The organism is Micromonospora sp. NPDC050200 (assembly GCF_040656135.1).
Lineage (GTDB): Bacteria > Actinomycetota > Actinomycetes > Mycobacteriales > Micromonosporaceae > Micromonospora.
Map to the genome: position 1 here is coordinate 1 of NZ_JBFALG010000019.1, position 56,054 is coordinate 56,054.

51 protein-coding genes and 1 pseudogene are annotated in these 56,054 nt (G+C 74.8%); 15 read left to right on the forward strand and 37 right to left on the reverse strand.

Features of this window, described 5'->3' with window-relative positions; all coding sequences use genetic code 11:
- Both AB0I41_RS15075 and AB0I41_RS15080 read right to left on the reverse strand, forming a co-directional pair.
- A pseudogene (locus tag AB0I41_RS15075) lies at positions 1-217 on the reverse strand (hypothetical protein); the annotation flags it as partial.
- 1 nt (position 218) lies between these two features.
- Positions 219-851: an RNA polymerase sigma factor gene (locus AB0I41_RS15080; protein ID WP_357106870.1), complete on the reverse strand. Its 633-nt coding sequence runs from the start codon at positions 849-851 to the stop codon at positions 219-221.
- Between the two features lie 545 nt (positions 852-1,396).
- On the opposite strand from AB0I41_RS15080, the gene AB0I41_RS15085 reads away from it, so the two are divergent.
- On the forward strand, positions 1,397-2,779 hold the full coding sequence (locus tag AB0I41_RS15085; RefSeq protein ID WP_357106873.1) for a serine/threonine-protein kinase: 1,383 nt from the start codon (positions 1,397-1,399) through the stop codon (positions 2,777-2,779).
- 179 nt (positions 2,780-2,958) lie between these two features.
- Here AB0I41_RS15085 and AB0I41_RS15090 read toward each other — a convergent pair whose 3' ends face one another.
- The 6 genes from AB0I41_RS15090 to AB0I41_RS15115 form a co-directional block, all read right to left on the reverse strand.
- The gene (locus tag AB0I41_RS15090; protein ID WP_357106876.1) at positions 2,959-5,439 is read right to left on the reverse strand and encodes an ABC transporter permease; all 2,481 of its coding nucleotides are present in this window, start codon (positions 5,437-5,439) and stop codon (positions 2,959-2,961) included.
- A 5-nt stretch (positions 5,440-5,444) separates the two neighbouring features.
- Positions 5,445-6,221, reverse strand: a complete 777-nt coding sequence (locus AB0I41_RS15095; RefSeq protein ID WP_357106879.1) for an ABC transporter ATP-binding protein — start codon at positions 6,219-6,221, stop codon at positions 5,445-5,447.
- A gap of 149 nt (positions 6,222-6,370) precedes the next feature.
- Positions 6,371-7,036, reverse strand: a complete 666-nt coding sequence (locus tag AB0I41_RS15100; RefSeq protein WP_357106882.1) for a response regulator transcription factor — start codon at positions 7,034-7,036, stop codon at positions 6,371-6,373.
- Positions 7,033-8,274, reverse strand: coding sequence for a histidine kinase (locus tag AB0I41_RS15105; RefSeq protein WP_357106884.1), 1,242 nt, complete (start codon positions 8,272-8,274; stop codon positions 7,033-7,035). The genes AB0I41_RS15100 and AB0I41_RS15105 overlap by 4 nt, the downstream gene beginning before the upstream one ends.
- Before the next feature lie 145 nt (positions 8,275-8,419).
- The gene (locus AB0I41_RS15110; RefSeq protein WP_357106887.1) at positions 8,420-9,097 is read right to left on the reverse strand and encodes a pentapeptide repeat-containing protein; all 678 of its coding nucleotides are present in this window, start codon (positions 9,095-9,097) and stop codon (positions 8,420-8,422) included.
- 103 nt (positions 9,098-9,200) lie between these two features.
- Complete coding sequence (locus tag AB0I41_RS15115; protein WP_357106890.1) at positions 9,201-9,896, reverse strand: DUF305 domain-containing protein; 696 nt, start codon at positions 9,894-9,896, stop codon at positions 9,201-9,203.
- 138 nt (positions 9,897-10,034) lie between these two features.
- Here AB0I41_RS15115 and AB0I41_RS15120 point away from each other — a divergent pair, with 138 nt between their 5' ends.
- Positions 10,035-11,513, forward strand: coding sequence for a hypothetical protein (locus tag AB0I41_RS15120; protein ID WP_357106893.1), 1,479 nt, complete (start codon positions 10,035-10,037; stop codon positions 11,511-11,513).
- 59 nt (positions 11,514-11,572) lie between these two features.
- Here AB0I41_RS15120 and AB0I41_RS15125 read toward each other — a convergent pair whose 3' ends face one another.
- The 6 genes from AB0I41_RS15125 to AB0I41_RS15150 form a co-directional block, all read right to left on the reverse strand.
- Positions 11,573-12,568: a linear amide C-N hydrolase gene (locus tag AB0I41_RS15125; RefSeq protein WP_357106896.1), complete on the reverse strand. Its 996-nt coding sequence runs from the start codon at positions 12,566-12,568 to the stop codon at positions 11,573-11,575.
- A gap of 170 nt (positions 12,569-12,738) precedes the next feature.
- Positions 12,739-13,014 carry a PfkB family carbohydrate kinase gene (locus AB0I41_RS15130; protein WP_357106899.1) on the reverse strand — a complete coding sequence of 92 codons (276 nt, stop codon included), beginning with the start codon at positions 13,012-13,014 and terminating at the stop codon, positions 12,739-12,741.
- Between the two features lie 25 nt (positions 13,015-13,039).
- Positions 13,040-13,399: a PfkB family carbohydrate kinase gene (locus tag AB0I41_RS15135; protein WP_357106901.1), complete on the reverse strand. Its 360-nt coding sequence runs from the start codon at positions 13,397-13,399 to the stop codon at positions 13,040-13,042.
- 159 nt (positions 13,400-13,558) lie between these two features.
- On the reverse strand, positions 13,559-14,530 hold the full coding sequence (locus tag AB0I41_RS15140) for a hypothetical protein (RefSeq protein ID WP_357106903.1): 972 nt from the start codon (positions 14,528-14,530) through the stop codon (positions 13,559-13,561).
- A gap of 98 nt (positions 14,531-14,628) precedes the next feature.
- Positions 14,629-15,426 (reverse strand): isocitrate lyase/phosphoenolpyruvate mutase family protein, encoded by a 798-nt coding sequence (locus tag AB0I41_RS15145; RefSeq protein ID WP_357106905.1) that lies wholly within the window; start codon positions 15,424-15,426, stop codon positions 14,629-14,631.
- A gap of 132 nt (positions 15,427-15,558) precedes the next feature.
- Entirely contained in the window at positions 15,559-16,299 is a 741-nt protein-coding gene (locus tag AB0I41_RS15150; protein WP_357106908.1) for a winged helix-turn-helix domain-containing protein, read from the reverse strand.
- Positions 16,300-16,432: 133 nt separating this feature from the next.
- On the opposite strand from AB0I41_RS15150, the gene AB0I41_RS15155 reads away from it, so the two are divergent.
- Entirely contained in the window at positions 16,433-18,658 is a 2,226-nt protein-coding gene (locus AB0I41_RS15155) for a family 43 glycosylhydrolase (RefSeq protein WP_357106910.1), read from the forward strand.
- A 104-nt stretch (positions 18,659-18,762) separates the two neighbouring features.
- Here AB0I41_RS15155 and AB0I41_RS15160 read toward each other — a convergent pair whose 3' ends face one another.
- Complete coding sequence (locus AB0I41_RS15160) at positions 18,763-19,275, reverse strand: 2'-5' RNA ligase family protein (protein ID WP_357106912.1); 513 nt, start codon at positions 19,273-19,275, stop codon at positions 18,763-18,765.
- A 54-nt stretch (positions 19,276-19,329) separates the two neighbouring features.
- On the opposite strand from AB0I41_RS15160, the gene AB0I41_RS15165 reads away from it, so the two are divergent.
- Complete coding sequence (locus AB0I41_RS15165; RefSeq protein WP_357106914.1) at positions 19,330-19,758, forward strand: nucleoside deaminase; 429 nt, start codon at positions 19,330-19,332, stop codon at positions 19,756-19,758.
- Here the strand turns inward: AB0I41_RS15165 and AB0I41_RS15170 are convergent.
- Both AB0I41_RS15170 and AB0I41_RS15175 read right to left on the reverse strand, forming a co-directional pair.
- On the reverse strand, positions 19,755-20,360 hold the full coding sequence (locus tag AB0I41_RS15170; RefSeq protein WP_357106918.1) for a response regulator transcription factor: 606 nt from the start codon (positions 20,358-20,360) through the stop codon (positions 19,755-19,757). The genes AB0I41_RS15165 and AB0I41_RS15170 overlap by 4 nt on opposite strands.
- A complete protein-coding gene (locus AB0I41_RS15175; RefSeq protein ID WP_357106921.1) occupies positions 20,357-21,514 on the reverse strand; it encodes a histidine kinase in 1,158 nt (385 codons plus the stop codon). Before AB0I41_RS15175 ends, AB0I41_RS15170 begins: the two co-directional genes overlap by 4 nt.
- Before the next feature lie 133 nt (positions 21,515-21,647).
- Here AB0I41_RS15175 and AB0I41_RS15180 point away from each other — a divergent pair, with 133 nt between their 5' ends.
- Together AB0I41_RS15180 and AB0I41_RS15185 are read left to right on the forward strand one after the other, a co-directional pair.
- Positions 21,648-22,487: a hypothetical protein gene (locus tag AB0I41_RS15180; protein ID WP_357106923.1), complete on the forward strand. Its 840-nt coding sequence runs from the start codon at positions 21,648-21,650 to the stop codon at positions 22,485-22,487.
- Positions 22,488-22,555: 68 nt separating this feature from the next.
- Positions 22,556-24,355: a DEAD/DEAH box helicase gene (locus tag AB0I41_RS15185; RefSeq protein WP_357106926.1), complete on the forward strand. Its 1,800-nt coding sequence runs from the start codon at positions 22,556-22,558 to the stop codon at positions 24,353-24,355.
- Between the two features lie 119 nt (positions 24,356-24,474).
- Here the strand turns inward: AB0I41_RS15185 and AB0I41_RS15190 are convergent, their stop codons facing one another.
- Positions 24,475-24,942, reverse strand: a complete 468-nt coding sequence (locus AB0I41_RS15190; RefSeq protein WP_357106929.1) for a MarR family transcriptional regulator — start codon at positions 24,940-24,942, stop codon at positions 24,475-24,477.
- A 55-nt stretch (positions 24,943-24,997) separates the two neighbouring features.
- Here AB0I41_RS15190 and AB0I41_RS15195 point away from each other — a divergent pair, with 55 nt between their 5' ends.
- Entirely contained in the window at positions 24,998-25,486 is a 489-nt protein-coding gene (locus tag AB0I41_RS15195) for an SgcJ/EcaC family oxidoreductase (RefSeq protein ID WP_357106932.1), read from the forward strand.
- A 72-nt stretch (positions 25,487-25,558) separates the two neighbouring features.
- Here the strand turns inward: AB0I41_RS15195 and lon are convergent, their stop codons facing one another.
- The gene (gene lon, locus AB0I41_RS15200) at positions 25,559-27,889 is read right to left on the reverse strand and encodes an endopeptidase La (RefSeq protein WP_357106934.1); all 2,331 of its coding nucleotides are present in this window, start codon (positions 27,887-27,889) and stop codon (positions 25,559-25,561) included.
- Positions 27,890-28,269: 380 nt separating this feature from the next.
- Here lon and AB0I41_RS15205 point away from each other — a divergent pair, with 380 nt between their 5' ends.
- The gene (locus AB0I41_RS15205) at positions 28,270-28,620 is read left to right on the forward strand and encodes an Lsr2 family protein (protein ID WP_357106937.1); all 351 of its coding nucleotides are present in this window, start codon (positions 28,270-28,272) and stop codon (positions 28,618-28,620) included.
- A 132-nt stretch (positions 28,621-28,752) separates the two neighbouring features.
- Here the strand turns inward: AB0I41_RS15205 and AB0I41_RS15210 are convergent, their stop codons facing one another.
- Positions 28,753-28,881, reverse strand: a complete 129-nt coding sequence (locus AB0I41_RS15210; protein ID WP_357106940.1) for a DUF664 domain-containing protein — start codon at positions 28,879-28,881, stop codon at positions 28,753-28,755.
- A gap of 156 nt (positions 28,882-29,037) precedes the next feature.
- Positions 29,038-29,916, reverse strand: a complete 879-nt coding sequence (locus AB0I41_RS15215; RefSeq protein WP_357106943.1) for a DUF2726 domain-containing protein — start codon at positions 29,914-29,916, stop codon at positions 29,038-29,040.
- A 139-nt stretch (positions 29,917-30,055) separates the two neighbouring features.
- On the opposite strand from AB0I41_RS15215, the gene AB0I41_RS15220 reads away from it, so the two are divergent.
- Together AB0I41_RS15220 and AB0I41_RS15225 are read left to right on the forward strand one after the other, a co-directional pair.
- Positions 30,056-30,181 carry a hypothetical protein gene (locus tag AB0I41_RS15220; protein WP_357106946.1) on the forward strand — a complete coding sequence of 42 codons (126 nt, stop codon included), beginning with the start codon at positions 30,056-30,058 and terminating at the stop codon, positions 30,179-30,181.
- Between the two features lie 115 nt (positions 30,182-30,296).
- Positions 30,297-31,025 carry a helical backbone metal receptor gene (locus tag AB0I41_RS15225; protein WP_357106950.1) on the forward strand — a complete coding sequence of 243 codons (729 nt, stop codon included), beginning with the start codon at positions 30,297-30,299 and terminating at the stop codon, positions 31,023-31,025.
- A gap of 58 nt (positions 31,026-31,083) precedes the next feature.
- On the opposite strand, the gene AB0I41_RS15230 is transcribed toward AB0I41_RS15225, so the two are convergent.
- Positions 31,084-31,782 (reverse strand): CBS domain-containing protein, encoded by a 699-nt coding sequence (locus AB0I41_RS15230; RefSeq protein ID WP_357106953.1) that lies wholly within the window; start codon positions 31,780-31,782, stop codon positions 31,084-31,086.
- A gap of 233 nt (positions 31,783-32,015) precedes the next feature.
- On the opposite strand from AB0I41_RS15230, the gene AB0I41_RS15235 reads away from it, so the two are divergent.
- Both AB0I41_RS15235 and AB0I41_RS15240 read left to right on the forward strand, forming a co-directional pair.
- The gene (locus AB0I41_RS15235; protein WP_357106957.1) at positions 32,016-32,567 is read left to right on the forward strand and encodes a hypothetical protein; all 552 of its coding nucleotides are present in this window, start codon (positions 32,016-32,018) and stop codon (positions 32,565-32,567) included.
- A 175-nt stretch (positions 32,568-32,742) separates the two neighbouring features.
- Positions 32,743-33,120 carry an FKBP-type peptidyl-prolyl cis-trans isomerase gene (locus AB0I41_RS15240; RefSeq protein WP_357107120.1) on the forward strand — a complete coding sequence of 126 codons (378 nt, stop codon included), beginning with the start codon at positions 32,743-32,745 and terminating at the stop codon, positions 33,118-33,120.
- A 67-nt stretch (positions 33,121-33,187) separates the two neighbouring features.
- Here AB0I41_RS15240 and AB0I41_RS15245 read toward each other — a convergent pair whose 3' ends face one another.
- Positions 33,188-33,556: an STAS domain-containing protein gene (locus tag AB0I41_RS15245; protein ID WP_357106959.1), complete on the reverse strand. Its 369-nt coding sequence runs from the start codon at positions 33,554-33,556 to the stop codon at positions 33,188-33,190.
- 174 nt (positions 33,557-33,730) lie between these two features.
- On the opposite strand from AB0I41_RS15245, the gene AB0I41_RS15250 reads away from it, so the two are divergent.
- Positions 33,731-34,756, forward strand: coding sequence for an SMP-30/gluconolactonase/LRE family protein (locus AB0I41_RS15250; RefSeq protein ID WP_357106962.1), 1,026 nt, complete (start codon positions 33,731-33,733; stop codon positions 34,754-34,756).
- Between the two features lie 178 nt (positions 34,757-34,934).
- On the opposite strand, the gene AB0I41_RS15255 is transcribed toward AB0I41_RS15250, so the two are convergent.
- From AB0I41_RS15255 to pdhA, 5 genes are all read right to left on the reverse strand, one after another.
- On the reverse strand, positions 34,935-36,200 hold the full coding sequence (locus AB0I41_RS15255; RefSeq protein ID WP_357107123.1) for an Ig-like domain-containing protein: 1,266 nt from the start codon (positions 36,198-36,200) through the stop codon (positions 34,935-34,937).
- Positions 36,201-36,397: 197 nt separating this feature from the next.
- Positions 36,398-38,077: a right-handed parallel beta-helix repeat-containing protein gene (locus tag AB0I41_RS15260; protein ID WP_357106964.1), complete on the reverse strand. Its 1,680-nt coding sequence runs from the start codon at positions 38,075-38,077 to the stop codon at positions 36,398-36,400.
- Between the two features lie 164 nt (positions 38,078-38,241).
- On the reverse strand, positions 38,242-39,660 hold the full coding sequence (locus AB0I41_RS15265) for a dihydrolipoamide acetyltransferase family protein (protein WP_357106967.1): 1,419 nt from the start codon (positions 39,658-39,660) through the stop codon (positions 38,242-38,244).
- Positions 39,657-40,673, reverse strand: coding sequence for an alpha-ketoacid dehydrogenase subunit beta (locus AB0I41_RS15270; protein ID WP_357106969.1), 1,017 nt, complete (start codon positions 40,671-40,673; stop codon positions 39,657-39,659). Before AB0I41_RS15270 ends, AB0I41_RS15265 begins: the two co-directional genes overlap by 4 nt.
- The gene (gene pdhA, locus AB0I41_RS15275; RefSeq protein ID WP_357107126.1) at positions 40,673-41,878 is read right to left on the reverse strand and encodes a pyruvate dehydrogenase (acetyl-transferring) E1 component subunit alpha; all 1,206 of its coding nucleotides are present in this window, start codon (positions 41,876-41,878) and stop codon (positions 40,673-40,675) included. Before pdhA ends, AB0I41_RS15270 begins: the two co-directional genes overlap by 1 nt.
- 72 nt (positions 41,879-41,950) lie before the next feature.
- Between pdhA and AB0I41_RS15280 the strand changes: the two genes are divergently transcribed.
- Positions 41,951-42,457 (forward strand): Lrp/AsnC family transcriptional regulator, encoded by a 507-nt coding sequence (locus AB0I41_RS15280; RefSeq protein ID WP_357106971.1) that lies wholly within the window; start codon positions 41,951-41,953, stop codon positions 42,455-42,457.
- Positions 42,458-42,461: 4 nt separating this feature from the next.
- On the opposite strand, the gene AB0I41_RS15285 is transcribed toward AB0I41_RS15280, so the two are convergent.
- A complete protein-coding gene (locus tag AB0I41_RS15285; protein ID WP_357106972.1) occupies positions 42,462-43,433 on the reverse strand; it encodes a DNA primase small subunit domain-containing protein in 972 nt (323 codons plus the stop codon).
- Between the two features lie 159 nt (positions 43,434-43,592).
- On the opposite strand from AB0I41_RS15285, the gene AB0I41_RS15290 reads away from it, so the two are divergent.
- A complete protein-coding gene (locus AB0I41_RS15290) occupies positions 43,593-44,213 on the forward strand; it encodes an L-threonylcarbamoyladenylate synthase (RefSeq protein ID WP_357106975.1) in 621 nt (206 codons plus the stop codon).
- 48 nt (positions 44,214-44,261) lie between these two features.
- Here AB0I41_RS15290 and AB0I41_RS15295 read toward each other — a convergent pair whose 3' ends face one another.
- From AB0I41_RS15295 to AB0I41_RS15330, 8 genes are all read right to left on the reverse strand, one after another.
- Positions 44,262-44,801, reverse strand: coding sequence for a hypothetical protein (locus tag AB0I41_RS15295; protein WP_357106977.1), 540 nt, complete (start codon positions 44,799-44,801; stop codon positions 44,262-44,264).
- 62 nt (positions 44,802-44,863) lie between these two features.
- Complete coding sequence (locus AB0I41_RS15300) at positions 44,864-47,029, reverse strand: hypothetical protein (protein ID WP_357106980.1); 2,166 nt, start codon at positions 47,027-47,029, stop codon at positions 44,864-44,866.
- Positions 47,026-48,138: a VWA domain-containing protein gene (locus AB0I41_RS15305; protein WP_357106983.1), complete on the reverse strand. Its 1,113-nt coding sequence runs from the start codon at positions 48,136-48,138 to the stop codon at positions 47,026-47,028. Before AB0I41_RS15305 ends, AB0I41_RS15300 begins: the two co-directional genes overlap by 4 nt.
- The gene (locus AB0I41_RS15310; RefSeq protein WP_357106985.1) at positions 48,135-50,447 is read right to left on the reverse strand and encodes a DUF5682 family protein; all 2,313 of its coding nucleotides are present in this window, start codon (positions 50,445-50,447) and stop codon (positions 48,135-48,137) included. Before AB0I41_RS15310 ends, AB0I41_RS15305 begins: the two co-directional genes overlap by 4 nt.
- Positions 50,447-51,550, reverse strand: coding sequence for an AAA family ATPase (locus tag AB0I41_RS15315; RefSeq protein WP_357106987.1), 1,104 nt, complete (start codon positions 51,548-51,550; stop codon positions 50,447-50,449). The genes AB0I41_RS15310 and AB0I41_RS15315 overlap by 1 nt, the downstream gene beginning before the upstream one ends.
- Positions 51,547-55,209: a DUF4132 domain-containing protein gene (locus AB0I41_RS15320; RefSeq protein WP_357106990.1), complete on the reverse strand. Its 3,663-nt coding sequence runs from the start codon at positions 55,207-55,209 to the stop codon at positions 51,547-51,549. The genes AB0I41_RS15315 and AB0I41_RS15320 overlap by 4 nt, the downstream gene beginning before the upstream one ends.
- Positions 55,210-55,278: 69 nt before the next feature.
- A complete protein-coding gene (locus tag AB0I41_RS15325) occupies positions 55,279-55,605 on the reverse strand; it encodes a hypothetical protein (protein ID WP_357106993.1) in 327 nt (108 codons plus the stop codon).
- 185 nt (positions 55,606-55,790) lie between these two features.
- Positions 55,791-56,021 (reverse strand): hypothetical protein, encoded by a 231-nt coding sequence (locus tag AB0I41_RS15330; RefSeq protein ID WP_357107129.1) that lies wholly within the window; start codon positions 56,019-56,021, stop codon positions 55,791-55,793.
- Positions 56,022-56,054 lie beyond the last annotated feature (33 nt).

Consider the following 56,054-nt stretch of genomic DNA (forward strand, 5'->3'; position numbering starts at 1 on the left):
CGCGGGCGGCCCGGAACGCGGCCAGCGCGGCCTCCTCGCCGGCCAGCTCACCCGGTCGGGCCGGGGCGGCCGCGGCGGAGAGCAACCGGGCGAGCGGGTCACCCGCGGACGGCGGGCCGCCGGCCCGGGCCGCGTCGAGCAGCCGCTCGGCCTCGGCCCGGTCGGCCGGCCGCTCTGAGCCGTCGGAGCGGCGGAAGTCCATCCAGTTTCCCCTCACGTCATCCGTCCGCCGGCTCGGCACGGGACGTGCTCGGCGCCTGCCGGCCCCGCCGGCGGCGAGGCGGGCCGGTCCGCTCGTCGCCGGACGGCACGGGCAGCTCGTGCCGGTCCAGCAACGCGGCGAGCCGGCGCAGGCCACGGTGCGCGGCGGTGCGGACGGCACCCGGGCGTCGCCCGAGCACCCGGCCCGCGGTCTCGGCGTCCAGCCCGATCACCGCCCGCAGCAGCACCGCCTCGGCCTCCCGCGGTGGCAGCGTCGCGATCAGCGCCAGCGCGGCCTCCGTCCCGATCGTCTCACCGGCCCGTTCCGCCGTGTCGGCGTCCCCCGCCAGTTCGCTCAACGCCTGCACCGGCACCGGCAGGGAGGGGCGGCGACGCTGGCGGCGCAGGTGGTCCATGGCCCGGTTCCGGGCGATGGTCACCGTCCAGGCCCGGAACTCGCCGCCGGTGAAGGTGGGCAGGTCCCGGGAGATCTGCAACCAGGTCTCCGAGGCGACGTCCTCGGCGTCCGCGCCGACGAGGGCGGTGAGATACCGCAACAGGCCGGGCTGAAGGCTGCGGTAGAGGCAGCGGAAGGCCTCCTCGTCCCCGGCCTGCGCCGCGACGACCGCCTCGGTCAGCTCACCGGTCATGCGTCCGCCGTTCCTGCCGTCCCGCCCGACCCGTCGCCGGCTGGACGTGGGTGACGCACCTCCGGTCCGGCAGCCGGACCCCATCGCGCACCATCAGCCCCCCGCTGACCCCATCGCGCCCCTGCCGACTGGCCCGGGCGGCATGTCTGACACACGCCGCGACAATACGGCGGTCGGCGCGGATGCCGTACCGGCACCGTGGGCTGGCCTGAGTCGCGCTAACAGTAGGAGCGGACCGGCGGGTGGACAAGCCGCCGCCGGTCGGGGAAAGAGTGAGAAACATCTACCCGAACATGCGGCGAGTCCGCGTGACGAAAATCGGTCACCGGACGCTGCGGGCCAGGTCGCCACCGCGCGCGCGTCCCGAGTCGGCCGGTTTGCCCAGCTTACGGCGTCTGCCAACCGCCACTGTGACAACCGATCCGGACCCCGTCACCCCCCGTCCACCCGGCCGCCGGTGCGGCGGGACCGGCGCCACACCGCCGCGAGGACGACGGTGGAGACAGCCATGAGTGCGCGTCGCCGCCTCTGGGTACGGTATCCGGGTGTTGTCATCGGAGGTCGTGCTCAGCGGTCGCTACCGCTTGGACGAACGTGTCGCCACCGGCGGCATGGGCGACGTCTGGCGTGCCACGGACCTGGTCCTGGGCCGCCAGGTCGCGGTGAAGGTGCTGCTGCCTGCGCTGGTCTCCGATCCCGACTTCATCGCCCGGTTCCGCGCCGAGGCCCGGATCATGGCCGCCCTGCGTCACCCGGGCATCGTGCAGGTCTTCGACTGCGGCCAGGACCGGCTCGACGACGGCGGGCGGGCCGACTACCTGGTCATGGAGTTCGTCGAGGGCGAGCCGCTGTCCCGGCGGATCGAGGCCGCCGGCCACCTGGACGCGGCCGAGACGATGTCGGTCGTCGCGCAGGCCGCCCAGGCGCTGCACGCCGCGCACGCCGGCGGGATCGTGCACCGCGACGTCAAGCCGAGCAACCTGCTGGTGCAGGAGGACGGCACGGTGGTCCTGGTCGACTTCGGCGTCGCCCGGTCGACCAACGTGACCAGCATCACCAGCACCAACGCCGTGCCGGGAACGGCGCTCTACATGGCGCCGGAGCAGGCCTCCGGCCGGCCCGTCTCCCCCGCCACCGACATCTACGCGCTCGGGGCGGTCGCGTACTGCTGCCTCACCGGCGGCCCGCCGTTCACCGGCGACAATCCGCTCCAGGTCGCCGTGCGGCACCTCGACGACGAGCCGCCGGCGCTGCCGGACGACATCCCGGCGCCGGTCCACGCGCTGGTGTCGCGGGCGTTGACCAAGGACCCGGCCGACCGGTTCGCCACCGGCGCGGAGATGGCCGCGGCGGCCCGGGCCGCCCTGAGCGACGGCGCCGCAACGACTGCCTTCGTTCCCCCGGCACTGCGTGGCGCGGCCGGCCCCACCCCCACCACGCGGGACGACCTCCCGGTGCTGCCGCCGGCCGCCACGGTGGCGCCGAGGCAGGGCCGGGGTCGGCGCGGCTCGCTGGTCGGCGCGCTGGCGGCGGTCCTGGTGGCGCTCACCGCCCTGGGCGCGGCGCTCGGCGCGGCCAGGGAGACCGGCGACGGGGCCACCAACATCAAGAGCACGGTGCCCGCCACCGTGCCCAGCGGCCAGGAAGAGCTGCCGGAAGCCCCCGAGCAGACCGGCCTCGACCAGACGAGCCGACCGGACCGCACCAGGAACCCGAACGCCCGGCGCTCGGCCACCGTGAGCCCCACGCCGGCACCGAGCGCGACGCAGTCCGTGCCCACCACACCCTCGAGCACGCCGACGGACCCGCCGACCGCCACCACCTCGCCGGAGGAAACGACCAGCCCCCCCGGGCCGGCCAGCCCGCCGCCCGACACCTCGGCGTCGCCGGCGCAGGACAGGCTGGCGGCCGACACAGCGGACCGGTAGCCACAAAACGGACTTTCCGCGGTGATCGTGGTGACCGACCACGACAGCTCCGACCACGACCTGGTGACCCGACCCGCCCGGTACGTCTTCGACACCCGTGACCGCTGCCGGGGCGGCCGTGGAGCGGCTCTGACGCGTACGGGTGCGGCCGGTCCCGCCCGGGACCGGCCGCCGCCGGGTCACTCCGCGCCCAACGCCTCCACCACCGGCCGGCCCAACGCCCGGCGGGCCGGCAGCACGGAGGCGAGCAGGGCGGCCAGCACCGCCACCGCGAGGATCAACGTGAGCCGTCCCCAGGGCAGCACCAGGGTGAAGTCGCCACCGATCTTCGCCACGAAAGCCATCGCCCCGGCGCTGACCCCGGTGCCGAGGGCCATCCCGAGCACCGCCCCGACCAGCGCCATCAGCACCGCCTCGACGGCCAGCATCGCCCGCATCCGGCCCCGGGTGAGGCCGACCGCCCGCAGCACCGCGTTCTCCCGGGTCCGCTCCACCACTGACAGACTCAGCGTGTTCGCCACGCCGACCAGGGCGATCACCACCGCCAGGCCGAGCAGCGCGGTGACGAAGGCCAGCAGCATGTCGACCGTGCCGGTGAGCATCTTCTTGTAGGCGGCCTGGTCCATCAGGTTGACCGTCGGGTACCGCGCGACGACCGTCTCGATCGCCGCCCGGGCCTGCCCGGCGGAGACCCCGTCGGCGGGGTCCACCTCGGCCAGGAAGCCGCGCTCGGTCGGGAAGAGCCGGACGAAGTCGGTGTCGACCATGTCGACCACGTGCCCCTCGGGCACCCGGGCGCCGGCCGGCGCGGCCTCGTCGGCGGTCACCACCGCGGCCACCCGGAAGGACCGGCCGGCGAGCGTCACCGGGGAGCCGACGCTCCAGCCGCGCGCCTCGGCGAGCTGCCGGTGCACCAGCACCGCGCCCGGGCCCAGGCCGCGGCTGTCACCCGCCACGGTGCCGGTCAGGGTACGGGCGACCAGCGCCGGATGCGCGGCGCGGACCTCCAGCCCGTCGACGACCCGGCTGCGCTGCTCGTGCACCACCCCCAGCTCCGGCCGCGCGGCCAACTCACCGGCGAGCGGCGCCGGCAGGTCGCCCCCGATGCCGGTGACCAGGTAGTCGACGCCGATCTGGGCGTCGACGGCGCGTTCGATGCCCACCTTCACGCTCCCGGCGCCGACCACGAACGCCGAGACCAGGCCGATCCCGATCACCAGCGCGGTGGCGGTGGCCGAGACCCGGCGGGGATTGCGTACGGCGTTGGCCACGGCCAGCCCGGCGGTGGCGCCGAAGAGCAGCCGGGCCGGTGCCCCGAGCAGCCGGACCAGGGCGGGCACCAGCACCGGGCCGTAGAGCACGATGCCGGAGAAGGTCAGCACCCCGCCGAGGGCGACCAGCACGATCTGGCCGACGCCGGCGGCCACCGCGAGCGCGGCGACCCCGGCGGCGAAGACGAGTGCGCCGACCACCAGCCGGACCCGGCCGGCCCGGCGGGTCACCTGCACGGCCGCGTCGGTCAGCGCGGCCACCGGGGCGACCCGGGTGCCCTGCCAGGCCGGCACGAAGGCGGCGGCCACGGTGATCACGGTGCCCACCGCCACGGCGAGCAGCACGGTCGACCCGGTCAGCGTGACCCCGCCGGAGACCGGCAGCTCCAGGGCGGACAGTGCCGCCGCCAGGCCCGCGGCCAGGCCGGCTCCGGCCAGCACCCCGAGCGCCGAGGCGGCCAGGCCGAGCACCGCCGACTCCAGCAGGGTGGCCCGGAACACCTGCCCCCGGGTGGCGCCGACCAGCCGGAGCAGGGCGGTACGCCGGGTCCGCTGGGCGAGCACGATGGCGAAGGTGTTGGCGATGACGAAGCCGGCCACCACCACCGCGACCCCGGCGAAGGTCAGCAGGACCATCCCGAACTGCTCCAGGTCGCGGACCGCGTCGTCCACCGCGTCGTCGAGGATCTGCTGGCGGTTCTTCACGGTCGTCCCGCCGCCGGCCGCACCGGCCAGCCGCTCGGCCACCGCCTCCCGGGACGTCCCCCGGGCGACGGCCACCATGATCCGGCCGTACCCCCGCTCCCCGGTCACCGCCAGGGCGTCCGCGCCGACCAGGCCGATGAAGGGACCGCCGACGTCGCGGGAGGTGCCGGCCACGTCGACGGCGCCGACCAGGGTGTACGCCCGGGCCGCCCCGGTGGCCCCACCGACGCGGACCGGCGCACCGAGGGCGAAGCCCTCCTCCCGCACGGTGGGCGCGTCGAGGACGACCTCGCCGGGGCGGTCCGGCAGCCGGCCGGCGGCGAGGTCGTACGAGCGCAGGGCCGGGTCGGTGGGGATCGAGGCGAGCACCGCGTAGCCGAGCACCGGCCGGCCGTCGGAGCCGACCACCCCGCCGGAGCCGGTCAACTCCCCCTCGGCGGCGGTCACCCCGTCGACCGCGCGCACCCGGTCGACCAGGGCGGGTGGGAGCGGGTCCGCCCCGGCGTACACGCCGAGGTCGGTGTGCCGGTCGAAGGCTCCGGCCCGGTCGTACGCGCCGGCCCGCATGCCGTCGGTGACCATCAGGGTGCCGGCGACGAAGGCCACGCCGAGCACGATCGCCAGGGAGGAGAGCAGCAGCCGCACCGCGTCGGCGCGCAACGAGCGCAGGGTCAGCCGGATCATCGCGGTCACCGCCCCCGCGCCGGCGCGGCCGGGTCGAGGCCGGCGAGCGCGTCCAGGATCCGCTCGGCGGTCGGCATGGCGAGTTCGCGGACCAGCCGGCCGTCGGAGAGGAAGACCACCCGGTCGGCGTACGCGGCGGCCACCGGGTCGTGGGTGACCATGACCACGGTCTGGCCGAGGGTGTCGACGGCCTCCCGGAGCAGCCCCAGCACCTCGGCTCCCGAGCGGGAGTCCAGGTTGCCGGTCGGCTCGTCGGCGAAGACCACCCAGGGGCGGGTGACCAGTGCCCGGGCGACAGCGACCCGCTGCTGCTGGCCGCCGGAGAGCTCGGCGGGCCGGTGGCCGAGCCGGTCGGCCAGGCCGACCGCCGCCACCACCTGCCGCTGCCAGGCCGGGTCCGGTCGCCGGCCGGCGATGGCCAGCGGCAGGACGATGTTCTCCTCGGCGGTCAGCGCCGGCAGCAGGTTGAACTTCTGGAAGACGAAGCCGATCCGGTCCCGGCGCAGCAGGGTGAGTTGCTTGTCGTCGAGGCGGGCGGTATCGGTGTCGCCGAGGCGGACGGTGCCCGTGGTGGGGCTGTCGAGGCCGGCCAGGCAGTGCATCAGCGTCGACTTGCCGGAGCCCGACGGGCCCATGATGGCGGTGAACCGGCCGGCGGCGAAGTCGACGTCGACGCCGTCGAGGGCGACGACCCGGGCGGCGCCGCGCCCGTACTCCTTGCGCAGGCCGCGCGCGGTGACCGCGACGCCGGTACGGGCCGGAACGGGTGGTGCGAGGGACATGCGATGGCTCCCCGTGCAGTCGGTGACCAGAACGTCTCCGACGCTATGCAGCCCCACCGCCGGCGGCGTCCACCCGCGCGGTCGAGGTCGGTACGCCCCGGGTCGCCCCCGACGGGGCTGACCCGTACGACCCAGGTCGTACCCGCCGTTCAGCCTCCCGGCGTGACCAGCCCGCTCTCGTAGGCCAGCACCACCGCCTGCACCCGGTCGCGGAGCTGGAGCTTGGCCAGGATCCGCCCGACGTGGGTCTTCACGGTCGCCTCGGCGACGTGCACCCGGCCGGCGATCTCCGCGTTGGACAGCCCCTGTGCGACGAGCAGCAGGATCTCGCGCTCCCGTTCGGTGAGCAGGGCCAGCCGGGGGTCCTCGGTGGGCTCGGGCCCCAACCGGTCGGCGAACCGGTCCAGCAGCCGGCGGGTGATCGACGGCGCGACCACCGAGTCACCGGCGGCGACCACCCGGATCGCGGCGAGCAGTTCCTCCGGGGGCACGTTCTTGAGCAGGAAGCCGCTCGCCCCGGCCTGCAGCGCGGCGAACGCGTCGGCCTCGGTGTCGAAGGTGGTGAGCACCAGCACCCGGGGTGGGCCGGTGGGGCGGTCCCGGCAGATCCGGCGGGTCGCCTCCACGCCGTCCATGGTGGGCATCCGGACGTCCATCACCACCACGTCCGCCTCGGTACGGGCGAGCAGCCGCAGCGCGTCCGCGCCGTCGATCGCCTCGCCGACCACCTCCAGGTCGGGCTGGGAGTCCAGCACCATCCGGAACCCGGCGCGGACCAGCGCCTGGTCGTCCACGATCACCACCCGGACCGTCATGCCGCGGTCACCTCCGTCCCGGGGGTCGACGGTAGCGGCAGTCGCGCCTCGACCCGCCAGCCGCCGGCCAGCCTCGGGCCGGCGACGAGGCTGCCGTCGTACACGCCGACCCGCTCGCGCATGCCGACCAGGCCGTGCCCGCCGGACGGCGCGGGACCGACCGGCGGGCGGCCGTGCCCGTCGTCGACCACCCGGACCACGACGGCGTCGGGGGCGTGTTCGATGGTGACCGTGACGCTCGCGCCGACCCCGGCGTGCTTGAGCGCGTTGGTCAGCGCCTCCTGCACCACCCGGTAGACGGTGAGGTCGAGGCCCGGGGGCAGCGGGGGCGGATCGCCGCTGACCGTATACCGGACGCGCAGCCCGGCGTCGCGGAACCGGTCCAGCAGGGCGGGCAGTTCGGCGACCGTCGCCCGCCTTCGCTCGGAGTCGGCGGCGACCCCGGCGCCGTCCGGCTCACCCGCCGCGCCGGGCGCGGCCGACGGCTCCGGCGCGCTCGGCTCCCGCAGTACGCCCACCAGCCGGCGCATCTCCTCCAGCGCCTGCCGGCCGGTGTCCGCGACCACCTTGACGGCGGTGCGGGCGATCTCCGGGTCGCGGTCGAGCATGTACCGGGCCCCGTCTGCCTGGACGATCATCACGGCCATGCTGTGCGCCACGACGTCGTGCAGCTCCCGGGCGATCCGGGCCCGCTCCCCCGCCACCGCGGCGCGGGCCTCGGCCTCCCGCTCGCGTTCCAGGGTGGCGGCGCGTTCCTCCAGGCTGAGCACATAGAGCCGGCGGGTGCGCACGTTCAGCGCGACCAGCCACACCCCGCCGGTGATCAGCCCGAACCAGATGGCCGAGGCCCACCAGGCGGCGGGGCCGACGGTCTGCGAGGCGGCCAGCAGCACCCCGACCGCCGCGACGATCCCCGCGAGCACGCCGTCGCGGAGCCGGTCGGCGTACTTGACCACGCTGTAGAGGGCGATCAGCACCCCGAGGTCAAAGGCCAGCGGTCCCCAGCCGGCGATCACCTGGACCAGGGCGAGCACCGCCACCACGGCGGCCACCGCCGACGGGTGGAGCCGGCGCCACAGCAGGGCGACCGCCATGGCGCAGCCGACCAGCGTGGCCCGCCAGCCGCCGGGCTGGCTCACCACGCCCGTCAGGGCGAGGAGCACCACCACGCCGGAGACGAGGACGTCGAAGGCGACGGAGCGCAGCGGACGGCCGAAGACGGTGCGGTTCACGGTCACCCAGCGTACGGGTCAGGTCGCCCTCGATGTCGTGCGCCGGCCGGTGGTCGAACTCCGCGCCGGCGAGGTGGCGGCGTCGGGGTCCACCGGCTACTCCGGTCGCGAACCGCATCGGCGGCTCGCGACCGGGGTGGCATGACGACAGCTACCGCGTCCGAGGTACCACCTGTACGTTCTTCGCATCCTGTTCCGAGAACCATGCCTCCAGTTCGGCGGCGTGGAGCAACAGGGTTGCGCCCTGATCGACGAAGACCGGGCCGACAACCGTCCCCTTCGCGCCCTCGAGCTGGCAGCCGAACATTCTCGCACCGCTCAGCACCGCGGGCATGTCCGTGCCGCCCAGAGCGCACCACCGCAGGCTCGAGAACTCAAGATTGGCGTCGCGTAGATCGGTTTTGTAGAGCTTGGCCGAGTTGAGGATCGCGTGGCTGAGATCGACCCCCTCCAGGACGGCTTCGTCGAACTCCACCGAAAACAGCCGCGCCCCGCGGAACCGCGCGTTCCTGGCCGAGCAGCCCACCATTTCAGCCTTGGCCAGGTCGGAAAAGGAGAAGTCGGCGCCCTGAAGCTCGGAATTGTTCAGGTTCGCGCCGCCGAGGTTGGCGTCCTCGAATCGAACACCGACCAGGCAGGAATTGGCCAGGTAGGCGCCCGTCAGGTCAAGGTTGCTGAGATCCGCACCACGAAAATCGAGAAAGTCGCCCGACAGGTACGACGCAGTGTCCGAAGAAGCGGCGGCGAACCACTCCTCAAGTGCCTCCCGGGCGTCGGGACTGTCCGGCCAGCGGACCACGTCAGCGCCGCTCCGCTTGTACCTGCTCATTTGTCAAACACCACCTTGCCATCCCAGTCCGTTCGACCGGCGACCCGCCTCTTGAGATCGGCCACGGCACTCGGCGACATATTCTTGGTGTCAATGGGATCGGTCAGGCGGGCGGCCGGACCAGCTCGCGCATCCGGCCGATCTCGACGGACTGCTCGGTGGCCACCGAGTTGGCGAACTCGTTGAGCTGCTGGTCGGCGCCGACCGAGAGCAGGTCGGTGGCCATCGTGACCGCGCCCTGGTGGTGCGCGGTCATCATCTGCACGAAGAGCCGGTCGAACTCGGCGCCCCGGGCGTCGGCCAGCCGGCGGATCGCCTCGGGCGACTGCATGCCGCGCATGGCGCCGTGGTCGTGGCCGGGCACCTCGGTCGGCAGGCCGCGGGCGCTCAGCCAGCCGCGCATCATGCCGATCTCCGGCCCCTGCGCGCCGCGAATCCGGTCGGCCACCGCCTTGACCTGCGGGCTGCCGGCCCGGCCCTCGGCGAGCTCCGCCATCTCCAGGGCCTGCTGGTGGTGCGGGATCATCATCCGGACGAACCAGACGTCGAGCGAGTTGTAGCGGGGCGAGGCGGTGTCGCGCACCTCCCCGGCGGGGCGGGCGACGGCCGACTCGCCGGGGCGGCCGGGGACGATGACGGCGGGGCCGTCCGCCGCCGGCGGGGCCGGTGACGCGGTGCCGGTCGAGCCGACGGCCATCGGGGCGGGACGGTCGGCGGGCCGCAGCGCGAGCGCCAGCACCACCAGCACCGCGGCCGCGAGTGTGACGACGAGCAGGGTCCGTCCACGTCGGGCGGTCATGCGGCTCCCCCTCCGGTCGAGGTCGCAGCGATCGTATCCACTGACCGGAGGGCTTTAATGTGACCCAGCTCACATTGATGACCTTCGCGAGACGGTAAGGTGTCCACAATCATCAACCCCTGTCGAAGGGCCCTGCCGATGATCAGATTCCACCTCCCCCGACGACGTCAACTGAGGATCGTGAGCCTGGCCGCGGCCGGCCTCCTGGTCGCCAGCGTCGCCACCGCCCCGGCCGGCAACGCCGCCGTGACGCCCGACGCGGAGGCGGTCGCCACGGCCACCACCGCACAGGCCGCCACGGCCACGACCGCCAGCCTCGGTGTCGACGAGATCTCCAGCAGCCCCAACCTGCGCCAGATCGCCAACGTGCCGAAGCAGGCGCCGTTCGACACCCTGGCCGCACTCAACAGCGACATGGCCTTCCAGGGCCGCTACGCCTTCGCCGGCAACTACAACGGGTTCGTCATCTACGACATCAGCAAGCCGAGCGCGCCGACGATCGTGTCGCAGGTGCTCTGCCCCGGCTCGCAGAACGACATCTCCGTCTACGGTGACCTGCTCTTCCTCTCCACCGACTCACCGCGTAACGGCGACTCCTGCAACAGTCAGGGCGTGCCGACCACCGAGACGATCTGGGAGGGCATCAAGGTCTTCGACATCAGCGACAAGGCCAACCCGCGCTACATCAAGTCCGTCAAGACGGCCTGCGGCTCGCACACCCACACACTGGTGCCGGCCAAGGACCGCCGCTCGGTCTACCTGTACGTCTCCTCGTACGGACCGCGGGACACCTACGTGGGCTGCCCGCCACCGCACGACTCCATCTCCATCATCAAGGTTCCGGTGAAGAAGCCCACCGAGGCGGCCGTGGTGGCCACCCCGAACCTCTTCCCGGACGGAGGCTACGAGGGCATTCCGGGCCAGAAGTCGGCGACCAGCGGCTGCCACGACATCACCGCGTACCCGTCGAAGGACCTCGCGGCCGGCGCCTGCATGGGCGACGGCATCCTGATGGACATCAGCGACCGCGAGGCGCCCCGCGTGATCAACCAGGTGCGCGACACGGAGAACTTCGCCTTCTGGCACTCGGCGACGTTCAACAACACCGGCACCAAGGTCGTCTTCACCGACGAGCTGGGCGGCGGCGGCGCGGCCACCTGCAACGAGGTCACCGGGCCGAACCGCGGCGCGGACGCCATCTACGACATCACCGGTCGCGGTGACGCCCGGACGATGGTCTTCCGCAGCTACTACAAGATCCCGCGGGTCAACGCGGACACCGAGAACTGCGTGGCGCACAACGGCTCGCTGATCCCGGTGGTCGGCCGCGACATCATGGTCCAGGCGTGGTACCAGGGCGGCGTCTCGGTCTGGGACTTCACCGACTCGGCCAAGCCGAAGGAGATCGGGTTCTGGGAGCGCGGCCCGCTGTCGGACACCCAGCTCATCACCGGTGGCGCCTGGTCGACGTACTACTACAACGGGCACATCTACTCCAACGACATCCAGAAGGGCCTGGACGTGTTGGAGCTGAACGACTGGCGGACCTGGTCCGCCGACCTGGTCAAGTTCCGCGAGCTCAACGTGCAGACCCAGGCCGGCTACCCCAGCTGGTAGGGCGAGCGCCCAAAGGGCCCGGTCCCCGTCGGGTGGCCGGGCCCTTTCGCGTACGCCGGTCAGCTCATCGGCAGTCGGTAGCGCCGCTCCCCGCCGGTCGCGGTGACCAGGTGCACCTCGCCGCTGCGCAGCCCGTACGTCACCGACCAGCGGGTGTGGCCCTGCCGCACCTCGTCGAGGATGCGCAGCGCCGCCGGTGCGTCCACCCGGGCGCCGGCCCGCTCCAACGCGGCCGCGATGACGCCGTACCGGCGGTCGTCGCGCCGCTTCTTCTCGGACACCCCGACCACGGGCACGTTGGTCAGTGCCTGCCAGCGGCCCTCGCCGCGCTGGATCCGCATCGTCCCGTCCACGAACTCCACCACCGCCGAGCGGCCGCCCGCGTCCGCGAGCAGGTAGTGCAGCGGCGGCCCGCCGTCGAAGTCCAGGTTGTAGCGGCCGAAGACGGCCACCGCCTCGTCCACCGTGGCCGCCCGGTCGAGCACCAGCCGCAGGATGCGCACCGAGCCGACGGTGGGGCGGCCCGGCACCGGCTTCACGGTCGCCCCGTCGTCGGCGGCCAGCCCGACCGCGAGCCCACGCTCGTTCATCCCGTCGAAGGGCAGCAGCGGCGCGTCCAGCAGCCGCCGATCCCCCGTCGGGTCCGGCCCGATCCCGAGGTACGACAGGTCCACCAGGGACACCGACGCGTAGCCGTCCGGCGGATCGGTGCGCAGCACCATCGCCGGGTTGGCCTCCCAGTCGAAGTTGCGGGCGAACAGTGGCCGGGCCGGGTCGCCGCTGGCGGCGAACAGCGAGCAGCCGAACGAACTCGCCTCCGGCTTCGCGTCCGTGCCGACCGTCGCGTCGTACCGGCCGACGTAGGTCATCTCGTACAGCGGCAGTTTGTCGACCCGGCGCACGCTGGCCAGGGTCCGCCCGATCTCGTCGGCGTCCTGCCGGGAGGCGATCGGGACCCCGGCGCCGGCCGGCGCGGGCGGCGCGTCGTCGGTGCCGGCACAGCCGGTGGTGGCGAGCAACAGGGCCAGTCCGGCGCCCAGGAAAATCCTCCGCATAGCTCCGGAACGTATGGGAGGGACCGGGGCTTGTCCACCGTCCGGCGACGACACCGGTTTTCCGATTCGCGCCAGGGCAGCAGGACTCTCGGCTCCTACAACACCAGGCACAGCGCGGTCGAGGAGGGTCGCAAGGTGGCGCACGCCACCGAGCTCCGGTCGGTCGTGCCTCAGCCGGCCGGCATCCGGGCCAGCTGCGCGGCGATCGCCGCGTCGGTGAGCTCCGGGCGGCCCCCGGGACGGCCCACGGTCGCCCCCGCCGCGGCCACCGCCCGCCGAGCGGTGCGCTCACGCGGTACGCCCCGCAGCAGCCCGGCGGTGAGCGCGGCGACGAAGGCGTCCCCGGCGCCCGTGGTGTCGACCGTCGGGGTGTCGCTCAGCGGCACGAAGAGGTCACCGTCGGGCCAGGCGAAGGCGTTGCCCACCCCGTCCACCGCGAGGGCCACCAGGGACGGGCCGCGCCCGAGCAGCTCACGGGCGGCGCGCAGGCCACGGGCGGGGTCCGCGGGCGCGGCAGCCCTCCGCGTCGACCAGGTCGACGATCAACCCGGTCGCGGTGCCCGGCCGGCGCCGTACCGCCCGCACGTTGATGCCGTCGGCGCGGGCCCGGGCCAGCAGCGCGTCGCCGACCTCGTCGTCGCCGACGACGCCCAGCAGTGCGACGTCGACGCCGAGCTGGGCGAGGCCGACGGCCTGGTTGCCGCCCTTGCCGCCGAGCATCTCCCGCCGGCATCGGACCGGGGCCGTACCGGACGCCGTCGGGACCTCGTCGACCAGCAGGACGAGGTCCCGGGCGATCTGACCCACCACCATCACGTCCGGTTCCGCCATGCCGGCACTACTACCCGCCCGCGCCGCCACCATGTCGGCGCGCTCCGACCCGGCCCGTCGGGACCCTCGCCTCGCTGGCCCGCATCTCGACAGCAGAGCACGTACCGGCCGTCGTCGGAGGTCTACGGCTGCACGGCCCGCTGAGCGCGATGCCACATCTCAGGCCCCCATCTCCGCCTCGTAGGCCGAGCGCAGCCGGGCGCGGGCGCCCGGTGCCAGGCACAGGTGCCAGGTCTGCCCCTCGTCGACCACGTTGAGCTCACCGGCGGCCTGCCGGGCGAGCAGGATCTCGGCCAGCGTGTCCCGGGCGCCGAAGCGCGCGAGCCAGGCCATCTCCACGTCCGCCGCCCAGCCCAGGCAGTGCCCGCTGGGCACCATCGCGGCGTACCCGAGACGGCGCAGCTGATACTGGTGCTCGGCGCTGCGCACCAGGCTGGTCACCCAGAGCGGCGGGGTGCCGGGCGGGGTGGCCCGGTCCAACTCGCGGGCCACGTCGTTGAGCAGCGCCACCACCTCGCGCCGGGTCCACCGGAACTTCAGTCCGGCGGTGCGCGGGGTGGCGTCCGGGCGGAGTCGGCGACCCACCGCCCGTACGCCCCGGCCGAGCACGGTGGCCGGCTGCTCCTGGTAGCGGAAGCCGAGCAGTCCGCGCCGGCGCAGCCACTCCAGGTCGACCAGGTCCGGATGGCTGTGGACCTGGTCGTCGGTGAGGAAGGAGGTGCTGTCGCGCCACCACATCACGTCGATGCGGGAGAGCAGGTAGATCCGGGCCAGCGCGGTGAGGTCGCTCGCCGAGGTCCGCTCGTTGGGCTGGTGGCGGGCCATCTCCAGCAGCAGCGTCTCGCGGGCGCCGACGAACCCCTGCGGGGTCGCGTCGAGCACCGCGGCGATCGCCGGCTCCCGCAGCCGCTGGTCGAGCAGGACCTGCCGGGCCGTGGTGGACGCCGCGTCGGCGAGCGCCCCCACCTCGACCAGCAGCTCGGCGACGGCATGGCGGTACGCGTCGAGGTCCGGCGGGGTGGGTGGGGCCGCCGCTCGCGCCATGGCCGGCGAGGGCGACCGGCGCGCCGGAGCGGGCGAGGGGACGGACGGGCCGGGCTGGTGGCCGGAACTTCGGCTGGGCACGCGCATGGTCGGGTCCTCTCCCGGTACGACACGGTGCGGATGTACCTGAAACACACCGTAAGCGCCCGTAACCGGCAGAGTCTGAGTAATGCTCCTATTACCGCCTAAGGGCGTTGACCGGTCGCTGTCATCCGCTGCACGTCCGCGTACGACGGCAGCGCCGGATCCGGGTCGACCCCCGCGCGCACGGCGTCGGCGGTGCGTACCGCGGCGGCCAGGGCCGCCCGGAACAGCAGCGAGCCGGTGCTGACCCGGGCCACCCCGAGACGACCGAGCGCCGCCAGTGGCGGTCCCCCGGGCCGGGCCAGCACGTTCAGCGGCGCGTCGACCGCGTCGGCGAGCAGCCGGACGGTGGCCGGGTCGTCCACCCCCGGAACGAAGACCCCGTCCGCCCCGGCCCGCCGGTACGCCCGCACCCGTGGTAGCGCCCGCTCCAGCGGATCGGGCAGGCCGAGCCACCAGGCGTCGGTGCGGGCGTTGACGAAGAGCCGCGGCGCCCCGGCCCGGACCGCCTCGATCTTCGCCACCACCAGCGCGGGGTCGGCGAGGGAGCCGTCGGCCCGCCCGTCCTCCAGGTTGATCCCGACCACCCCGAGCGCCGCCAGCTCGGCGGCGTACCCGGCGACGGCCGACGGGTCGTCGCTGAAGCCGGCCTCGACGTCCACGGTGACCAGCACCGGCAGCCGGACCAGCAGCTCGGCGAGGCGAAACGTCTCCTCGGCGGTGGCCGCCACCCCGTCCGGTCGGCCGCCGGCCGCGGCCACGCCGAGGCTGGTGGTGCCCACCGCCGGATGGCCGGCGGCGGCCAGGGCGGCGCCGGAGGCGTGGTCCCAGGCGTTCGGCAGCAGCACCGGCTGGCCGGGGCGGTGCAGGGCGTGGAAGGCGGCGCTGCGGTCGCTCATCGGGGCATCCCCTCAGGTCGGTCGGAACGAGCGGCGGCGCGGCGGGCGGGATCGCGGGTGTCCGGTCGCTCACCCGCCACACAATAGGGGCCGATCGATTCGGCGCCGGCCGAACCGTGCCGGCGGCCCGGCTCAGGCGCGTCCGCCGCCACCGTCGTCGCGGCGGGGCGGCGCGAGGTCGGCGGCCCCGATGCCCAGCACCTCGGCGAGCGCCGCCACGCCGGCCGGGGTGACCCGGATGCTGCGCCCGCTGCCACGCGCCGTCCAGCCCAGCTCGGCGAACCGGCGGCACAGCGCGGCGCCGAGCGCGCCGGCCAGGTGGGGGCGGCGCTCCGTCCAGTCCAGGCAGTCCCGCACCAGGGGCCGCCGGCCGCCGCGCAGCGGCTCTACGCCGATGTCGGCCAGCCAGTCCCGCCCGGCCGGAGTCAGCGCCAGGCCGTCCGCGTTGTCGAGCAGGCCGCGGGTCAGCAGCGCGTCGCGCACCCGCACGCCGAGCCGTCCGGCGAGGTGGTCGTAGCAGGTCCGGGCGTGGGCGACCGCGGCATCGGCGGCGGCCGCGCGCAGCGAGCGGGCCGGGCGCGGCACCGGCGGGACGTGCCCGGCCAGGTCCTCGATCAGCTGCGCCACGGCGGGGCCCGCCAGCCGCAGGTAGCGGTGCCGGCCCTGGCGTTCCTCCACCAGCAGCCCGCCGTGGACCAGCCGGGTGAGGTGTTCACTGGCGGTGGAGGCGGCCACCCCGGCGCAGCGCGCCAACTCGCCCGCCGTCCAGGCCCGCCCGTCGAGCAGGGCCAGGCAGATGGCGGCCCGGGTGTCGTCGGCGAGCAGGGCGGCGAGATCGGCGAGACGGCGGCCGTCGGTGGGCGGTGCGGTCATCCACCGATGGTGCCACGGCGACGGTTCGCCGGACGCCGACGCGTGCCGGACGTCTTTACAACGTTGTATCCATCGTTGTAGAACGGACGGAACGACGCACCGCCCACCATCCACCCCACCCGAGGCAGGTCTGATGGGTCACCTCCGTCGCGGCGGCGCGCTCGCCGCCGTACTCGGTCTGCTCCTGGCGGCGACGGCCGCCGCGCCGGCCATTGCCGGTCCCGACGCCCCCGACCGCTACCGCAACCCGGTCTCCGCCGGGATCGCCGACACCTTCGCCGACCCGGTCGTCGTCCGCGGCGACGACGGGTTCTGGTACGCCTACGGCACCACGGACCCGCTGCGCGAGGGCGAGAAGCAGTTCCACCGGGTGCCCACCGCCCGCTCCGCCGACCTGGTCGACTGGACCTACCTCGGCGACGCCTTCGGCCCCGACCAGCGCCCGCCCTACGCCACGGCCGACGCCGCCTTCTGGGCCCCCGACGTGCGCCGGATCGGCGACCAGTGGGTCATGTACGTGGCCGTCACCGACACCACCGTCTCCCCCGACGGGGGCGACTTCGCCGTCGGTGCGGCGACCGCCCCCACCCCGACCGGCCCGTGGACCTTCGCCGACCAGCCCGTCGTGGCGCCCCGCCCCGGTGGCGGCGGTGGCTGGCTCTGGACCATCGACCCGTCCCAGTTCACCGACGTCGACGGGAAGAGGTACCTCTACTACGGCAGCTACTACGGCGGGATCTCGGTCACCGAACTCTCCGCCGACGGGCTGCGCGCGGTCGGCGCGCCCACCCTGGTCGCCATCGACAACAAGTTCGAGGGCAGCTACGTGCTGCGCCACGACGGCTGGTACTACCTCCTCGCCTCCACCGCCAACTGCTGCGCCGGCCCGGCCACCGGCTACTCGGTACAGGTGGGACGGTCGGCGAGCCCGCGCGGGCCGTTCGTGGACCGCGACGGCATCGCGTTGACCGCTTCCCAGGCGGGCGGCACGCCCGTGCTCACCCAGAACGGCAACCGCTGGATCGGGGCCGGGCACAACGGCTTCCTCACCGATCTGTCCGGGCAGGACTGGATCGTCTACCACGCCATCGACCGGGCCGACCCGTACCTGGACGAGCCGTTCGGCATCAACGAGCGGCCGATGCTGCTCGACCGCCTCGACTGGATCGACGGCTGGCCGCACGTCAACGCCGGCGCCGGCCCGTCCGAGGGCGACCGCCGGGCGCCGGCGACCACCGCCCGCCTCGACGCCCGCTTCGACTCCCCCGGCCTGACCGGCTGGACCGGCACCGGCTCGTGGCGGGTCGCCGACGGCCGCCTCACCGGCGGCGGCGCCGTGACCGGCCGCACGGTGACCGGCGGCGACGTACGCGCCGAGACCGACCTGCGGCTCACCGGAGCGGAGGCGGCCGGCCTGACCCTGGACCGGGTCGAGGTACGCCTCGACGCCGCCGCCGGCCGCCTGGTGGCCCGGGAGGCGGGCGGCCGGACGGCGAGCGCGCCCCTGCCCGCCGGTCTCGACCCCGCCGACCGGCACAACCTGGCCGTCGAGGTGCGCGGCCGCGAGCTCGTCGCCGAGCTGAGCCCGGCCCGGCTCGGCGACCAGCTCGCCGTGGTGTCACTGCCGCTGACCCGGCCGACGGTGGGTCGGCTGACCCTCGTCGCGCGCGGCGGCGAGGCGGAGTTCGACAACGTCAGCGTCGCCCGGCTGCACCGGCCGACCCCACGGGCGGTGCCGGAGCCCCGCGTCGGCGGGCTGTTGCCGGCGTACTCCGACGACTTCACCGACGGCCTCGACCCGGCCTGGCGCTGGGTGCGAAAGGACCCGGCGGCCACCGTTTCCGGCGGGGCGCTGCGCTGGCCGGTGCAGGCCGCGGACCTGACCGGCACCGGCAACAGCGCCGGGGTACTGCTGCGTGACGCGCCCGCCGGCGACTACGTGGTCGAGACGAAGGTGACCCTCGACCTGGGCGAGGAGGCGGTCCGCAACTACCAGCAGGCCGGCCTGGTCGCGTACGTCGACGACGACCGGTTCGCCCGGTTGGCCCAGGTGGCGATCTGGAACACCCGCCAGGTCGAGTACGGCTACGAGCTGCCCTTCGCCGGCCGGCCCGTCTACGGCGGGAACATCGTCGGCACCCCGGCCACCACCACCTGGCTGCGGCTGGCCCACCGGGTCGACCCGGCCACCGGCGAGCACGAGTTCCGGGCCGGGTCCAGCCGGGACGGGACGCACTGGACGTGGGGTGGGGTGTGGACCTTCCCCGCCGACACCACCCCGCGGATCGGCCTGGTCGCGCATGGCGGGGCGCAGCCGCCGGTGACCGCCGTGTTCGACTACGTCCGCTTCCACCGGTGACCGCCGAGGGCCGCCCGCCCGGCCTCGGGCGGGCGGCCCCGGTCCCACCTCAGGGCACGACGCACGCCGTTTCGTCGACGGCCAGGCCGACCGGGGTGGGCGCGTCACCCTCCGAGCGGGCTGACCGTACGGGTGTCGCCGTCGTAGCTGCGGGCCGCCACGAACTCGCCCGTCGGCCGGTGGACGCCGGCCAGCGCCCGGGCCAGCCGCCGGTCGTTGTGCCGGAAGCGCAGCGCGAGGCTCAGGTGCGGGATCCACCGGCCGGGGGCGTGCCACGGGTGCTGCCCGTCGACGCCGGCGAGCACGTCCCAGACGGCGGCGTGCAGGGCGGACAGCTCCGGGCTGGGGCGGACCAGCCAGACCAGCGGGGCGCTGCCGTCGAGCACCTCGACCCGGTCGAGGCGTACCGGCAGGGGCAGCGCGGCGTCGAGGAGGTCGGCGAGGCGGTCGGCGGCACCGGGCGGAAACCCGTCGACCGAGGCCATGGTCAGGTGCGGCCGGTTGGTGGGGTGGGTGTTGCGGGCCAGGCTGGGCAGCCCGGCGGCGGCGAGCCGGTCCCAGGCGGCACGCACCGTCTGCTCCAGCGGCAGGGAGCAGAGCAGTTCGACCGTACGCACGCCCGTGAGGTTAACCGGCGTGTGGCGGCCCCTCCGCTGGGGAACCCGACCGGGATGAGCGTGCTGACCGAGACCGACGAACGACACCTGCGCCGCGCGATCGAGCTGGCCGGTACGGCCCGGGCGGCCGGGGACGGCCCGTTCGGGTCGCTGCTGGTCGCCGCCGACGGGCGGGTGCTGGCCGAAGAGGTCAACACCGAGCGGACCGACGACGACATCACCGCGCACCCGGAGCTGAAGCTGGCCCGCTGGGCGGCCCGGCGGCTCGACGCCGACGAGGCGGGCCGCGCGACGATGTACACCAGCTGCCAGCCGTGCGGAATGTGCGCCACCGCCATCGAGCGCTCCGGCCTGGGCCGGGTGGTCTACGCGCTCAGCGCCGAGCAGTTGGCCGGGCTGCGACCGGCGGGGGCGGCGCCGCCGGTGGCGTACGCCGGACCGGCGCTGTTCGACGAGGCGCGGGTGCCGGTCGAAACGGCCTAGAGCCAACCCGCCTCGCGGGCGATCCGCACCGCCTCGGCCCGGTCGGCCGCGCCGAGCTTCTGCACGCCCGCCGCCAGGTGGTTGCGGACCGTCCCGGCGGCCAGGTGGGTGCGCCGGGCGATGACCGCGACCGGGGCGCCGTACTCGGCCAGCCGCAGTGTCTCCAGCTCGCGGGGGGTCAGCGGGCAGGGCGGGAGGGTCAGCGCGTCGGCGGCCAGCGCCGGGTCGACGTACCGGGAGCCGGCGTGGACCCGGCGGATCACGTCGGCGAGCGCGCCACCGGGAGCGCCCTTGGGCAGGAAGCCGCGGGCCCCGGCGGTGAGCGCCTGCCGCAGGTGGCCGGGGCGGCCGTGGCCGGTGAGGATCACCACCGCGCACGAGGGCAGGGCGCGGCCCAGTTCCGCCGCCAGCTCGATCCCGCCCGGCGGCGGCATCTCCAGGTCGACCACGGCGACGTCCGGCCGGTGGGCCCGCGCCGCGTCGAGCGCGGCACGCCCGTCGCCGGCCTGCGCCACCACCTCGAGGTCGCCCTCCAGGCCGAGCAGGGCGGCGAGGGCCTGCCGGATCAGCTCCTCGTCGTCGGCGAGCAGGACCCGGATCACGGGACCACCGGCACGGTCGCCTCGACGGTGAACACGCCGTCCGCCCGGCGGGTACGCAGGCCGCCGCCGGCCGCCGTCAGCCGCTCGGTCAGGCCGCGCAGCCCGTGGCTGTGCCGGTCCGGTTCGGCGTCGGCGCCGACGCCGAGGCCGTCGTTGCGCATCGTCATCGTGGCCACGCCGCCCTCCCGGGTGATCTCGATCCGACACCAGCCGGCTTGGCTGTGCCGCAGCACGTTCGTGCCCGCCTCGCGCAGCACCGCCGCCAGGTCGGCGGCGACGCCCGCCGGCAGGTCGCCCGGCGGGGGTACGACGTCGCACCGCACCCCGCAGGAGCGCAGGACCTCCGTCACCGCGGCGAGCTGTTCGGCGAGGTCGACCGCCCGGTACCCGTGCACCGCCTCGCGGACCCGGTGCAGCGCCGAGCCGGCGAGCCGCTGCACCTCGGCGGCCTCCCGGCCGGCCCGGCCGGCGTCGACCGGGGCGAGCCGGGCCGCCAGTTCGGCCTTGAGCGCGATCACCGTGAGGTCGTGCCCGAGCAGGTCGTGCACGTCCCGGGCGAAGCGCAGCCGCTCCTCGGCGGCGGCGAGCCGGGCCTGGGCCGCCTGCCCCTGCCGGGCCTCGACGAGCAGGTCCCAGAACCAGACCTGCACCCGGTTGACCGCGGCGGTCCCGCCGCCGACGAGGCCGGTGACGGCCAGGGTGGGGCCGACCGCCCCGCCGGTCCAGGCGGCCACCGCCAGCGCGACCGCCAGGGTCGCCGCGGCGGCGGCCAGCGCGGCGGCGGGCCGCAGCAGCAGCGGGGTCATGCCGATCAGCGAGGCGCCGAGCCAGGCCCAGGTCGGCCAGGTGCCGGCCGCCACCGGGCCGACCAGGGGCACGCTGAGCGCCGCGACGACGGCGAACGCGACCTCGAACCGGCGTCGCCGCCGCTGGGCCAGCCACGGCGTGACCGCCGCGTGGAGCACCGCGGTCTGCGCGAGCGCGAACGCGACGACGCCCACCGCGCCGCACGCCAGCCGGACCGGGTCGGGCTCCCGGGTCAGGCCGATCCCGGGCAGCAGCAGGCTGGCCCAGAGGCTGACGGCCAGCGACCCGAGGGTCACCCTGCGGGCCCGGCGCAGCCGCCGGTCCGTCGCCGCCACGCCGACCGTCATGTCCGCCGATCCTAGGGCCCCGCCGGCCCCGGCCACCCCTGCGGAACGTCACGGTCCGGCCGTGCGCCCCGCACGGTCTTTCCGTGACGGTCGCGCCTGTCGCCCGGGCGCCGGTCGGCGGCAGGGTCGAGGCATGTCCGAGACGCTCGCCGTACCCTCGTCCCCGCCGACCCCCGCGAACCGCCCCGGCCGCCGCCTGCTGCGGCACCTGGCCGAGATGACCGTCGCCATGGTGGTCGGGATGCTGCTGCTCGGTCCGCTCTGGCGCACGGCCGGCGCGGCGCTGGGCTTCTCCGGCATGCTGGCCCGGCCGGAGGTCGCCGCCCTGGTGATGGCGACTGACATGTCGATCGGGATGGCCGCCTGGATGTGGCACCGGGGCCACCCGGCCCGCGCCACCGCCGAGATGGTCGCCGCCATGTACCTGCCGTTCCTGCTGCTGCTCGTCCCCTTCGCCGCCGGGCTCGTCAGCGGGGACGCGCTGACGCTCGGCGGACACCTGCTGATGCTCCCGGCGATGGTCCTGGTGGCGCTGCGGCACCGGCACGGGCACCCGGCGCCGGCGAACCGGCACCCGGTGGCCGCCGCGCTGGCGCGCCGCTGGCCGACCTGGCTGGCCCTGCTGATGACGGTCGACAACTGGGTCTCCCCCACCGTCCCGCCACCGGTGATGCTGCTCGTGCTGCCGGCCGGCTACCTGCTGATCGGCACCGCGCGCCGGCAGTGGCGCACCCCGGGCACGCTGCCGGTGCAGCTGGCCGGACTGGCCGGCTGGACCGCGCTGGCCGGGCTCGCGGCGGTCGCCGACGACGGCCCGGCGCGCTGGTTGGTGGCCGCCGGCTGGCTGGGGCACGCCGGCTGGGACCTCGCGCACCACCGCACCGGCCGGGTGGTGCCGCGCGGGTACGCCGAGTGGTGCGCCGTCCTCGACACCGTCGTCGGGGTCACCGTCGTGCTCACCATCGTCGCCTGAGCGTGGCCCACACGACGGTTGTGCCGGTCGCCGGAGCGGACCGGGACCGGTGATGAAAAGCTTTGGCCATGAGTTCCGCACCCGCACCGACCGACCCCACCACCGACGGCAGCACCGACGAGGCGACCGCCTTCGCGGATCTCGGGCTGCGCACCGAACTGCTCGGCGCGCTCTCGGCCCTCGGCTACGAGGAGCCGACCCCGATCCAGCGGGAGGCGATCCCGCCGCTGCTGGCCGGTCAGGACCTGCTCGGTCAGGCGGCCACCGGTACGGGCAAGACGGCCGCGTTCGCGCTCCCGCTGTTGCAGCGGATGCCGGACGGGCGCGGCGGGGGCGATCCGGTGTCGCTGGTGCTGGTGCCCACCCGGGAACTGGCGGTGCAGGTGTCGGAGGCGTTCCACCGTTACGGCAAGGACCTCGGCACTCGGGTGCTGCCGATCTACGGCGGCCAGCCGATCGGCCGGCAGCTGCGGGCGCTCGACATGGGCGTGGACGTGGTGGTGGCCACCCCCGGCCGGGCCCTGGACCACATCGCCCGGGGCACGCTGCGCCTGGGCGAGCTGGCCACGGTGGTGCTGGACGAGGCGGACGAGATGCTCGACATGGGCTTCGCCGAGGACATCGAGGCGATCCTGGAGCACGCCCCGGCGCAGCGGCAGACGGTGCTCTTCTCGGCCACCATGCCGTCCCGGATCGACGGGATGGCCCGCCAGCACCTGACCGACCCGGTACGCATCCAGATCGGCCGGGAGCAGCCGGTCGCCGGCGAGGCGCCCCGGGTGCGGCAGAGCGCGTACATCGTCGCCCGGGGGCACAAGCCGGCCGCGCTGGGCCGGGTGCTCGACGTCGAGTCGCCCACCGCGGCGATCGTCTTCTGCCGCAGCCGGGAGGAGGTGGACCGGCTCACCGAGACGATGAACGGCCGCGGTTACCGGGCCGAGGCACTGCACGGCGGGATGAGCCAGGAGCAGCGCGACCGGGTGATGGGCCGGCTGCGCGCGGGCACGGCGGACCTGCTGGTCGCCACGGACGTAGCCGCCCGGGGTCTGGACGTGGAGCAGCTCACCCACGTGGTCAACTACGACGTGCCGTCGGCGCCGGAGTCGTACGTGCACCGGATCGGCCGGGTGGGCCGGGCCGGGCGGGAGGGCGTGGCGATCACCCTCGCCGAGCCGCGCGAGCACCGGATGCTCAAGACCATCGAGCGGGTGACCGGTCAGCGGATCGGCATCGACAAGATCCCGACGGTGGCCGACCTGCGGACCCGCCGGCTGGAGCTGACCCAGGCCGCGCTGCGCGAGTCGCTGCTGGAGGACGACCTGGACCCGTTCCGGGTGATCGTGGAGACGCTCAGCGACGAGTTCGACCTGATGGAGGTCGCGCTGGCGGCGGTGAAGCTGGCCCACGAGGCGGCCGGGCCGACCACCGAGGACGAGGAGGAGATCCCCCAGGTCGCGGTGCGGGCCCCCCGGGAGGGCCGGCCGGAGGTCGGGGGTCGGGGTGACCAGCGGCGCGGCGGCGCCCGACCGCGCTCGGGCGGCACCACGCAGGTCTTCATCGGGCTGGGCCGGCGCGCCGGCGTCCGTCCGCAGGACCTGGTGGGGGCGATCACCGGGGAGACGGGGCTGAACGGGCGGGACATCGGCTCGATCGAGATCGCGGACCGGTTCTCGCTGGTGGAGGTGCCGGTCGGGGTCGCCGACGACGTGATCGCGGGGCTGCGCGGCAGCACCATCAAGGGCCGCAAGGCCACCGTACGCCGGGACCGGGACGGCGACGGCGACGGCGAGCGCCGCTTCGACGGCGGTGACCGGCGCGAGCGCCGCGACCGGGACTTCGGCGGCCGGGAGCGCCGCGACCGGCACTGAGGTACGCCGGGGCCCCCGGTCGGTCGGACCGGGGGCCTCGTCGTGTCGCGCCGCGTCGGGCGGGTTCGCCGGTCAGGCGGCGGTGAGCCGCTGGCCGTGGCTGTCGGCGGCGCCCGGCCTCAGCGCTGCCGCGGGGGTGCGGCCAGCCGCTCGGCGTGCTCCTGCTGCACTGCGCGGGCGGTGGCCAGGAAGTCGACGATGGTGGCCAGTTGGGTGCCGTCGTAGCGGCCGAGGGCCCGCAGGCCCGCCTCGCCGATTGGCTGGTAGACCTCCCGTTCGGCGGTGCGGGCCGCCTCGGTGGCCGCCACCAGGACCCGACGCCGGTTTTCCGGGTCCCGGGTACGCGCCACCAGTCCCGCTCGTTCCAGCCGGTCGATGACGGTGGTGGTGGCCGCCGGGCTGAGCCGCAACGCCGTCGTCAGTTCCCCGGCGGTCAGCGGTCCACCCCCGAGGACGATGTCCAGGGCCCGCAGGTCCGTGCGGTTGATGCCGAGCCGGGCCGCCGCCGCCTCGTCGAACGCGTCGAAGCTCTGTTGCAGGAGCCGGATCTGCCGGGCCACCTCGCGCGGCAACTCACTTTTCGACATTCGAATCTTTCTGCTAGCGTTCATTTCGACGATCGAACAGTAGCAGGGGGTTCCCGTGACCGACGACTACCGCACCGAGATCCGGCAGCTCTTCGACCGGCTACTGGCCGCCTGGACGGCGAATGACGCCACCGCCTACGGCGCCTGCTTCACGCCGGACTCGGACTACGTCTCCTACGACGGCACCAGAGCGACCGGCCGCGCGCCCATGCAGGCGGCCCACGACCAGCTCTTCCGGGGCGTGCTCGCCGGCTCGGCGCTGGTCGGCGAGGTGGAGTCGATCCGTCTGGTCACCGCCGACGTGGCGATCGTGCACGGGACCGGATCGGTGCTCATGCCGTGGCGGTCCCGGCTGCCCCGGCGCCGACTGTCCCGACAGACCCTCGTCGCGGTCCGGACCGGCGAGGGGTGGCGGTTCACCGCCCTGCACAACGGCCGGGTCCGCCCGGTGCGGATCCCCGCCCCCGACTCCGCGCCCGCGAGGCTCTCCCGGGCGATGGGGCGATGCGCACGTCGGCTGGGGTTCGGCCGACCCGCACGCTGACCGGCCGCCGCCAGCGCGACGGCCCGGGGACGCGGGCGGCCTGCCCGCGCCCCCGGGCGCGCCGGTCACCGGTCAGGCGGCGGTGAGCGCCGACCCGGTGAGGGTGTCGGCGTCAGCCGGGCGCAGCGCCAGGGCGAGCACGTCGGCGACGTCGGCGAGGGTGTGCACGGTCAGCGCCTCGCGGACCTCGGTGGGCAGGTCGTCCAGGTCCGGCTCGTTGCGGGCCGGGACGATCACCTCGGTCAGGCCGGCCCGGTGGGCGGCGAGCAGCTTCTGCTTCACCCCGCCGATGGGCAGCACCCGGCCGGAGAGGGTCACCTCGCCGGTCATCCCGAACTCGGGCCGCACCGGCCGGCCGGTCACCAGGGACGCCAGCGCGGTGACCATGGTGATGCCGGCGCTGGGGCCGTCCTTGGGCACCGCGCCCGCCGGCACGTGCAGGTGGATCCGCCGCCCGGCGAGGGCGTTCGGGTCCAGCCCGTACCGGCGCCCGTTGGAGCGCAGGTACGACCACGCGATGTGCGCGGACTCCTTCATCACGTCGCCGAGCTGGCCGGTGAGGGTCAGCCCCGGCTCGCCCTCCATGCTGGTGGCCTCGATGAAGAGCACGTCGCCGCCGGCGCCGGTGACCGCCAGGCCGGTGGCCACGCCGGGCACCGCGGTGCGCTCGGCCGACTCCGGGGTGAACTTCGGCCGGCCCAGGTAGCGGGCCAGGTTGCCGGTGTCCACCCGGACCGGTGCCGGGTCGGTGGCCAGCTCGACGGCGACCTTGCGCAGGATCTTCGCCAGGGCGCGTTCGAGCTGCCGCACGCCGGCCTCCCGGGTGTGCTCCCCGGCGATCCGGGCCAGGGCCTCGTCGGCCACGGCGACCTCGTCGGCGGTCAGCCCGGCCCGCTCCCGCTGCCGGGGCAGCAGGTGGTCCCGGGCGATGGCGACCTTCTCGTCCTCGGTGTAGCCGTCCAGGGTGACCAGCTCCATCCGGTCCAGCAGCGGGCCGGGGACGGTCTCCACCACGTTGGCGGTAGCCAGGAAGAGCACGTCGGACAGGTCGAGGTCGACCTCCAGGTAGTGGTCGCGGAAGGTGTGGTTCTGCGCCGGGTCGAGCACCTCCAGCAGGGCGGCGGCCGGGTCGCCGGCGTAGCCGGCGGCCAGCTTGTCGACCTCGTCGAGGAGCACGACCGGGTTCATCGAGCCGGCCTCCCGCAGCGCGCGGACGATCCGGCCGGGCAGCGCGCCGACGTAGGTGCGCCGGTGACCGCGGATCTCCGCCTCGTCGCGGACGCCGCCGAGCGACACCCGGACGAAGTTGCGGCCGAGCGCCCGGGCGATCGACTCGCCGAGGCTGGTCTTGCCGACGCCGGGCGGGCCGGCGAGGGCGAGGACGGCGCCGGAGCCGCGACCACCGACCATGCCGAGGTTGCGCTCGGCGCGCCGGTTGCGCACCGCGAGGTACTCCAGGATGCGGTCCTTCACGTCGGCCAGGCCGGCGTGGTCGGCGTCGAGCACCGCCCGGGCCGCGGCCAGGTCGGTGTTGTCCTCGGTACGCGTGGTCCACGGCATCTCCAGCACCGTGTCCAGCCAGGTACGGATCCAGCCCGCCTCCGGGGACGCGTCGCTGGCCCGCTCCAGCTTGCCGACCTCGCGCAGCGCCGCCTCGCGTACCTTCTCGGGCAGTTCGGCGGCCTCGACGCGGGACCGGTAGTCGGCGGAGCCGTCGGGCTCGTCCTCGCCCAGTTCCTTGCGGATGGCGGCGAGCTGCTGGCGGAGCAGGAACTCCCGCTGGGACTTCTCCAGTCCCTCGCGGACGTCGCTGTTGATCCGCTCGGTGACCTCCTGCTCGGCCAGGTGGTCCTTCACCCAGCCGACGAGCAGTTCCAGCCGGGCGACGACGTCCGGGGCGGCGAGCAGCTCGGTCTTCTGGGCCAGGGTGAGCCAGGGCGCGTAGCCGGCCGCGTCGGCCAGCTCGGAGACGTCGGTCATCCGCTCCATGGCGTCGATGACCTGCCAGGCGCCGCGCTGCTGGAGCACCGAGGTCATCAGCGCGCGGTACTCGCGGGCGAGTTCCCGGGCCTTCCCGGCCGGGGCGGGTTCGTCGAGTTCGGTCGCCTCGACCCAGAGGGCGGCGCCGGGTCCGGGGACGCCGGAGCCGATCCGGGCCCGGGCGAGGCCGCGGACCACGGCGGCCGGTTCGCCGCTGGGCAGCCGGCCGACCTTCTCGATGGTGGCGACCGTGCCGACGGAGCCGTACTCGCCGTCGATGCGGGGCACGGCGAGGAGCTGCTTGTCGCCGGTAGCACGGGCCGCGTCGACCGCGGCCTGGGTGCTCGGGTCGAGGGTCACCGGGATGACCATGCCGGGCAGCAGGACGGCGTCGGTCAGGGGAAGTACCGGAAGAGTTGCCATCGAACACCTGCTATCGCGTTGGGTTGAGCGTGTCAGGCTCAAGTCACAAGGCGTTCCCCTTGTTCCGGGGTGTGACCCAGGCCACGTCGCCACGCGGAGTGGAGACCGGCGAGCGGCCCGTACGTGTCGAAGCGGGTGCGCTGAAACGGATGGGCGCCGTGCTGCTGCGCCCATCCTGGGCCGTCCCACCGGCGCGGCGAGCGGGGTCGGCGGGACACGCCGGAGCGCTCGCGGACTGACGCCACCCGCCCATTGGACCGCGCGGATTTTCCACGATTGCCGCGACTCGTCAAATGAAAGAGACGCATATTGTTGCGAAATAGCGGGCCGATACGTCAAACTCTTAGCCACACCCCGCCCGACACCAGGGAGCATTGGCGATGGCAAGGAAAGTAATCACCGTTCTGACCGACGACCTCGACGGTGGAAAGGCCGATCGGACCGTCGAGTTCAGCTTGGACGGGGTGGCGTACACCATCGACCTCTCCGACGAGAACGCGGGGGTCCTGCGCAAGTCGCTGGACCCGTACATCAGCGCTGGCAGGCGAATGGGGCGGGGCAACGTGGACGCCGGCCGCCCGGGCCGCCGCCCGGGCCGCGCCGCCGCGGTGTCCGGAATGGACCGCGAGCAGAACCGGGCCATCCGGGAATGGGCCGCCAAGAACGGCTACGAGATTTCCGAGCGCGGGCGCATCCCGGTCAACGTCGTGGAGGCGTGGAAGAACCGCTGACCCGGCATCGTCCGGGCATCACGATCCGCCGCGCCGGGGTCACGCTGAGAAATCAGCGAAGGCCCCGGCGCTTTTCACCCCGTTAACAATTTCCACCCGACGGTGCGCCCGTGGCGGGAAGCAGCGGGCGGATCACTCCCCCGTCACCCCGTCGAGGAGCTGGCGAGCCACGTCGAGCCGCCCCACGTGCCGGGCGTACTCCTGTAACAGGTGGAACAGCCGCCGATCCCTTTCCGCACCGTCCGCCGCGTCGGGTGGCACGGCTGAAAAGATCTGTCTCCATTCCCGCTCAGGTACGGAGCGCCGCAGGCGATGGTTCAACCCGGATCGAGCAATTCGTAACGGAACGGCGACGACGGCCCGAGCGGGCAGCGCGGGAGACGCGGGGTAACCGTGCGGCGACGCTGCCGTCTGGTGTCAGTCGACGCAGAGGTGGTCGTACGCGAAGCCGCCCACCAGCTCGTCCCGGCGGGCGCGCAGCCCACGGATCTCCTGCCGCAGCTCGCCCCGGTCCACCAGCGCCGGCCCGTCGGTCTCCAGCGCGCGCAGCCGGTCCCCGATTGCGACGGCGGCCAGGTCCTCGGCCAGCCGGGCGGCGTCCACTCCACACCAGAAGCGGTGCTCGCGGACCGTCACCCGCTCGACCAGGCAGCGACCGGGCCGCATCTCGACCCAGCTCCACCCCTCGGCCGCCCCGTCCCGCCACCGGACGTGCAGCCCTCGCACGATGGGGTCGGCCAGCTGCCGGGACACGTACGCGTCGACGGCCGCGGCCCGGGCCAGCGCGCCGAGGTCGTTGACGTGACCGGCACGGCCGTCGGGCAGCCGACCGACGATGTCGCGGAACCCGACCGGTACGTCGTCGTCCGCCCCGGCCGTCGGGTCGGGACCGGCGTAGGCGCGGGCGTCGATGACGTACCCGACGATCCGCTGGCCGTGCGCGGCGGACCGCAACGTCGGCGACTCGATCCGCAGCACGGGCAGGCCGACCGCGGCGCAGACGGCGTCGCGCATCCGTTCGGCGCGCTGCTCCGCCGAGCCGGCCGGCGCCGGCGCGCCGAGCACGACGGCGAAGAGCGGCCGGCCGCTGTCGGCGGCGCAGACCACCTGGTCGAACTCCTCGCGGGTCGCCGAGCTCCACTGGTGCCCGGTGATCCCCTCCGGGCGGCGGGCCACCAGATCACCGAGCCGGCGGCCGGCGTGCACCACCTGACCGGCCCGGGTGAACAGTGCGGCGCCGTCGACCGGCAGCGGCCGCAGCCGGGAACCGTCGTCGGTGGCGGTACGCGTCGTCATGGTGGTGCCGGATCCTCACGTGGTCGGTCGACCGTCGAGTCTAGGGCGTCGATCCTCGCCGTCGCCTCGCCGGTGCGGTCGGATCCGGGCACCCGGCGCCGCCGGGTGCGCGGACCGGCCGTTTCTCCAGGCTCAGCGCGTGCGGCACAGCGGACAGGTCCCGGAACGGTTGACCAAGCGGAGCCTCGTCACGGTCTCCCAGGCCATCGAGCGGGCGGCGCTGGCCACCGCCGAGGACGGGCCGCTGATGGTGATCCGCCGGTAGCAGCGGGGCAGGGCGGCCGGTGACAGGGCGGGCGACCCAAGGGACGATGGGTCGGACCGGCGGTGGTGGGCCGCCGTCGCGCCGGCGCGGTCCGCGCCGCAGGAGGGGGTACGTCGTGCGGGTGGTCTCGCTGGTGCCGTCGCTGACCGAGGCGGTGGCGGTGACCGTGCCGGAGGTGCTGGTCGGCGCGACCGACTGGTGCACGCACCCGGAGGGGCTGGACGTGGCCCGGGTGGGCGGCAGCAAGTACCCGGACCTGGATCGGGTGCTCGCCCTGCGCCCGGACCTGGTGCTGCTCAACGTGGAGGAGAACCGGCGCGCCGACGCCGACGCGCTGGTCGCGGCCGGGGTGCCGGTCCGGGTCACCTACCCGCGTACCGTGCCGCAGGCGCTGACCGAGCTGGCCGACCTGCTCGCCGCGCTCGGCGTCACCACCGAACCGGACTGGCTCGCCGCCGCCCACCGCGCCTGGGCCGCTCCGGCCACGCCGCCGGTGCTGCGCCGGGCCGTCGTGCCGGTGTGGCGCCGGCCCTGGGTGGTGCTCGGCGGCGACACCTTCGCCGGTGACGTGCTGCGCCGGCTCGGCGTGGCGAACCTGTACGCCGACGACGCGCAGCGGTACCCGCGCCCGGATTTCGACGCGCTGCGGGCCCGCGAACCGGACCTGGTCGTGCTGCCCGACGAGCCGTACGCGTTCACCGCCGCGGACGGCCCGGAGGCGTTCCCCGACACGGCCTGCGCGCTGGTCTCCGGCCGGCACCTCACCTGGTACGGCCCGTCGCTGGCGCAGGCGCCCGCGCTGCTGGCCGCGCAGCTCGCCGACCCGGTGACCCACCGGGCCTGACCGGGGCGGGAACCCGCCCCGGAGGCGCCGGCAGGACAGGCCCCAGAGGGGTGCGGGTTCAGGCGACCGGGGTGACCTGGCCCGGGGGCAGCTCGACGAGGATCGTGTCGTCCACGTCGTACCCGATGGTGTCGACCACCCGGACCACGCCGCTGACCTGCCCGGCGAGCCGGACCGCCAGGTCGGCGGCGCTGCGCCGGTCGAGCCGGCCGTCCAGGGTCACCTGACCGTCGCGGACCTGCACGGTGACCAGTCCGTCCCGCACGGCGAGCACCCGCCGCAGCACCTCCTGCACCACGTCCTCGCGGATCTCCGCGTCGCTGCGCAGGTGGACCCGGAGCAGGTCGCTGCGGGTCACGATGCCGACCAGCCGGCCGAGGTCGTCGAGCACGGGCAGCCGCTTGACCGCCTCCCGGTCCATCAGCCGGGCTGCGGCCGGCAGCGGCGACTCCGGGTACGTGGTGACCGCCGGAGCGGTCATCAGCTCCTTTGCCACCAGCGCGTCGGCCTTCTCCCGCGCGAGCCGCCGGCGCCGGCCCTCGAAGACCCGCCGCTCGTCGGGGTTGCCGGCCCGCTCCACCTTGTGCAGCAGATCGGCCTCGGACACCACGCCCAGCACCCGCCGGAACCCGTCCACCACCGGCACCGCGCTGATCCCCCGCCGGATCAGCACGTCGACGATGTCGCGGTACGGGGTCTCCTCCCCGACCGTCGCGACGTCCCGGGTCATCACGTCGCCCACCTGCCACGTCCTCATCACGACCTCCTCGGTTGATCTCCACCCGCACGGTATGGCGGCGCCGACCAGGGGGGTCAGAGGCGGTGGACCGGTCGGCTGGGGGCCGAAGGTCCCCCGTGGAGGGCCGCGTTCGGGGTCCAAGGTCCCGGTCCGGGACGGCCCGACCGGCCCTGCCCACAACCGCCGCCCAGCGGTGGAATGAATGTGCCACCGGAAAGCGCGGTGCCAGGCAGAGAAGGGACGTGGACACCATGACCGCGACGATCGAGCGGAACGCCACCGCCGCCACCATCGCTCCGGTGGCCGAGACCCCCCGTGAGCGCGCCGCCCGGTACGTCTGGGCCGGCACCCGGATCGCCCTCGGCTGGATCTTCCTCTGGGCGTTTCTCGACAAGGCCTTCGGCCTCGGCCACGAGACCGGGACGAAGAACGCCTGGATCAACGGCGGCAGCCCGACCAAGGGGTTCCTCACCTTCGGCGCGGCCGGCCCGTTCAAGGGCATCTACCAGGACATCGCCGGCGCGACCTGGGCCGACTGGCTGTTCATGGCCGGTCTGGCGGGGATCGGCGTGGCGCTGATGCTCGGCGTCGGGATGCGGCTGGCCGCCACCGCCGGCACGCTGCTGATGGTGCTCATGTGGACGGCCGTCCTCCCTCCCGCGAACAACCCCTTCATGGACGATCACCTGATCTACGCCGCGGTGCTCGCCGGTCTGGCCCTGGTGGGCGCGGGCAACACCCTCGGCCTCGGTCGGGCCTGGGCGAACCTCCCCGTCGTCCGGAAGTACGGCTGGCTGAAGTGACCGCACCGACCCGGAGGGGCGCCACCCACGGTGGCGCCCCTCCGGCGGTCCGGGTCCGCCGCGACGGCGGCGCCCGACCGTCGTCGGGACTGCCGGGGATCGGTGGGTCGCGATCCGGCAGGATCGGAACCGACCGGACAATCGAGCCAGCACGGCAGGAGATCAGCAGATGAACATGCCCCAGGCAGCCAAGCCCGAGGTCGGCCCGATCGAGGGCGCGCCCCCGGCCGACCTCGTCATCGAGGACATCACCATGGGCGACGGCCCGGAGGCCCAGCCCGGCCAGCTGGCCAGCGTCCACTACGTCGGGGTGTCCCACTCCACCGGGCGTGAGTTCGACGCCTCGTGGAACCGGGGCGAGGCGTTCGAGTTCCCGCTCGGCGGCGGCCGGGTCATCGCCGGCTGGGACCAGGGCGTGGTGGGCATGAAGGTCGGCGGTCGTCGCCGGCTGACCATCCCGCCGCACCTGGGCTACGGCAGCCGGGGCGCCGGCGGCGCCATCAAGCCGAACGAGACGCTGGTCTTCGTCGTCGACCTGCTCGGCGTCCGCTGACCGGCGCGGGGCCGGCGGCGGCGTGCCGGCGGCCCCGCGCCTCAGGCACCGGGGCAGCCGGCGCACCTCAGGCGCAGGCGGCCAGCTCACCGCGGGAGCAGGGCGTGGTGGGCAGGCTCTCCACCACCGGGATGACCCGGTGCAGGCCGGTGGCCCGCAGCACCCTGGCGACCACCGGATCCGGGTCGGCCAGCACCAGCTCGCCACCGCGGGCCCGGACCCGCAGGTGCGCGGCGACCAGCGCGCGGACCCCGGCGGCGGAGAGCAGCCGGACGCCGGAAAGGTCGACCCGCAGCACCGGGCGGGCCGGGGCAGCCCAGAGCGCGGCGCGCAACACGCCGACCGAGGCGACGTCGATCTCGCCGACCACCCGCACCCCGACCACGTCGTCACCCACGCTGAGCTGCACGTGGAGCCGGTCACCCCGCTGTCCCATACGGACGAATCTAGCCCCGCCCACCGACATTTCCGCCCTCCCACGGACCGAATCCGGGTACACCCAGGGTCGCCCCCGGGAGAGTCCCCCATCCTGCTCAGGGACGATGCGCCGCCACGCTGCGACACGCCTCGGCGGCAGGACGGGCCGGGATCGGCGAGTGACAATGGTCCGATGGTCGTACCGCGCCAGCGCCAGCGCCCGCCCCGCCTGATCCGGCCCGTCCGCGAGCCGGCCACCGTCCCGCCCCCGCTGGACGGGGCCTGGGCGGCCGTCGACCGGCGGCTCGACCGGATCGAGCTGCTGCCCCTGCCGCCCGGCGCGCACGGGCCCGAGGACGTGCTGATCGACCCGGACGGCCGGGTGGTCAGCGGCGACGAGGACGGCCGGCTCTGGTGGTGGCCCGCCGACGCGCCCGCCGGCACAGCCCCCCGGCTGCTCGCCGAGACCGGCGGACGGCCGCTCGGCATCGAGCTGGACCCGCGGGACGGCAGCCTGGTGGTCTGCGACGCGTACCGGGGGTTGCTACGGATCAACCCCGACGGCGCGGTGCGCGAGCTGACCGGCACCGCGCCGCCGGTGCACCTGGCCGACAACGCCACGGTGGGCCGCGACGGCACCGTCTACTTCACCGACTCGTCGGACCGCTACCCGCTCTCGCACTGGAAGCACGACCTGCTCGAACACCGCCCCAACGGGCGGGTGCTGGCGTACGACCCGCGCTCCGGGCGGACCGAGGTGGTGACCGACGGGCTCTACTTCCCCAACGGGATCGCGCTGACCCCGGACGAGTCGGCGCTGATGCTGGTGGAGACCAGCACCCACCGGCTGGTGCGGGTGGCCCTACCCGAGGGGGCGGTCACCGTGCTCACCGACCTGCCCGCGTACCCGGACAACCTCGCCGCGGTCGGCGACGGGACGTACTGGATCGCGCTGCCCAGCCCCCGACTGCCGGTCGTCGAGCGGCTGCTGCCCCACCCCCGGCTGCGCCAACTGGTGGCGCTGCTGCCCGACGCGGTACGACCACAGCCGCGGAAGTACGGGCTGGTCGCCCTCGTCGACGGCGAGGGGACGGTGCTGCGGACGCTGCACGGCCCCGACGGCGCCTACTGGATGATCACCGGGGTCCGGCAGCACGGCGACCGGCTCTGGCTGGGCAGCCTGGTCGGCACCGGGGTGGCCCGCGTCGACCTGACCTGACGTCCGGTGTCCGGTCGGGCCGGCCGGCCGGCCGTGGAGGGTGCGGCGGACCGGGCGCAGCGTCTCGGGGAGCCACCCGGCAGGGGCGCCGGAGCGGTCCACGCGTACCCGCCGAACAAGCACGACCGGCCCGCCGGATGGCGGACCGGTCGTACCCCCGGTCGTTCCTCCCCTGGTCTCAGCCGCCGCTGGAGGACGGCGCGGGCGCTGGCGACGAGCCCCCGGCCACCGCGCCCGGGTGCGGCGGGTTCATGACCGGCGCCGGCTTCAGCCCGGGCGGCACCGGCAGCGCGCTGCCCTTGACGAACTCGTCCCAGCCGGTGTTCCAGGCCGTCCAGCCGTTGCCCGCCTGCAGCTGCGTCTCGGTGCCCTTCACCGTGACCAGGTCACCGACCTGGGTGATGCCCATCAGCCAGTCGGCCGCGGTGTTGGAGACGTTGGCGCAGCCGTGCGAGACGTTGGTGTTGCCCTGGTCCCCCTCCGACCACGGTGCGGCGTGGATGAACTCGCCGCCCCAGGTGAGCCGCTGCGCGTCCTCGACGTCGACCACGTAGCCGCCGTCCGGCGCACCCCGGGTGTCGAAGGTCGTCTGCTGGAACTTCTCCATGATCACCATCTTGCCGCTGGAACTCGGCGTGCTCTCCTTGCCGAGGCTCACCGGGATCTTGCGGAGCAGCTTGCCGTCCTGGAACACCGAGATCTGCTTGGTGGCGTTGTCGATGTCCAGGGCGACCTGCCGGCCGATCTTCGACGCCGCCCTGCGGTCGTCGTCCCCGACGTACTGCTTGCCGATCGGCAGCCCCTCCAGCCCGGCCCGGACGCTGATCTTCGTGCCCGGCTTCCAGAAGTCCGGCGCCCGGTAGTAGACCTGGGTGCCGTCCTCCAGCCACGACCAGGCGCCCGGCTGCGGCGGGTCGGTCTTCACGAACAATCGCCGTTGCACGTCCGCCCTGGCCTCTTTCGGAATTCCCGGCTCGAATGCGACGGTCACCGGCATGGCCGTGCCGTACGTCTGATCACCGGTGAAATAGAGAGTGCTGGTGATCGCCTGTTTGGTCGATTTCGCCGCCGTGACGAACGTCGTCCGTCGGACCGTCGTCCGTCCCTTGTCGCCGGACGCGGTCACCTCCGCGGTGTAGGTCCGGCCCTTCTCCAGCGGAGTGCTCGGCACCCAGCTCGATCCGTCCTCCCGAGGCTCCCCCGCGACCTGCTTCCCCTTGTCGTCGGTGAGCTTGACCCCGGTGACCTTCCCACCGGACACGCTGGTGCCGACCTCCGCGCTGACCGGAACCTCCTTCGTCCCCTCCGCGGGAGTCACCGTGACGGCTGGCCCCGCGGCTCCTCCCGCCGCCCCGGGCTTCCGGTCCGCCGTGCACCCCCCGAGGATCAGCGGTGTGGCTGCGATGGTCACCGCCAACAGCGTCAATCGCCGCCTCACATCCATATTCACCCCCCCGTTTCCATTCCCCTTGGCCACATTCTGTACGGCGGCTCTCGGGCTGCGGCGCACTTTCGCGGGAAATGCTCGGAAACGGCCGGGCTTTTGGTCGCCGACGTGCTCGACCGCGATTCACCGGCCCGGCCGTCCCGGATCAGGTAGCCCTGGGTGGTCCCCGCCCCCGGCGTGCCGACTCCGACCTTTCAGTCCCAGTCCTGGTCGCCGTGGTTACGGTCCCACCGGCCGCCGACCGGCGGGGTGTCCAACCGGGTAGGGCCGTCGCCGTTGCCGGCGAGGTCGTTGTCCTCGACCCGGCAGGCCACACAGCTGCCCCGCTCGGTGATCCACAGCCCGTGGGTCTGGGTGCGCTGTCGGTGGTTGTCCCAGACCCGGTTGCCCCGGATCGTCGCCGAGTCGAAGGGCGCGTTGATGGTGATCCCGGCCCGGGTGTGCGGCGCGGCGGGCAGCTCGTACGCGGTCCCGGGCAGCGGGGTGTCGCCGCTCCAGGCGCTGTATGAGTCGGGGCGTACCGGCGCGAGGATCAGTTCGGTGGCGGTGTTCGCGGCGACCGCGGCCACCCGTTGGCCGACCCGCAGCACCTTGCCCCGGTGCCCGTCCGGCGGCCAGTTCGCCGACCGGTCCACCAGCGTCTTGTCGCTGTACCGGACCGTCTCGCCGCCACCGGCCGACGCCTCGCCGCACTGCCGCCCGTTGTTGCGGACCCGGTTGTTGAGCACCATCGCGTCGGTCATCGGGCGGTCGACGCGGATCGCGTCCAGGCCGTTGCCCCAGAACTCGTTGCTCTCGATCACCACGTCCATCGCCGGGTCCTGATAGCCCCGGCCGAGGTTGTGCTCGTGGTAGCCGTACGCGCCGTTGCCGCTGATCCGGTTGCCCCGCACCGTGTACGGGCCGGGGGTGTTGCCCATGCTGATCCCGTCGAGGACGTTGCCGTCGATCACGCAGTCGGTCAGCAGCCCGCCCCGACCGGCCATCCCCGAGGTGCCGTTCGCCGAGACGTCGAAGCCGGCCTCCAGGTTGCCGGTCATCGTGCAGCCGGTGACGATCAGCCCGTCGGCGCCCCAGTCGGAGATGCCAAACCGGTTGCCCTGGCTGTGGCAGCCGATGATCCGGTAGCCGCGCGGCAGCGCCCAGTGGTCCTTCTGCAACTCCAGGAAGATGCCGTTGGTGCCGTTGCCGAGGGCGGTGCAGTTGGCGATGGTGAGCCGCTCCACGGTGCCCCAGCCGCCGATGCCGACGCCGATGCCGGCCCCGCCCATCTCCTCGCCGTTGTCCAGCCGGCCGCAGCCGACCACCACCACGCCGTCGATGACGCTGTCCTGGAGAAAGTCGCACCCGAGCCCGCTCGCCGCCGTGTGGTGGATGTAGAGGTTGCGGAACACCCCGCGCACCACGTACTGGAGGCCGAGCCCCTTGGCCAGGTAGCTGTACTCGGCCATGGCCACGCTGGAACCGTCGATCTCGAAGTCGGCGAAGGTGCAGTCGGCGATGTGCCGGTCCCGGTCGGCGCCGTGCTGCAGGGTGGTCCAGAAGGCCAGCGGCGTCGGGTCGGCCCGGTTGCCCTCGTTGCTCAGCAGGAACCGGGTCGCGGCGGGGCCGGCCCCGATCAGCGACACCCCGCTGCGCCAGACCGTGCCGGCGTCGCGGATGGAGTAGATCCCGGGCGGGCAGTAGATCACCCGGGCCCGCCCGTCGGCGGCGTACCCGTCGCCGAGGCGGTCCACCAGGGCGGCCAGCGCCGGCTGGTCGTTGGTCACCCCGTCGCCGGTCAGCCCGTACTGGTGGGCGTCGCACCACAGCGGCGCACCGGCGACGGACGGGCGGCGGGCCCGCACGGCGGCGGGCAGAACCTCGTACGACACCGGTGCTCCTCTCGGCGGTCCGGTCGTTCCCCGCCGCCGGTTTCCCGGCCCGCCGACCGGAAAACGCCACCCCGCACTCCGGCGAATGCCGGTGGAGGGACGAACCGGACACGATGCCGTCGAGCGGCGGAGCCGGCCGTTCCCGGCCGGCTCCGCCGTATCGCTCAGACGTTGGCGACCAGCAGGGCCGGCTGCTCGACGCAGTCGGCCACGTGCCGCAGGAAGCCGCCCGCCACGCCACCGTCGCAGACCCGGTGGTCGAAGGTGAGGCTGAGCTGGGTCACCTTGCGCACCGCGAGCTGCCCGTCGACCACCCAGGGCTTGTCCACGATCCGGCCCACCCCGAGCAGGGCCGCCTCCGGGTGGTTGATGATCGGTGTCGAACCGTCCACCCCGAACACCCCGTAGTTGTTGAGGGTGAACGTCCCGCCGGTCAGCCGGGCCGGCGGAAGCGTGCCGGCCCGGGCCGCGGTGGTGGTCTCCGCCAGCGCGGCGGCCAACTCCCGGGTGGTGAGCCGCTGGGCGTCGCGCAGCACCGGGACGATCAGGCCCCGGTCGGTCTGCGTGGCGATGCCCAGGTGCACCCCGGCCGACTGGACGATTCGCTGGCCCTCGGTGTCGACGCGCGCGTTGAGCTGCGGGAACTTCCGCAGCCCGCTGAGGCAGATCCGGGCCAGCAGAGCCAGGATGCTCACCGGCGCGTCGGGGGTGGCGGCGTTGATGGCCGCCCGGGTCGCCAGCAGCCCGGTGGCGTCCACGTCCACCCAGATGGTCACCTCCGGGATCTCCCGGCGGCTCCGGGAGAGCTTGTCGGCGATCACCTTGCGGATGCCGGTGAGCGGGATGACCACGTCCTGCCCGCCGGCCGGGGCGAGCCCGACGTGCGCCTCGGGCGCGTCCGGCACGGCGGCGAGCCGCGTTGCCGGGGCGGGCTGCGCCGCCTCCACGTCCGCGCGGCGGATCACCCCGCCGGGCCCGGTGCCGCGCAGCGACGCCAGGTCCACGCCACGGTCCTTTGCCAGCCGTCGCACGATCGGCGAGATGACCAGGGCGGACCGGCCGGTGGACGGCCCCGCGCTCCCGCCGGTCGCGGCACCGCCCGCCGGGGCGCTCCCGGCGGCCGGGGCCGGTGCGGCGACCCCGCCCGCGGCAGGACCCGCGACCGGGGCCGGCAGGGCGGCGGTGGGCTCGGGGGCCTGCGCCGGCCGTGGGCGACGCCGGCGCCGACCGGCGCCGGCGTGCCCGGTGCCGTACCCGATCAGCACGTTGCCGGAGCCGGCCCGCTCCTCCTCGCGGTAGGTGGCGTGCCCGGCCGGCTCCCCGCCGCCGTCGAGCGGCGCGATGGTGATCAGGGGTTGGCCGACCGGGCGGACCTCACCCGCCGCGCCGTGCAGGGCCACCACCCGGCCGGCGTACGGGCAGGGCACGTCGACGACCGCCTTGGCGGTCTCCACCTCGACCACGCTCTGGTCCACCGTGACCACGTCGCCCACGGCGACCCGCCACTCGACGATCTCGGCCTCGCTCAGCCCCTCGCCCAGGTCGGGCAGGAGGAAGACCTGTGTCCGCTCGATGGTGGTCACGCGGCGCTCCCCTGGGACAGCCAACGCGCGTCGGGCTGGTCGTCCCACTGCAGGCGGGCCACCGTGTCCAGCACCCGGTCCACCGAGGGCAGGTGGGTGTGCTCCAGCATCGGCGCCGGGTACGGGATGTCCAGCCCGGACACCCGCAGCACCGGGGCGTGCAGGGCGTGGAAGCAGCGCTCCTGCACCCGGGCGGCGATCTCCGCGCCGACGCCGGCGAAGCCCTGCGCCTCCTGGATCACCACACACCGGCCGGTCTTCCGGACCGAGGCGGTGACCGTCTCGTCGTCGAACGGCACGATGGTGCGCACGTCCACGACCTCGAGGTCCCAGCCCTCCTCGCGGGCGGCCTCGGCGGCCTCCAGCGCGACCGGCACCGCCGGGCCGTACGCGACCAGGGTGACGTCGGTGCCGGGCCGGCGCACGACCGCGCGACCGAACGGCGCGGTGGTCGCCGGCAGCTCCGCCTCGGCGCTCGAGAAGTAGAGCTTCTTCGGCTCCATGAACACGACCGGGTCCGGGTCGTCGATCGCCTGGCGCAGCAGCGAGTACGCGTCCTCGACGGTGGCCGGGGTGACCACCTTCAGGCCCGGGGTGTGCGCGTAGTACGCCTCGGACGAGTCGCAGTGGTGCTCGACCCCGCCGATGCCGCCGGCGTAGGGCACCCGGATCACGATCGGCACGCTCAGCGCGCCGCGGGTGCGGTTGCGCAGCTTCGCCACGTGCGAGGCGATCTGCTCGAACGCCGGGTACGCGAACGCGTCGAACTGCATCTCCACCACCGGGCGCAGCCCGGACATGGCCAGCCCGACGGCGAAGCCGACGATGCCGGCCTCGGCCAGCGGGGTGTCGAAGCAGCGCTTGTCGCCGAAGCGGGCCTGGAGCCCGTCGGTGATCCGGAAGACGCCGCCGAGCTGCCCGACGTCCTCGCCGAAGACGACCACCCGGTCGTCGGCGAGCAGCGCGTCGGCGAGCGCGGCGTTGAGCGCCTTCGCCATGGTCATGGTGGCCATCAGGCGTCCTCCTCCTCGTCGCGGGCGGCGGCCAGCTCGGCGCGGACCTGCTCGCGCTGCTCGACCAGTTGCGGGGTCGGCTCGGCGTAGACGTGGTCGAAGAGGCTGAGCGGGTCGACCGTGGGCTGGGCGTTCATCCGGTCGCGCAGGTCCGCGGCGTACGCCTCGGCCTCCTCGGCGATCGCCGCGACCGCCGCGTCGTCGAGCACCTCGCGGGCCCGCAGGCACGCGTCCAGCCGGGCGACCGGGTCGCGGTCGCGCCAGGCCTCGACCTCGTCGGCGTCGCGGTACCGGGTGGCGTCGTCGGCGTTGGTGTGCGGCTCCATCCGGTAGGTGTGCGCCTCGACCAGGAACGGGCCGTGACCGGCGCGGGCGTGCGCCACGGCGCGGGTGAGCACCGCCAGCACCGCCACCGGGTCGTTGCCGTCGACCTGCTCGCTGGGCACGCCGTAGCCGACCCCCTTGTACGCCAGGCTCGGCGCGGCGGTCTGCCGGGACAGCGGCACGCTGATGGCGTACTTGTTGTTCTGCACGAAGTAGACGACCGGGGCCTTGAACACGGCGGCGAAGTTGACCCCCTCGTGGAAGTCGCCCTCGCTGGTGGCGCCGTCACCGATGAACGCCAGCGCCACGGTGTCCCGGCCCTGGTACGACTCGCCGTAGGCCAGCCCGGCGGCGTGCACGCACTGGGTTGCGAGGGGGGTGCACTGCGGCGCGGTGTGCCGCTGCGCCGGGTCGTACCCGCAGTGCCAGTCGCCGCGCAGCAGGGTGAGCACCTCGACCGGGTCGATGCCCCGGGCGGTCAGTGCCATCGACTCGCGGTAGGTGGGGAACACCCAGTCGGTGTCGCGCAGCGCGAGGATCCCGCCGACCTGGCAGGCCTCCTGGCCGCGGGCGGACGGGTAGACGGCGAGCCGGCCCTGCTTGGTCAGCGCGGTGGCCTGGGTGTCGAAGCGCCGACCGATGACCATCCGGCGGTACATCTCGCGCAGCGCCTCGACGGGCGGCTCGGGGTAGTCGGCCCGGGCCGGCAGCGGGGTGCCGTCCGGGTCGAGCAGTCGGACCGGCTCGGGCTGCGGGAGCAGGCCGGCGGACGGGTCGGGCGCGGCCGGGGTGGCCGGCCGGCGGGTGCGCGGGGATGCCCTGCGGACCGCCTGGGGTGTAGTCGTCACGGCGGGGACCTCCTGGACGTGTGGTTGCCTTATGCTCCTGCCGTCGGATGATTGACTCAAGATGCGCGATGAACGTGGGATGAATGGCATCCCGAGGGGGCTGATGTGAGCCAGGAGACCAGCCCGGAGCCGGGCGGCCCGGGCGGGACGGGACGTTCGGTCGGTCCGCTGGACGAGGTGGACCGGCGGATCCTCGACGAACTGGTCCGCGACGGCCGGCTCTCCATCCGTACGCTGGCAGAACGCGTGCACGTCTCGCGCACCAACGCGTACGCCCGGGTCGAGCGGCTGCTGCGCGACGGGGTGATCACCGGGTTCCGGGCGCAGGTGGCGCCGGAGCCGGCCGGGCTGGGCACCTCGGCGTACCTCGCGCTGACCATCGAGCAGAACACCTGGCGGGAGGTGTCGGCGGAGCTGGCCCGGGTGCGCTACGTCGAACATGTCGCGCTGCTCAGCGGCGAGCACGACGTCCTCGCCCTGGTCCGCGCGCCCGACAACGCCACCCTGCGGGACGTGGTGCTGGACCGGGTGCAGGGCATCGCCGGTGTGCTCTCCACCCGCAGCTGGCTGGTCTTCGAGGAGTTCGCCGGCGCGCAGACCCCCTGGCGGTGACCCCTCAGCGCTCCGGCGGGGCCGCCAGCCCCTCCCGATCGGCCAGCTCCAGCAGCGGTTCCAGCGAGAAGCGCCGCTCGTCCAGGCCGGCGTGCGGGTCGCCCCGCCCGGCGAACCGGGCCGGCATGCTCACCACGTCGAAGTCCTCGGGCCGGGCGTCGTCCAGCTCCGACCAGTCCAACGGCGCGGAGACCAGCGCCGCCGGGGTGGGCCGGATGGAGTACGCCGAGGTCATGGTGTGGTCGCGGGCCATCTGGTTGTAGTCGACGAAGACCGGTCGGTCCCGCTGCTCCCGCCACCAGGTGGTGGTGACCAGGTCGGGCCGGCGGCGCTGCATCTCCCGGCCCAGCGCCAGCACCGCGCGCCGGCACTCGCCGAAACTCCACCTCGGCTCGATCGACAGGTAGACGTGCAGGCCCCGCCCGCCGGTGGTCTTCGGGCAGCCGACCAGCCCCAGCTCGTCGAGGAAGGCGTGGACCTCGCGCGCCACCGGCACCACCTGGTCGAAGCCGACGCCCGGCATCGGGTCGAGGTCGATGCGGAGCTGGTCGGGGCGTTCCACGTCCGCCGCGGAGACCGGCCAGGGGTGGAACCGCAACGTGCCCAGGTTGGCCGCCCAGATGACCACGGCCAGCTCGCTCGGCGCGACCTCGTCGGCCGTCCGCCCGCTCGGGAAGGTGATGTGCGCGGTGCGGACCCAGTCGGGGGCGCCGGCCGGCAGCCGCTTCTGGTAGAAGGCGTCACCGCGGTTGTCCTGCCGGGTGCCGATCTTCGCGCCCTCGAAGACCCCGCGCGGCCAGCGTTCCAGCATGGTCGGCCGGTCCCGCAGCGCGCGCAGGATGCCGTCGCCGACGGCGAGGAAGTAGCGCACCACGTCCAGCTTGGTCAAACCGCGCTCGGGGAAGTAGGGCTTGCCCGGGCTGGAGACCCGGACCAGCCGCTCCCCGACCTGGATCTCCTCCGCCGCCGTCGCCACGACTCACACCGTAACGGCACCGACCGACTCCCGCGCCCGGCTCACCGGGAGTCCACGCGGTGACCGGCACGGGCGGTCGACCGTCGGGTGCAAACCCGGCCCCGGCGTGTGGTGGCCGCCGATTCCGCGGACCGGGGCTTCCGCTCGTAGGCTGCCGGCATGGCGACGTACCTCGACGTGCATCCGGAGAACCCGCAACCACGGACGATCAGCCGGGTGGCCGACCTCGTCCGCCGGGACGGGCTGATCGCCTACCCGACGGACTCGTGCTTCGCGCTCGGCTGCCGGATGGGCAACCGGGACGGCATCGAGCGGATCAGGGAGATCCGCCAGCTCGACAGCCGGCACCATTTCACCCTGGTGTGCCGGGACTTCGCGCAGCTCGGCCAGTTCGTCCAGATCAACAACGCCCTGTTCCGGTCGCTGAAGGCGGCGACCCCCGGCAGCTACACCTTCATCCTGCCGGCGACGAAGGAGGTGCCGCGCCGGCTGCTGCACCCGAAGAAGAAGACCGTGGGGGTCCGCATTCCCGATCACGTGGTGGCGCAGGCGTTGCTGACCGAGCTGGGCGAGCCGCTGGTGTCGAGCACCCTGCTGCTACCCGACGAGGCCGAACCGATGACGCAGGGCTGGGAGATCAAGGAACGGCTCGACCACGCGGTCGACGCGGTGCTCGACTCCGGCGGATGCGGCACCCTGCCCACCACGGTGATCGACTTCTCGCAGGACGAACCGGAGATCGTCCGGCGGGGCGCCGGAGACCCGGCCCGTTTCGAGTAGGGCGACCGCCCCGGCCGCGGCGTGTCCTGGAGCGCGGCGACCGGTGACTCAGGCCGTCTCGGCGTCCAACGACGGTAGGGGCAACCGCACTGCGGTGCTGTCGGCACCGTGGACCGAGTGCTGCGGGGGCGGCCGGTAGCTGTCCGGGGCGCGGGTGTGGAGACGGCCGGCCGGTCCGTTGCGGCGGGTCACCTGGCACGTCACCAGGTGAATGGGCGGCGGCGGTGCGCCGAACCGCCCCGGGCCCCAGCGCACCCATACCGCCACGCGGCCGGCCTCGGCCTCCGCCGTCAACTTGTCCCAGGTACGACGCCGATCGGTGTGGTCGACCTCGACGACGACGGGCGGCCCGTCCGGCCTGGCACACGCCACATCCAGGACGGATCGCTGGTGCGACAGCGGCGGCGGTAACGGCACCACGCTCGGTGCGCGGCGGTAGACCCGCCAGCCCTGGTCACTCGCCCAGGCGGCCACGGCTTCGATGATCCGCGCCGTCACCGCATCGGTGGTCAGGTCGACGAAGGCGAGTCGGGCGAGCGCGCGCCCGAGCGACGCCACCAGCTCTCCGCCGTCCTGCGCGCCGTCCATCGCCGCAGGGTATCGGCCGCCCGTCCGCCTCGGCACACCGCGTTCGCCGCCCGGGTCCAGGCTCACCGGCACTCGGCGGTGGCCAGCAGCCGGATCTGGGCGTCCACCCAGGCCCGGACCGCCTCCTGCCCGGGTGCCGGGCCGAGGGTGGCGGCGAACGACCCGAGCGCCGCCCCGCACCGGTCCAGACCGACGCCGCCGAGGGTCGCCCCGGCCGCCCGGAGCCGGTCGGCGAACCCGGCCGGCAGGTGCCGCAGCCCGCCGTGGGCGGCCTGGGCGAGCAGGCCCAGCCCCGCGCGCAGCGCGGCGTCGACCGCGTCCGGCCGGTCCGCCACCGCGCCGGCGAGCGCGCCGGCGCCGCTCCCACCCGCCAGATCGGGTACGACCACCGTCCGGTCGGCCACCACCGCGAGGGGCTCGATCACCAGCCCACCGGCGCCGCGCCGGACGGTGCCGCTGACGTACCAGGGCGAGCCGTGGGTTCCGGCGAGGACGGCGGCGAGACTGTCCAGGGCACCCGGGCAGACCGACCGGTGCACCGCCGAGACGGTGGCGACGCCACCGGACGGGTCGGCCACCACGGCGTCGAGGCGCTGCTCACCGGCGGCGTACCCGACGGAGCGCACCTCGGCGATCTCCAGCACCCGCACCGACTCGGCGTCGGTACGCGGTCGCAGCAGCCGGGGTGGCAGCTCCACCAGGGCGGCGGCCAGCGCGTCCAGGTCACGGACCAGCAGCCCCGGCGGCAGGTCGGCCCACGAGCCGCCGCCGGGCGAGACAGTCGTACGGGCGATCCGCCCGGCGGCGAACCGGATCCGGCGGGAGGCGCTGCGCACGGCGGACTCGGTGACCACGTTGCCGGCGGCGAGCGCCCCGATCGTGCTGCCGCCGGCCCGCCGGCCGGCGATCGTGTGCCCGGTGAGGCTCTCCCCCTCGACCAGCGGCCAGTCCTGCCGCAGCACCAGCACGCCCGCGCCCGCTGGATGGGCGAGGAAGACCTGCGCGGTCACCTCGCCGGCCAGCTCCCGGACCCGGGCGCCGATGCCGGTCAGCCGCAGCCGCCGCAGCGGCGTCTCGGCGGGTTCGTCGGTGCCGAGCACCCGCTGCATCGGGCTGGCGCCCCGGTTCACCACCGCCCGTCGGCGGGCGGGCAGCTCCGCGAGGACCTCGGCGAGCGCCTCCGGCCGGTAGCGGGCGCTACGGCCGGCGTACGCGTCGAGCTGCGCGGCCAGCTCGTCCAGGGCGAGCAGCGGCCAACGCAGTCCGGCGGCCTCCAGGTCGCGGCGGGCGGCGGCGACGCCGGGGGCCGCCCCGGCGCCGGTGTGCACCGCGCCGGCCAGGAGCACCTCGCCGGCCAGCGCGACCGCCCGGTCCAGTGCCGCGTGGTCGACCTCGGACGTGCCGCCGCCGACCCTCACCTGGCCCTCCCGCCGGCCCGGCTGCTCCCGGTCGGCCACCCGGTACGCCCACACGGCCAGCGCGACCGCCGCCGCGCCGCCGTCGGCCGCGTCGGCGTGCGCGAAGGCGATCTGATGCGGCACCAGGAACCGGACCGTGCCCGAGGGCAGCTCCACCTGCGGCACCGGGTCGGCGGTGGTGGGCCGGCGGACCAGGGCGGTGTAGCCGCGCCGGTGCAGCCGGCCGGCGGCGGCCAGCGCGGCGGCGCCGACGGCCTCGGCGAGCGCCTCGTCGGTGACGTCACCGGGCGACCACATCTCCACCCCGGCCGGTCCCCCCGACGCGACCGCCGGGGTGGGACCGGCCGGCTGGCCGGCTTCACGCGGGGCGGGAGCCGCAACCGCTCCGCCGTCCGGCCCGACTTTCGGCGGCGAGCCCACGTCGGCCGCACCGGCTGCTCCCACCGGCGCGTCGGGGGCCGAGGCGGTCGCGCCGGGCGGTGTGCCGGTGACGCCCGCCGGCACGGTGGTCGCACCGTGCTGTCGTTGGTAGGCCAGGACGAGGACCAGCAGGTGCCGGCAGATGCCCGCCGCGCCGCACGAGCAGCTGCCCGCGCCCAGTCCCCCGGCCGCCGGCAGGCTGCTGCGCACGCCGTCGGGGTGGGTGGCGTGCACCGTGCCGTCGTCGGCGGTGCCGAGAATGGGCCGCTCGCCGCCGTCCACCGCCTTGCCGGCCCGTTTGACCAGGCCCCGGTTGGTGAGGGCGGCGAGCGCCTCCGGGGTGAGCGCCAGCAGGTCGGTACGGTTCACGGCAGCTCCTGACTCGCTCATCGGCCCACGTGGTCGGCGACGAAGGCGGCCAGCTCGCCGGGGGTCATCGCGCCCACCCCGGCACCGACGTCGGCGAGTCGCTGCGCCATGGCCCGGTCGTACGCCGGGTTGGCCTCCTCGTCCAGCGCGGCCAGGCCGAGCACGTGGGTGCCCTGCTCGACCAGTTGCCGGACGCCCCGGACCAGTTGCGCCTCGCTGCCGCCCTCGTAGAAGTCGGTGATCAGCACGAGGATGGTCCGGCGCGGGTTCTCGATCAGTTGCGCCCCGTACGCCACCGCCCGGGCGATGTCGGTGCCGCCGCCGAGCTGCACCTTCATCAGCAGCTCGACCGGGTCGTCCACGTCGGCGGTGAGGTCGACGACCTCGGTGTCGAAGGCGACCAGGTGGGTCCGGACCCCGGGCAGGCCCCAGAGGCAGGCGGCGGTTACCGCGGCGTGGATCACCGAGCCGGTCATCGAGCCGGACTGGTCGACCAGCAGGATCACCTGCCACCGGTCCAGGTGCCGGCGGGTACGCGAGAAGAAGTGCGGGGTGCGCACGTGCAGTCGCCGCTCCTCCGGCCGCCAGTGCGCCAGGTTGGCGTGGATGGTGCGCCGCACGTCGAAGTTGCGGGCCTGCCGGAACCGGCTGGGCCGGCGGACCCGCGCGCCGGAGAAGGACTGCCGCACCTCGGCCGCCATCCGCTCCATCAACTGCCGGACCACCGCCTCGACGATCCGCCGGGCCAGCCGCAGCACCTCCGGGTTCATCAGGTGCTTGGTGCGCAGGACCGCCCGCAGCAGGGTCGGGCTGGGTTCCACCCGGGCCAGCACCTGCGGGTCGGTGACCACGTCGTGGATCTCGTAGCGCTCGACGGCGTCGCGTTCCAACCGCTCCACGGTCTCCCGTGGGAAGAGCCGGGTGATCTCGTCCAGCCAGTCCACGGTGGTCAACGCCGACGGGCCGCTGCCGCCGCGGCGGACGTCGCGGCGGCCCAGCTCCTCGTCGCGCCCGTAGAGCCAGTCCAGCGCGGCATCCCGGGCGGCGGCCTCCGCGCCGAGGGCGCCCAGGCAGTCCTGGGCGGGCTCGCCGAGCACCAGCCGCCACCGTTCCAGGGTCGGATCGGTCATCGGAGGGCTCCTTCCTGGTCGGGCCCGTCGGAGCGCAGTCCCTCGCGGGTGAGCAGCGCGTCGACCTCGGCGTCGAGCGCGCGGGCGCGGGCGACGAGCACCGGGTCGGCGTCGAGACGCAGCAGCGTACGGGCCGACCGAGACGCCCCGTGCAGCTCCAGCACGTGCCGGGCGACGGCCTCCCGCTCCCGGGGCGGGAACCAGCCGAACGCCTGCCGCAGCGCCGGCAGGGCGACCAGGAAGTCGGCCGCGGTCATCGCGCCGAGCAGGCCGTCCAGCACTCCGATCAGCGTCCGGTCGCCGTCGACCACCTCCTCCCGGGCCAGCGCGAAGAGGCCCGCCAGCCAGTCACCGAGCACGGTCGGGGCGGCCACCGCCCGTACCGCGCGGACCGGATCCTCCTCCCCGCCGAGCGACCAGCCGAAGCCGAGGGCGGCGCCGCGCAGGTCGGGCGGGGCGGTCGGGTCGCCGGTGATCCGGCCCATCACCGCCAGCGCCGGCCCGGCGTCGATACCCAGCTCCGGCCCCGCGTACCGCAGCGCGTCGCGCACCGCGACCAGGGCCGCCAGCCGGCCGCGGTCGGCCGGGGCGGTGGCGGCGTGGACGCCCTCGGCGAGCCAGAGCGCGCGGTCGACCGCCGCGACGATCACTGCGGCGAGCGACGCGGCGCCCGCGCTGCCGAGCAGCCGGTCGTGCCGCCACAGCCCCAGGGCCACGGCCAGCGCCCGGCCGAGCGCCGGCAGCTCGGTCACCGCGCCGACCGCGCCGGCGAGGGTCGCGAGGGCCCGCGCGGAGTGCTCCCGCAGACCGGCCAGGGCGGTGTCGAAGAGCAGCGTGGCCAGCTCCGCCACGTCGCCGCCGGTCAGGGTGATCCGCTCCTCGACCAGGGCGGTGGCCGCGTCGAGGACGGTCGGGCCGTACCCGCCGGCCTCGATCACCTCGGCCAGCCGGTCGGGCGCCGGCCGGGCCGACCAGCGCTCGGTGAGCACCGCCTGGGCGCCCACGGTGGGGCCGCCGTCGCGGACGTGGCCGGGGACGCCCAGCAGCCGCAGCCGGTGCAGCAGCCGGCTGCGGTCGAGGTCGGCGGCGTCGGTCAAATCCAGCTGGAGGTCGGCGTCGAGGCTGATGCCGTGCCGGTCCAGCTCGGCGTCGACGTCGCGCACCAGGGGCGGCAGCGGCGTCTGCGGGTGCAGCCGGCCGGTCCGGTCGCCGCCGAGCGCGGCCACCATCTCCACCACCGCCGGGTGGGTGCCGGCGGCGAGCCGCCCCCGGGAGGCCCACGGCAGCGGCTGGTCGAGCGCGTCGGAGACCAGGGCGGAGACCAGCCCGTCCAGCACGTCGGTGCGGGCCGGGTGGGCGTGCCCGCGCAACCGGGCCAGGCCGCCGGCCATGGTCCGGGCGGCGATCAGGTCGGCGGTGGAGACCGGCTGCCGGCGCTGCCGCAGCCGGGTGGCGATCGTCTCCACCAGACCGTCCGCCGCCCGCTGCGGGCCGTCCTCCCAGAGCCGCTGGTAGTAGCCGGGCGAGGGCATGCCCGACTGGTAGCCGTCGAAGGCGTCCAGTCGCTTGAACGAGTACGGCACCAGGTAGCTGCCCGCCACCGCGTCCCGGTCCGGGGCGGGCACCTCCGGCCAGCCGGCCTCGCCGGGACCGTCGGCGACCAGCCGGACCAGCGCCGGCCGGTGGAACCCACCGGTGACCACCAGCACCGGACGACCGCCGGCCCGGGCGCGGGCGGCGCGCACCCAGCGGGACATGTACGCCTCCCGCGCCGCGTCGTCCTCCCCCGCCTCGGACTCCCCGCGCAGCAGGTCGAAGTACGCCGCCAGCCGGTGCGAGATCCCCTCGTCCGGGCCGATCTCGAACAGGTGGTCCCACAGGGCGTCCACGTTGTCCACCGCCAGCGTGGCGCAGAGCCGGGCCACCGCCTCGGCGTACCGCTGGTCGGCGTCGGCGTACCGGTTGCTGCGCCGGGCGAAGGCCGGGTGCCAGGCCGGCAGGTCGATGAAGCGGACGTCCGCCCCGGCGGCCCGTCCGGCGGTCAGCGCCACCCACTCCGGCGAGTACGCACAGAACGGGCTCCACGAGGCGTGCCGTCGGCCCGCGTCCCGGTAGGCGGTGAACACGGCGATCGGCAGCTCGTGGTCGAGCAGCAGCTCGTCCAGCCGGTCGTTGAGGTCGGCCGGCCCCTCCACCAGCACGTACGCCGGGCGAAGCGCCTCGACGGTGGCCGCCACCAGCCGGGCGCAGGCCGGGCTGTGGTGGCGGACCCCGAGGAAGGTGACGCCGGCCGGGTCGGTGGTCGCCATCAGCCGGGCAGCAGGTGCCGGGCGTCGTGCAATGCCCGCCACTGCGCGCCCTTGCGGCGGGACACCTGCTGCTCCAGGTAGCGGCGCAGCCGGACCAGGTCCTCCGCGTCGTCCTTGGCGGCCGTGCCCGCCAGGCAGGCGACCAGGTCGGCGGCGTCGCCCGCCTCGCCGCGCAGGAACCAGCCGCGCAGCCCGACGGCGTGCGCCACCGAGACGGCCTCGGCGGTGCTCATCACCGCCGACAGCCGCTCCATCGCGTCGCCCCGCTCGGTGATCCCGCTACGCAGCTCCCGGAAGGTGGTCACCAGCACCTCCAACACGTCCCGGCGAGGTGGCACGGCGACGCCGGAGCGGCGCAGCAGCTCGCCCGCCTCCGCCTCGACCAACTCCAGCTCGGTGCCGAGATCGGGGATCGGGAAGACCGTCTCGAAGTTGAACCGGCGCTTCAGCGCCGCGCTCATCTCGTTGACGCCCCGGTCCCGGGTGTTCGCCGTGGCGATCACGTTGAAGCCCTCTTGGGCGAAGACCATCGCGTCGGCGCCGGGCAGCTCGGGCACCGCGAGCACCCGGTCCGACAGCGGGGAGAGCAGGCAGTCCTGCACCTCCAGCGGACAGCGGGTGATCTCCTCGAAGCGGACCACCCTGCCCTGCGCCATGCCGCGCAGCAGCGGCGCCGGCACCAGCGCCCGCGGTGACGGGCCGTCGGCGACCAGTAGGGCGTAGTTCCACGAATAGCGGATCTGGTCCTCCGTGGTGGCAGCGCCGCCCTGGATGGTGAGCGTCGAGTCGCCGCTGACGGCGGCGGCCAGCAGTTCGGACAGCAGCGACTTGGCGGTGCCCGGCTCACCGACCAGCATCAGCCCCCGGCTGGTGGCGAGCGCGACCAGGGCGCGGTCGATCAGCGACGGGTCGCCGACGAACTTACGGCGGATGCCGGCCGTCGGGTCGCCGAGGATGAACCGGCGGGCGGCCCGCAGGCTCAGCGCCCAGCCCGGTGGGCGGGGGTCGGCGTCGTCGGCGGCGAGTTTCGCCAGCTCGTCGGCGTGGCGCACCTCGGCCGGGGGCCGCTGGGCCCGCTCGGCGGTGCTGTCGGGCGCGGTCACCGGACCACCTCCGCCAGGTCGCGCAGGATCTCGGAGGCGGTGACCTCGTCGAGGTCGCCGAAGCGGACCTTGCCGCCACGCGCGTACCACTCCCCCTCGGGGCGGTCGTTCACCCAGACGTCCTCGATCTTCTGGTCGGGGAACATGTCGACCATGCCCACCGTGATGCCCGGGTCGATGTTGACCACGATCGCCCGGTTGCCGGGCAGCTCACGCTCCAGCCACGGTTGGACGCCGTTGTCCTGCGCGCCGCTGCGGCGCCAGCCGCGCCGCTCCAGCCCGAGCAGCCGGCCGGTCGGGACGGCGACGCCTGCGTACCGGCTGAGCAGCCGCTCGTCCCGCTCCGCCGGGTCGAGCCGGTGCACTTCGCGGCCGAGCTGGGCGAAGGGCTGGAGGATCTCGTAGTCGGCGAAGAGCTCCGCCCAGGCGGGCAGGTCGTCGCCGAGGTGCAGCGGGTGCGCGATGCCGACGCGCGCGTCGTCCGGCAGCGCGTACGCCTCGTCGTCGACGTCGGCGAGGCTGCGGTCCTCGGCGACCCGGAAGGCGGTGACCGGCGCGCCGGCGTCGTCGAAGGCCGCCCAGACCAGCCGCCGGACGATGTGCCAGAGCAGCGGGTGCGCCAGGAAGTAGCGGCGGAAGTCGGCGGCGGCCCAGCGTCGCTGGCTGACCATGGCCGCCTCGAACCGGCGGATCTGGTCGGCGGCGAGGGTACGCACGTCCTTCTTCAACCCGACGAACCGCCGGTACGCCTCCGGCGCGAGCGCCTGGTCGTCCCGGGCGCCCGGCTTGGGCAGATCCTTGCGACGCGTCCCCGCCCCGTCCACCACGTACGGCTTGAGCTGCTCGTCGAAGCCGACGGTGAACCGGCGCGGGCCGTAGTCGAGGACGAGGCTGCCGTCGGCGTCCAGCCCCAGGTCGGGGACGAGCCGGTCGCCGAGCTGGTCGGCGTCCAGCCCGAGCTCGGCGGCGACGTCGGTGACCTTCTGCGCGGCCCGCTCCCGCAGCCCACGGAACTTCACCTTCTGCGAGATGCCGTGGAGGTGCATCAGCGCCACGTCGGTGCCGATGGCGGCGAGCACGTCGAGGCCGGTGACCGCGCGGGCGTGCCCGCCCTCACCGGGCCAGGCCCGGATCACCGGGGCGAGCCGCCGGGCGGTGGAGTCGTCGCCGATCCAGCCGAGCGCCGCCAGCACCCAGCCCTCCTTCGACGGCGCGCCGGCGGCCTGCCAGCGCTCGAAGAGCGCCCAGCCGAACTCGGCCAGCGAGGCCGGGTCGCAGGCCTCGCGCACCCGGCCGACGCCCGGGTAGAGCTCGCCCGGCTTGGAGATCGCGAGCATCGTGCACAGGTGACGCAGCGCATCGGCGGGCAGCGCCGCCGAGCGGTCGCGCAGCAGCACCGGCGGCAGCAGCACCGGGTCCAGCCACTGCGGCAGGGCCGGGATGCGCGCCGGCAGCTGGTCCAGCGGGTCGGCGTCGAGCACGGCGACCGTGGCGGTGGCGACCGACTCGCTGTACGACCGCGCGACGGCGAGCACCAGCTCCCGATCGTCGGTGGCGACCAGGCGCAGCGCCCGCTCGGCGGCGCGCCGGGCCGGGCCGGGCTCGCCGAGCGCCGCCGGAAGCAGCGCCCGGACGGCGGTGGCCGGGTGCCGCCGGAACCAGGCCAGCGCCGCCGGGCGGGCCGACTTGAGCCGGTCCAGCCAGTCGGCCATCAGGTCGGCGACCTCGCTGGCGGCGTACGGCAGCAGCACATCGCCGGCGCTCTGCGGGGCGCTCCGGGCGACGTGCAGGGCGGTGGGAAGCGCGGCCAGCTCGTGACGCCCGGCCAGGCGGCGGGCCCAGTACTGGGCGCTCCAGGTGTCCTCCGGACGCCAGCTCGGCAGCAACGGTCGGACCAGCTCCTCGGGGGCCCGGGTGAAGAAGGCGATCGCCTCGTGGTCCCGCAGCGTCCCGGCGGCGACCTGCGGGGCGAGGTCGGCGAGGTCCTCGCCGCGTCGCCAGTACGCCAGATACGGGTTCTCGGTGGCCGCCCACCGCTCCCGCTCGCCGGGCAGCCACTGGATCGCCGCCTCGTCCGGCCGGGCCAGCCCCGGCACCACCGGCGGCGCGGTCCGCTGCCGCTTGCCCAGCCAGGGCGGGCTGACCAGCACCGGGGGCAGCCGGTCGGAGTCGGCGGACGCGACGGCCGATCCCTGCTCCGCGCGGACCTGCCCCACCCGCTGCCGCTGCGCCTCGTCGAGCAGCGGCAGCGCGGCCTCGACGGCCGCCGGGTTGGTCATCACGTGCCCGCGCAGCAGGGTGGCCGCCTCCCGGGCTGCCCCGGTGCCGCCCTGCGCCGCGTCGGCGAGCAGCCGCACCCCACGCACCGGGAAGCGCTGGAGCATGTCCAGCACGCCGACTTGGACGTACTTGCGGTCGAGGCGGTCGAGCAGCAGCCGCATCGCCTCGTCGGTGGGGAAGGCGGCGAGCAGCGCGACCAGCCGCTGCCGGCCCGCCGCGTCGAGGTACTCCTCGTCGAACCACTCGGCCAGCAGCGGGGCGAGCGCCGGGCCGACGGTGGCCGCGCCGGCGGTCACCATGGTCGGGTCGTACATGATGGACCAGACGTTGAGGTGGCCGGCCATCCGGGCGAACCGCCCGGCGGTGTCGGCGGAGAGCATCATCAGCTCGGCGAGCAGCGGTTCGCCGACCCGGTCGACGTCCGTCACGTCCTGGGCCAGCCAGGCCGTCTCGGTGGGTAGCAGGAAGGAGGTGACGACCCGGACCGGCAGCGCGGCGTCCCGGTAGTCGGCCAGGGCGGCGCGAGCGGCGGCGTACTCCTCGTCGGTGGCGACGGCGAGGTGCGCCCGGACCCGGCGCAGGACGGCGAGTCTGCCCTCGCGGTAGTCCCAGTCGGCGCGCTCACCGGCGGTGCGGGTGAGCACGCAGGTGCGACCGGCACGGCTGTCCCGGGCGCTGAGCCGCGCCGACTCGACCAGGCCGCAGGCCGCGCCGACCACCCCGTCCGTCGCCACCAGCAGGTCGCCCAGGGTCCGGGCCCGATCGGTGTCCCGCCAGCCGATCTCGTGCGTCACCGCGACCACCAGCGCGCCGGCGCCCAGCGGCGTCCGGTCGCCGGCCCGCCAGGCCCGCAGCGCGTCGACCACCTCGGGGTCGCCGCCGTTGCCGATCAGCCGGTCGATGCCATCGCGCAGCGACTCCAGCAGTTCCTCGCCGGCCCGGCGGGCCTTCGCTCCGGTCGGCAGGGCCGGACCAGGCGCGCCACCGCGCCGGGGCACGAGCGAACGCCGCCACCCCGCGGGCACCACGAAGGTCTCCTCGTCCGGCAGCGGGTCACCGGTGGCGGCGACCGGGTTCGCGCCGGATGCCTCCGCCGGCTCCCCGACGGTGGCGGACGCGGCCGGCGCGGCGATCGAGGCGGACGCGGCCGGCGCGGCCGGCGTTCCGAGGGCGCTGGCGGATTCGACGTACCCCTTACGGAGCTTCTCCGCGATCAGCCGGTCGACGTGCGCAGTGGCCTCGGCGTCGGAGCCGAACTCCCTGACCTGGCTCCGCCCCTGCGTCCCGATCCGTCCATACTCGACGGTCACCGTCGTACCGGCCCGGTCCACCTGCCAGAACTTCGCCGCGCTGCCGCTGGTGTAGTCGAATCTGCGCACGCCGTCTCCTTGATCACCCGCAGTGTGCGGGGACCATAACCGCACCCACCGACAGCGCGGCGGGGGCGGTCAGGTGGCCAGCCAGATGCCGATCACCATCAGCGGCGCCGAGACGAACAGGAAGATGCCCACGCCGGTGAGGACCCGCCCGCCGCCGGCGTCCTCCCGCTCCGGCGCCATGCCGAACACCGCCCGCGACTGCATCGTGCCGAACCGGCTCAGGGTGAGGTCCCCGGTCACCGACAGCAGCACGCCGAAGATCATGAGCAGCAGGCCGAAGCGCTGGGTGAACTCGCCACCCTTGGCGGCCAGCCAGACCGCGGCGGCGAACGCGGCCAGCCCCACCGCGATTACGATCAGCAGCAACGCCTCACGCAGCCCCCTGACCACGGTCATCCGAATCCGCCTCCCCGTCGCGCCTCACCAGCGCGGAACCGGAGACACATTCTTCCGGGTCGATCGGGCCGGCGCTGTCCCGTTTCCGCCACCGGGCGGACGGGCGCGGTGGACGCCCGTCGGGGACCGGGAACACGACGACCGGGCGGAACCCCTGGGGTCCGCCCGGTCGGGTGTCGACCGCGTTATCCGTTCTCTCGCTGCATCCGGGCCATGAGCATCTGCTTGCCCTGATCACCGGCCTTGCGGTTGTTGTCCTGCATCGCGCGGAACCAGTTGGCGAGCTCGGTGTCGCCCTGCGCGTCCGCGTCGGCGATGTACGTCTCGAGCTGCCAGACGTGCTGCAGCGACATCTGCAACGCGTGGATCAGGTCGTAGTTCTTGTCCTTCACCGGGCTGGTCGTTCCCCTGACCATGGTCGCCACGGCGCACCTCCCTGTCTCGGCTTC

Excerpts from the sequence above, each read along its gene's own strand:
- AB0I41_RS15080 (WP_357106870.1), bottom strand. The coding sequence starts at position 851 with ATGACCGGTGAGCTGACCGAGGCGGTCGTCGCGGCGCAGGCCGGGGAC.
- AB0I41_RS15090 (WP_357106876.1), bottom strand. The coding sequence starts at position 5,439 with ATGATCCGGCTGACCCTGCGCTCGTTGCGCGCCGACGCGGTGCGGCTG.
- AB0I41_RS15095 (WP_357106879.1), bottom strand. The coding sequence starts at position 6,221 with ATGTCCCTCGCACCACCCGTTCCGGCCCGTACCGGCGTCGCGGTCACC.
- AB0I41_RS15100 (WP_357106882.1), bottom strand. The coding sequence starts at position 7,036 with ATGACGGTCCGGGTGGTGATCGTGGACGACCAGGCGCTGGTCCGCGCC.
- AB0I41_RS15110 (WP_357106887.1), bottom strand. The coding sequence starts at position 9,097 with ATGAGCAGGTACAAGCGGAGCGGCGCTGACGTGGTCCGCTGGCCGGAC.
- AB0I41_RS15115 (WP_357106890.1), bottom strand. The coding sequence starts at position 9,896 with ATGACCGCCCGACGTGGACGGACCCTGCTCGTCGTCACACTCGCGGCC.
- AB0I41_RS15120 (WP_357106893.1), top strand. The coding sequence starts at position 10,035 with ATGATCAGATTCCACCTCCCCCGACGACGTCAACTGAGGATCGTGAGC.
- AB0I41_RS15125 (WP_357106896.1), bottom strand. The coding sequence starts at position 12,568 with ATGCGGAGGATTTTCCTGGGCGCCGGACTGGCCCTGTTGCTCGCCACC.
- AB0I41_RS15135 (WP_357106901.1), bottom strand. The coding sequence starts at position 13,399 with ATGGCGGAACCGGACGTGATGGTGGTGGGTCAGATCGCCCGGGACCTC.
- AB0I41_RS15140 (WP_357106903.1), bottom strand. The coding sequence starts at position 14,530 with ATGCGCGTGCCCAGCCGAAGTTCCGGCCACCAGCCCGGCCCGTCCGTC.
- AB0I41_RS15145 (WP_357106905.1), bottom strand. The coding sequence starts at position 15,426 with ATGAGCGACCGCAGCGCCGCCTTCCACGCCCTGCACCGCCCCGGCCAG.
- AB0I41_RS15150 (WP_357106908.1), bottom strand. The coding sequence starts at position 16,299 with ATGACCGCACCGCCCACCGACGGCCGCCGTCTCGCCGATCTCGCCGCC.
- AB0I41_RS15155 (WP_357106910.1), top strand. The coding sequence starts at position 16,433 with ATGGGTCACCTCCGTCGCGGCGGCGCGCTCGCCGCCGTACTCGGTCTG.
- AB0I41_RS15165 (WP_357106914.1), top strand. The coding sequence starts at position 19,330 with ATGAGCGTGCTGACCGAGACCGACGAACGACACCTGCGCCGCGCGATC.
- AB0I41_RS15175 (WP_357106921.1), bottom strand. The coding sequence starts at position 21,514 with ATGACGGTCGGCGTGGCGGCGACGGACCGGCGGCTGCGCCGGGCCCGC.
- AB0I41_RS15180 (WP_357106923.1), top strand. The coding sequence starts at position 21,648 with ATGTCCGAGACGCTCGCCGTACCCTCGTCCCCGCCGACCCCCGCGAAC.
- AB0I41_RS15185 (WP_357106926.1), top strand. The coding sequence starts at position 22,556 with ATGAGTTCCGCACCCGCACCGACCGACCCCACCACCGACGGCAGCACC.
- AB0I41_RS15190 (WP_357106929.1), bottom strand. The coding sequence starts at position 24,942 with ATGTCGAAAAGTGAGTTGCCGCGCGAGGTGGCCCGGCAGATCCGGCTC.
- lon (WP_357106934.1), bottom strand. The coding sequence starts at position 27,889 with ATGGCAACTCTTCCGGTACTTCCCCTGACCGACGCCGTCCTGCTGCCC.
- AB0I41_RS15205 (WP_357106937.1), top strand. The coding sequence starts at position 28,270 with ATGGCAAGGAAAGTAATCACCGTTCTGACCGACGACCTCGACGGTGGA.
- AB0I41_RS15215 (WP_357106943.1), bottom strand. The coding sequence starts at position 29,916 with ATGACGACGCGTACCGCCACCGACGACGGTTCCCGGCTGCGGCCGCTG.
- AB0I41_RS15230 (WP_357106953.1), bottom strand. The coding sequence starts at position 31,782 with ATGAGGACGTGGCAGGTGGGCGACGTGATGACCCGGGACGTCGCGACG.
- AB0I41_RS15235 (WP_357106957.1), top strand. The coding sequence starts at position 32,016 with ATGACCGCGACGATCGAGCGGAACGCCACCGCCGCCACCATCGCTCCG.
- AB0I41_RS15240 (WP_357107120.1), top strand. The coding sequence starts at position 32,743 with ATGCCCCAGGCAGCCAAGCCCGAGGTCGGCCCGATCGAGGGCGCGCCC.
- AB0I41_RS15245 (WP_357106959.1), bottom strand. The coding sequence starts at position 33,556 with ATGGGACAGCGGGGTGACCGGCTCCACGTGCAGCTCAGCGTGGGTGAC.
- AB0I41_RS15250 (WP_357106962.1), top strand. The coding sequence starts at position 33,731 with ATGGTCGTACCGCGCCAGCGCCAGCGCCCGCCCCGCCTGATCCGGCCC.
- AB0I41_RS15255 (WP_357107123.1), bottom strand. The coding sequence starts at position 36,200 with ATGGATGTGAGGCGGCGATTGACGCTGTTGGCGGTGACCATCGCAGCC.
- AB0I41_RS15270 (WP_357106969.1), bottom strand. The coding sequence starts at position 40,673 with ATGGCCACCATGACCATGGCGAAGGCGCTCAACGCCGCGCTCGCCGAC.
- AB0I41_RS15290 (WP_357106975.1), top strand. The coding sequence starts at position 43,593 with ATGGCGACGTACCTCGACGTGCATCCGGAGAACCCGCAACCACGGACG.
- AB0I41_RS15295 (WP_357106977.1), bottom strand. The coding sequence starts at position 44,801 with ATGGACGGCGCGCAGGACGGCGGAGAGCTGGTGGCGTCGCTCGGGCGC.
- AB0I41_RS15300 (WP_357106980.1), bottom strand. The coding sequence starts at position 47,029 with ATGAGCGAGTCAGGAGCTGCCGTGAACCGTACCGACCTGCTGGCGCTC.
- AB0I41_RS15305 (WP_357106983.1), bottom strand. The coding sequence starts at position 48,138 with ATGACCGATCCGACCCTGGAACGGTGGCGGCTGGTGCTCGGCGAGCCC.
- AB0I41_RS15310 (WP_357106985.1), bottom strand. The coding sequence starts at position 50,447 with ATGGCGACCACCGACCCGGCCGGCGTCACCTTCCTCGGGGTCCGCCAC.
- AB0I41_RS15325 (WP_357106993.1), bottom strand. The coding sequence starts at position 55,605 with ATGACCGTGGTCAGGGGGCTGCGTGAGGCGTTGCTGCTGATCGTAATC.
- AB0I41_RS15330 (WP_357107129.1), bottom strand. The coding sequence starts at position 56,021 with ATGGTCAGGGGAACGACCAGCCCGGTGAAGGACAAGAACTACGACCTG.